Raw genomic sequence first — 43753 nt, forward strand, 5'->3', positions numbered from 1 at the left:
CGGCTTGGAAGACCGCACTTTGGCTTCCAAACGCGGCCACCACGTTCCAGCCGATTCTGGCCCAACCAGAGTGGCAAGTTACGCGCAATGGCCGTGAAGCTGTCAGCTGTTTAACTGAAACTCTGGTTGTTTCAAAGCCAGTTCTGTGCTAATCTAACAATAGTTATATATCATTAAAAACAATAACAGCGGATAACGCCACATCGAAAACACCGTTTTAGCGAACTAAGGATAGTGCAAGCTTAGTCGAGTGACCGATGCTGGATAACCCCGTTGCTGTTGCGGGCTGAAAGATAGCGAGTAAGCCTAGCCGTGTCCACCACGTTATCAAGTGGGAGCGTATGTTAGTACGTGAGTTAAAGTTGATTTTTAATTTAAAAATAATTTGGGTGGTACCGCGGAAAGACCTTTCGTCCCTTGTGATAGGGATGATGGGTCTTTTTTGTACCACACGAAAGGGGTATATTATGCAGGAAGTGTTAGTTAAAGATTTATTCGCTGGCGAACAAATCGCCGAAGACGTGACTGTTGCCTTGACCGGTTGGGTTAAGACTGTGCGGGGATCTAAGCGTGTTGGGTTCATTGAATTAAGTGATGGGACAACCATCAAGAATGCCCAAATCGTCATGCAAAGTGATTTGGATAACTATGACGACTTGAAGAAGTTGCCATTAAGTTCCACGATCCGGGTTGAAGGTACGGTCGTTTATACGCCCGATGCCAAACAACCTTTTGAAATTCATGCCGAAAAAATTACTTTAGAAGGGGCTTCTGATAACGACTATCCGTTACAAAAAAAGAAGCATTCGTATGAATATTTGCGGACGATGGCACATTTACGTCCTCGGACCAACACGTTTTATGCGGTGTTCCGGATTCGCTCATTAGCTGCTTTTGCCATTCACCAGTATTTGCAAGAACATGGTTTCACCTACGTTAACACTCCAATTATCACCAGCAGTGATAGTGAAGGTGCCGGTGAAATGTTCCGGGTCACGACTTTGGACATGAACAACTTACCAAAGACGGACGACGGTAAAGTGGATGACAGCAAAGATTTCTTCAAGAAAGAAACCAACTTAACGGTTAGTGGTCAATTGCCAGTTGAATCGTTTGCCTTAGCTTTACGGAACGTTTATACCTTTGGCCCAACTTTCCGGGCTGAAAACTCACATACGTCTCGGCACGCTAGTGAATTCTGGATGATCGAACCTGAAATGGCCTTTGCTGATTTGGATGACACGATTGCCGTCTCCGAAGAATTACTGAAGTATGTGGTTAGTTACTTATTAGACCATGCCAAAGACGAACTCGATTTCTTGAATGGTGCTGTTGATGAACACTTACTCGATCGGTTACACAACACGATTGATGAAAAGTTCGCGCGGATTACGTATACGCAGGCGATTGAAGAATTGAAGAAAGCCCCAGTTAAGTTCGATGTGCCCGTCTCATGGGGCTTGGACTTACAAGCTGAACATGAACGTTATTTGTGTGAACAAGTTTATAAACGGCCAACGTTCTTAACCGATTACCCACGCGAAATCAAAGCATTCTACATGCGTGATAACGATGACGGTAAGACGGTTGCGGCCGCGGACTTGTTAGTGCCACAAATCGGTGAATTAATTGGTGGGAGCCAACGTGAAGAACGGCAGGCCCAATTAGCTGAAAAGATTAAAGAATACAACTTGCCACCCGAAGAATACGCTTGGTATTTGGAACTTCGGAAGTACGGTGAAACTGTACATTCTGGTTTCGGGATTGGCTTTGAACGTCTCTTGATGTATGTCACTGGGATGGAAAACATTCGCGATGTGATCCCTTACCCACGGACACCAGGGAACGCTGAATTTTAATCAGGTAATAATGATTCCTCGCAATTATTGCGGGGAATTTTTTTGTCATAATCCTTTGAAAAGGATAGGGTTCGGATTAATTTGCCGCTCCGGGTGGCCGGGATTGACGCTGGAACGTGGTGGCCACGTTTGCAAGCCACAGGGCGGTCTTGCAAGCCGGGCTTTGACTAATCCGAGAAACCCACTCGGCTAAGTCAAATTTCACCACTGAGCGTCATCCAGTCCGCCCTGCGCTAGTTGAGTGCCAGCTAATGAATTAGTATTATTGACTAAATAGGTTGATTTTGCGTTGTAGATCTGGTCGTCATGGTTATGTTGATTACTGGTAAGTTAGTGATTAGTCTCAATTCGGATAGTGTTTAAATTGAAATTCACGGAATACTTGGTGTTAGTTAGGCTAAGGGTTACTTTCCAACGATACGGTTGACTATTTTAGACATTAACCTCTAATTATACTGGTAGCTTCATAGCATCGACTTAATTAACGTCGGGCGGTCCAGAATTGGCTCAGTGGTGTCGTTTGACTTAGCCGGTGACTTTCCGGGTTAGTCAAAGCCCGGCTTATGAGACCGCACTGTGGCTCATAAACGCGGCCACCACATTCCAGCCGATTCTGGGCCAACCAGAGTGGCAAAAAAACGCTAACTTAGAATTGGTTATTGAAGTTGATATTGCAAGCGGACTAAATCTGAAGCACCCTTACTAGTGAATTGTTCGTCCAGGTTCATTTGCCAGAGTTGGTCGCTAATTTTGAGCTGCTTTTTCTGGATGTATTCGGCTAAAATCTGTAAGGAAACACAGATATTTTTCATATCGTTAGTCGTGTCGATGGCCACATATTGACCGGCCGGCTTTTGCAATAATGGCAGGTCTCCCGTATCGGTACGGGCATCAATGGCTTTTAAGATACAAAAGGATGCGGTGGGATAACCGTTGGCGTCACTCTGAGGTAATTGCGTCAAAAAGCCAGAATCCTGCTGGTTGACTAGCTTGAGCTTACCTAATTGGGCATAAAAGTCCGTGTAGATTTCGGCGACTTCAGCTTCGGTACAGGCGACTGATTGGCGTGAGCGACAGAACTGGGTGGCTGGAGCGGTGGTGATGAATGGCTGATTCCGGGCCACGGATTCAGTTGGTGTCACTTGATCAAAGCGCGTCTGTAAGGTTGTCTTAAGGATGCTTAAATGGTCAATCTGTTCATCAATCTTGGCTAAGATAGCTTTTAAGTCCGTGTCTAGTGAGTTGGTCCGCCGGTCATTGTTTAGTTGTTGAATGGCAGCAATCGACAGCCCTAAGTGCCGTAATTCTAAAATAAAAGTCAATTCGTAAAGTTGGTCGTAGGCATAATACCGGTAGCCATTTTCAGCGACCCGTTTGGGCTTAAACAAGCCCTTTTCATCATAAAAAATTAGTGTCCGCCGGGTCGTCCCCGCTAACTGGGCAAATTTCTGAATAGTTAACATCAAAGCACCTCAAATTAAAACTTGACTGTAACGTTACGTTACACTCTATACTTAGTTTATTGAAAAAGCAAAATAATTGGAGGATGATTTTATGCGTGCAGTAGTTATTGATAAGCCTGGAGATCCTGATGTGATGCACTTAGTTAACCGGCCCATTCCAGTGGCAACTGACCATCAGTCCGTGATGCGGATTCATGCGTTTGGCGTCCATCGCTATGAAGCTTTGACCCGAGCAGGCGGGTCGCCTTCAGTTAAGTTTCCCCGGGTAATTGGGGTCGAAGCTGTTGGTGAGATCGATCAAGTTTCAGCCAATAGTTCCTTAAAAGTTGGTCAAAAAGTCGTGACGATGATGGGCGGCTTTGGTCGAGAAGTCGATGGCAGTTATCAAGATTATGCGTTGGTCGATGATGTGAATCTATATCCGGTTGATTTCGATGGTGATTGGGTGACCTTAGCGCAATACCCAGAAAACTTTTACACGGCAATGGGGGCCATTGACTCACTAAAGTTAAAAGCAGGTCAAACGTTATTAGTTCGTGGTGGGACAAGTGCAGTTGGGCTAGCGGCAATCAAGTTAGCCAAAGTCATGGGCTTAACGGTTACAGCCACAACGCGCCGGCAACCGCAATTAGCCGCACTGATCGATAATGGCGCGGATCAAGCGGTGTTAGATGTTGGTAATCAATTGGATACGGATGCACAGTTCGATGGGATCATTGATCTAGTCGGGACGGTCACGTTAACAAATTCGATTGCCCATCTGAATCCTGGTGGCGGGGTTTCTTTAGTTGGCTTGTTAGCGGGCGAATGGGTTGTTAAGAACTTCAATCCTTTCACGTTGGCCGGCAAGACGTTAACCGTCTTTGATTCCACGGACGTTCAGCAATCGCTGATTGATGAAATGTTCAAATTGATCAATCAGTATCATCTTTCAATCCCAATTGCACGGGTCTTTAAACTTGAAGATATCGTGGCAGCGCATGAATATGTGATGGCGAGCCGTGAATTGGGTCAAGTCATTGTGGATAATGACTGAAAATGACCTGATTAAGCTGGTGCTTGCCCAGACGGATGGGTATCTGGATTTTCCATTTAATCGGCCTGGTCAAAAGGCAACGGTTATTTTCTCAGTCATTAAGCACCATCGTAATGGTAAAATCATCGCGATGGTCTATACCCAGGATGGGCAAGTGTTGATTGATGTTAAATTAACGCCGGCTCAAAATGAAGCATTGCGCTTATCAGCGGGCGTCGAACCGGGGCGTCATCTGAATAACCGATATTGGACGACGATTAAGGTTAACGTGACGGTAGTTTCAACTGTCGAATTGAAAAATATTATTAGGGAAAGCGCGCGGTTGACGCGTTAAGAATTAAATTTAAGGTAGCTAAAACTTGTAGCATAGTGCGTTTTAGCTACTTTTTGTGTGCTTAAATTGTTTTTATTCACAAAAGGAATTGTCGCTGTTAAAAAAGTATGTTATTTTGTTGTTAACCAATAAACAAATAAAGGTTAACAACTTAGGAGTGAGTTAAATGGACAAATCAACGGTACCGCTGACATCACGCACGATTACCCAAATGGGTTTATTCTTAGCACTAATTATTGTTTCAGGCATGTTTGCATTACCCATCCCCGGATTGGGGGTGCCGGTCGTGCTACAAAATATGGTCATTATGCTAGCCGGGAGCCTACTGGGAAAGAAGGTAGGTCTGTTGACGAATGGCCTCTTTTTATTATTGGCTTTCGCTGGGCTACCTTTATTAGCTGGTGGTCGTGGGGGTGCGGCGGTTTTCTTAAGTCCCAGTAGTGGCTTTTTGTTAGGTTATCTAGTTTGTGTGCCAGTCATTAGCAGTTTATCAGGCTGGCTTGGAACTCAGCACTTCTGGCAGTTGTTTATTGTCTATGTCATCGGTGGCGCCCTGTGTATTAACTTTTTTGGCAGTTTTTCGTTAGCTTACTATAGTCATTTAAGCTGGGTAAACGGCTTGAAGATGGCGGCAGCTTTTGTGCCCTTGGATATGGTCAAAGCCGCTTTGGCAGCATGGTTACAATTACGGTTGCAAGGCATCTTACATTTTGAAACTAAATGATGGGCTATGTTTTTTAGCACTCAAAAAAGCTACTCATGACAAGCAATCCGCTTATCATGAGTAGCTTTAGTTAACCTATCAGCTTAAGCTGGGGTGACAATATATTTAGCATAGCGTTGGGCATCAACAGCGTTCAGTTCCACGGTGAGTTGCGTCCCGTCAGCCAAGTAATCAGTCTTTAAAATATTGGCATGGTCGTTCAAGTAAGCCACCACATCACCATCATTGAATGGAATCAAGAGGGTCGTCGTGATGTAATCCTTGAAGACTTTCGCTTTGATCATCTTGGTCAACACTTGAATGGATTTTCCATCCTTAGCCGCGTAAATCAATTGGTCATCGGTTTGGTTCGGATAATTAGCTTCAGTCAGATCGGCTTTGTTGTAGGCATACAACATTGGCACATCGTGGACGCCGATTGCTTTTAAGGTTTCTTCCGTCGTCGCCATCATTTCCTTGTAATGTGGGTCGGCATAGTCGATGACTTGGATCAATAAGTCAGCGTTAGCGGCCTCAGATAAGGTCGAACGGAAAGCATTGATCAAGTTATGCGGCAAGTTGCTGACAAACCCAACGGTATCACTCAATAACAATTGTTTGTTATCAGGAAAAGTCAATTGGCGAATGCTGGTATCCAAGGTGGCGAACAGCATGTTCTTTTCAAAGACTTGCTTATCTTCACCCTTACCAAAGAGCTTGACTAAGCCGTTCATCGTTGTTGACTTCCCAGCGTTGGTATAGCCGACTAATGCGACGTTTGGTAGCCCGGCCTTATCACGTTGTGCCCGGCGAACTTCTTCATCTTTGTTCAATTCCTTTAGTTCATGCTTGGCGTGGCTAATCCGATCTTGAATCGTCCGACGATTTAATTCAAGTTGGGTTTCACCAGAACCACGGTTGGTAAAGCCCCCGCCACCACCAGCAGCGGCCCCGGCTTGTTGGTCCAGCCGGTTAGAAATGCTAGTCCGTAAACGTGGTAATTGATATTGTAATTGGGCAATCTTAACTTGTAACTTGGCTTCTTTACTACGAGCGCGGTTACCGAAAATTTCCAAAATCAATCCTGTGCGGTCGATGATTTGTAATCCAGTCTCGGTCTCTAAGTTCCGAATCTGACTAGGGGTCAAATCAGCGTTGACAATCATGATGTTCAGTTCCTTGGCTTCCGCCATTTCTTTAATTTCGACAACTTTCCCTTTACCGAAGAAAGTCGCAGGATTGGGTTTTTCTAAGTTTTGATCGATGCGTAAAGCCGCTTCCATGTGGTTCGCTTCGACTAACGCTTCTAGCTCTGACATCGCGTAGTCATAGTTGGCGACGGTTTTGTTCATGCCGGCGATAATGACTGGTTGGATAAATGTTTCGGACATTCAATCACGCTCCTCATGTTATAGTAGTTTAAGTATAACATGGCGCATCGAAATATTAATGATGTGAGTATTATGGGAGTGATAAGATTGGGATATGTCTTAGACTTACGGCAAAAAGTAGGGCATCAACCACTCGTGGTGATCGGCGCTGCGGTGATAGCGACTAATCCGGCTGGGCAATTATTGTTAGTTAAGCGGACTGACAATAACCAGTGGGGGTTGCCTGCTGGTTCCACGGAACCGGGTGAAACCACCGTCCAAACGGCCCAACGTGAATTACGTGAGGAAACTGGTTTAACGGTGGCCGACCTGCGATTAGTCAACGTGTACAGTGGGCCGAAGATGCATTATGTCTATCCGAATGGGGATGTAATCGACAGCGTGACGATCTTGTATCGCGGGCAGGTTGCTGGGGGGCAATTGGTAACTGCCACTGATGAAACATCGCAGGCCAAGTACTTTGACCCAGCCAAACTGCCGTCAGCGTTGACCCCTTTAACGGCTTACATGCTGTCAAGTCTGTGAACTTGACGGGTAATTTTAAATTTGCTAGAGTAAGGGTATTAATTAAATAATAACTGTCGCCGGACAGCGTGCGTCAACTTCCATAGGTCATTGCGGAAGTTGGCAATCGTTGGCCGGCTTTTTATTTAGGAGGAAATGAGCATGACATGGATTTATTTAGTAGTTGCCGGGTTGTTTGAAGTGGCTTGGGCAACGATGATGAAGTTGAGTAATGGATTTAGTCACTTAGGTTATGCGGTTGCCACGGTGATCGGGATGATTTTAAGCTTCGGTTTTTTAGCGTTAGCAACGAAACACTTGCCGTTAAGTATCGCTTATCCCATCTGGACTGGAATTGGCGCAGTCGGGGCGATTCTTGTGGGGCTGGTATTCTTTAAGGAGCCCATTGCGCCGATGACGTGGGTCTTTATTGCGATGCTGATTATTGGGATTATCGGCATTAAAGTGACGAGCTAGCGACGGGTAAAAACGCTCCGGTTGGGCTGGATTGACGCTGGAACGTGGTGGCCACGTTTGCGAGCCAAAGTGCGGTCTCGCAAGCCGGGCTTTTACTAGGTCGGAAAGCCCATCCAACCAAGTGAAATTTCACCACTGAGCATCATCCAGCCCAACCTGCGCTAAATAGTAGTCAACGAGTATGCTGTTTAATGGTAGTAGATAGAATTTAGTCATTAAAAGTGTATATGATGAACGATGTCTAAAAAAACGCGCTACCAATTATCGGTAACGCGATTACTAAATCTAAATTAAATCCTGGGCATAACTAACAACTTTAATATCATCACCATCGACATCTAAGCGGGTGAGACTGCCGTTTTTCGGCCCGGTGGTAATGTCGATATCGGGGCCAAAGTGGGAGACAATACTTCGAATTGTTGTCCCATGTGAGACGACGAGTACTTTTTCACCATGGTCATGATGGGCTTTTAAGTAATCGAAGCCGCCGTTGAGCCGTTGCCAATAAGTGGCGTTATCTTCAGCTTCGTGCATCGGATCAATGGCTTTCATCATGTCACGAGTCTGTTCGATCTTGATGTGGGCGAGCAGTTCGTGCAAGCTGGTCACATTGTATTGCTTACCGACCAGTGACCAGACGCGACTGCAATCGTCACCTTCATAGTAGCCGTAGAAGACTTCCCGAAAGTTGGCGAGCGACGTTAACGGTTCATCAGCGTGATTGGCGGCCGCTTTGATTAGGGTAGCGGTGTCCATTGCACGCTTGGAATCACTAGAATAGTAATGGCTAAAGTTGACATCGGCTAGTGCTTGACCAACTTTGGTGGCGATAGCTTTGCCGTTATCAGTTAGCGGTGAATCAGACCAGCCTTGCATCCGATTGTAGAGGTTAAAATAAGTCTGGCCGTGCCGGACGAGATAAATTGAAAATTTTGACATGATTACTCCTATTATTCGATGTGATCTTTTTTACCGAGATAGTCCAAAGTGATGGTGTCGTCGGTAATCGTGAACTTCGTGACGCTCCCATTTTGGGGCCGAGCTGGCGATGTTAAGTTAGCAACTTCAGCGGCGATACTGTAGATCGTATTGCCATGACTGACGAGTAAGACTTTATCACCATCATGGGCCTGTTGCCGTAATTCAGCTAAGCCACCGTTAACCCGTTTCCAGAATTCAGCGTTGTTTTCCGCTTGGTGGAACGGATCAGCTTCTTTAGCGAAATCCTTAGCTTTGTGAATGCCATATTTTTCAATGATATCAGAAAGGCTTGGGGCTTGATGGGGGGCGCCGATTTCGAACCAAGTCTGCGACGTATCATCGCCTTCAAAGTAGCCATAGAAGGCTTCCCGAAATGCGGGCATTGGCGTGACCGTTAAGTCGGCGTTACCACTATTCGGCAAGATCAACTTGGCGGTGTTCATGGCCCGTGGCATATCGCTAGCATAAGCGGCGTCAAAAGTGACGTCCTGCAACATCTTACCGGCGTTGATGGCATCTTGTTCACCGACAGTAGTCAGCGGTGAATCACACCAGCCTTGCATTCGGCGGTATTTATTAAAATAAGTTTGACCATGACGAATCATGTAAACTGAAAAAGTGGACATTTTGGGACTCCTTATTTGAATACTGTAATAGTCAATTCCAACTCTACTATTCTATCATACGCTGGTAAAAGTTTCCGCTTACCAGATGCCTTACGAAATGCTGGAACGCGGTGGGTCATTTGGAAGCCTTAAAAGGCGGTCTTCCAAGATGACCTTGGTCTAAGCCTGAGAAAAGCACTCAGACTAAGACCAACGACACGGCTGAGCATTTTGTGAGGCCTCCTCTCGGCTAAGATAATTGTTACTGATTAATTTATACTAAAACAAACGGTGTCGCTAACCGAATGATTGGGCTAGTGACACCGTTTGTTAATTCATATTGGATAGTCAGCAAACAACTCATCGTTAATATTGCCGACCATTGATAAATAGTTCAATTTAGTTAACGCCGGGCGGGCCAGAATTGGCTCAGTGGTGTCGTTTATCTTAGTCGGTGATTTTCCGACTTAGATAAAGCCCGGCTTGCGAGACCGAACTTTGGCTCGCAAACGCGGCCACCACGTTCCAGCCGATTCTGGGCCAACCAGAGTGGCAACCAAGTTTAATTAGCCGTTGCCAAAGCTTGGCGAATCCGTGGTGCATCCTGCTTGCTTCCCGTGAAGATTAATCGGTCGCCATACTGAATGGTCGTACTCCCATTAGGCACGATAATCCGGCGATTGCGGATAACCTGACTGATTGTAATGTCCTTAGCAAACTGCAAGTTCTTGATCTGTACGTTGGTGTATAAGTGGTTGACTACGCGGACTTCGTAGATACTGTTTTCGGTATGCTGCAACATGAGTAAGGTCGATGGGGACTCGATCAATGAGCGCAGTAACGTGATGTTAGCTTCTGGCGTGTTGTAAACTTCGATACCGAGTTCACGTAGTTCATCTTCGTGTTCATTCAAGACATTGCGGTCTTCAAAGCGCACGATGATTCGGCGAACCCCATAATTATGGGCGGCTTTGGCCAACTCGTAATTACGTTCGGCATCGATATGACCCAGGACTAAGATGTCGGTATCAAAGACCCCGTGATCTTCCAAGTCTTGGGCGGTAAAGTTTTCCATCAATTCCACCGGCGCTTGAGCGTGGTATGTCTTGTAGTTTTGCGGATGGTTCGTATACATATGCACGTCGTACCAGCCTTTTCGCAGCTGCTGGGCGACGGGGACGGTACTGAGGTTGGCGCCGATAAAGTGCACCGCTGTCTTGACTAAGTCTTCTTTTTCCGCTGAATAGAATTTGTTAAAAATTAACGGTGAGGCGATACATGTCAAGAGGGCTGCCAGTAAAAACGCGCCGGATTGATCAGCGGTAATCGTCTTCATCGACTTGGCCACGCGTAAGACGGCTAAGACCATCGTCATTGTCGTCGCAGTTAAGGCGGTTCCGGCAATTGCATTGGCTTGTTTGAAGCGTAACTTCAAGACCCAGAGACCGCCAATCTTAGCAATCATATAAGCTAAGAAGAACAGTGGAATTAAAAGCAACGTTTTGCCACTGGTTAATAAGGTCCGTAGATTCAAATCAACCCCAGTCGAGATGAAGAAGATTGGAATAAAGAAGCCGTAGCCGATCGAATCCAAACGTTCGCGCGTGCTTTCGCTAGGTTGGAGGAGCTTCAAGACAATCCCAGCCACGAAAGCGCCTAGAATATTTTCCGCCCCAACGGATTCGGCGACGGTGACCATGGTAACGATTAAGAAGAATGCTAAGCGAATATCTAATTGGGTTGTTGATTTATTGATATTTTGGTAGAAACGGAAGAACGGTTTGAACCGCAATAATAAGACCGCGGCGACTGCCAAGATTAAGAGGAGTAACCACAAACTTTGCGAATCGCTCCCATAGACCGAGGCGTAGAGCGTCAAGCCCATCATCGGAATCAATTCCCCGAAAACTGAGATTAGGAGCACCGTTTGCCCAAAGGCTTTACTTAAGAGTTCTTTTTCTTTTAACGCAGCAATCACAATGCCGAGTGAAATCGTGCCAAATAAAATCGTCGCTAACCAGAAATCACTGAAGAGGCCGGCGACTTTGAAGGCGGCAGCCAATAGTAATGATAACCCGACAATCGTCGTGTATGCATAGACTGACAAACGGACCGGTGAGTATTTCGGTAAGTTACCGGCTTGCTTTGCTTCCAACGGGGTCAAAGCAGTCCGCCGTTTTTTGAACAAACTAAAGTCGATTTCAAGTCCGCTTAAGAACAGTAAGACAATGACGCCAATCGTTGATAATTGGGAGATGGAACTGGTCATTGAGACGATGTTGAGTAGACTTGGGCCGAGGATAATACCAATGATGATCTCCATCACGGCAGTCGGCAAGCTGTTGATCTTGAATTTTGCCATCACTAGTGGGACTAGCAAAGCGGCAAATAAAATAATGACTAATGATACTTGATCCATAATTGTTCCCTCAATTCGTTAAGACAAGTTTAACTGCGTATCGTTGGCGCCCCAAAAAGCTTCGTTGATATCTGGGTTGGTAAAGACTTGTAACAATTCCGCCACGCTCGGGGCTAGCTTATCAGGCGTTAGACTTGCGAGTGGCTGCCAGCTAATGGCGCCTTCATAGGAGCCGGCTAACAAGTCGCCGCTAAAGTCGGTCGTGGTATAGAGCGTGCCCAGCGAGACATCACCGGCCTCGTTTTCGACCCAAGTGACCGTGCCTACTAGTTTTAAATGATTGACGGTCAGGCCGGTTTCTTCGTAGACTTCGCGGCGCATAGCATGGACTTGCGATTCGCCGGGGTCAACGTGACCGCCAGGAAAAGTCAAACCAGTCCATTGGGCATCGATTTTATTCTCAACAACGACTTCTTGAGTAGCCGGATTGAGAATCAGGCACATGTTGACCAATTCAGCGCGGACAGTGCGGTCGTGGTGTTCATGTTGGCCCTTCGTCTGTAACCAGTCGGCAGCTTTGTCGTTAATTCCGGCGACAAAGTCAGCTTTAGCGGCGTAATAGTGGGCGTCAGCGGATAAGCCTTGGCGAACCGCGGTGTATTTGCGACTGTCGGTCCGATGCGCATTCAAATAATCGCGAAAGTTAATCAAGGTTTGGTAGCCGCCGTCATCCAGACATAAGTGCAAGTGAAACGGTTGTCCCGCCACGGTTAGCTGGATGGTCTGAGCTTGTCCCGGTACTGGTTGACCGTGAATCGCGTCAGTCGCGGCGGTTAGGTCGGTGACTAATAGCGCGATATCGATAATCGGTCGGGCTAAAACTTTCGGCATGGCGGTACTGCCGATATGACTGCTGGCTTTAAGCCAGGCTTGATCGTGAAATTGATGTTGCAACTGGTCAGCTTGGTGGCGCCAGTTGGGATTATATGAGACTAACTGCATTGATCATGACACCTCCGAATAGTGGTAATCCTAAGAAAGGATACACTTCTTAGCCGAATTTTGAAAGAAAATGCATGAGTTTCAGGAAAAATCAGGATTGTTTTTAGTTATGAGGATTGTTCATAGGGTGTCTCACTAGTGATGTTACGCTTAAAAGTAACAAAAGAGACTCGATATAATAAAAAAACGCCAGCAATCAAACTCACTAACGTTCCCAAATTAAATTCAATTGTTAAACGACGGAATGGCGTCGTCGTAGTGTTTTAAATAACGTGATCAACGTGGCTGGAATAAGCGCGCAGGCCAGAATGCCTAAGAAGAATAACGACAGGTGGTCCTGAACGAAATCAATCGAGCCAAAGAAATAGCCCAATGAGCTACCAACCGTGACCCAAATCCCAACGCCGAGTAGATTCCAAAGCGCAAAGGATTTTTGTGGCATCTTAGCGGCCCCCGCTGATAATGGCACAAATGTCCGAATTAATGGGACGAAACGGCCAAACATGACGGCTTTTGAGCCATATTTACTGAAGAAATGTTGGGCTTTAAGTTGCTTGTCATGTGGCAGATGGCGTTGCAGCCATGGTAGCCGAATCAAGTGACGCCCAATTTCAAAGTTGACAGTATCACCAATCACAGCGGCGATGAAGAAGACCGGCACCAGTACTTGAATATCTAAGCTAGTATGGGTCGCGGCCATCGTACTGGCTAAGAAAATCAGTGATTCACCAGGTAAAAACGGGAAAATCACCATGCCAGTCTCTAAGAAAATTACGGCGAATAACATGATATAACTCCAGTTACCGAGCGTAGTTAATAGGGGTACGATAAATTGTTCTAAATGGGTTAAAATTTCGAGTACATTGGCCAACGGAAGCACCTCCACCTTGTTAACTTTATTTTAGGCGTCTGCCGGTCAGAATACTAGATGTAAGCGGTAACTTTTTGGGCGACTTAATGAAAGCACAAGTATCGTTAATAAAAGTTTAGGAGTTGAGGGGTTAGCGTTGGGAGCCACTCTGGTTGGACCAGAATCGGCCGGAACATGGTGGACGTGTTTTGAAGCTCAGGGCGGTCTTCTACAAGCCAGGGGTTATCTAAGTTGGAAAATCACCAACTAAGATAAACGACACTACTGAGCCAATTCTGGTCCGCCCGTCGTTAATGAACGGGTCTTTATAACTGAACGATTATGTTTCACCAGTTGTTTTAGTTGTGTCGTTGATCTTGGTGTTCCAACGCGTTAGAAGTTAACCGGTAGGCATTGTCACAAGTCCCAGGCATCATAGCTGATTTTAAGATAGGTTAAACCTTCCTGATCAAAGTAATCAGCTACATATAATAAGTTGGCAGGCATCTTGATTTATTTTTAAACATAATCTTCAATGAACGTAGTCGTAAGCGCAGGGCGGGCTGGATGACGCTCAGTGGTGTCGTTTGACTTGCTGAAACGTGTTCGGCCCAACTGCTCCCTGTGCTTGCTACGCCATGTCAACTACTCGGAAGTGCGCCGAGTATTCGACATAGCTAGGCAATGCTCAGGAGCAACCCGTTGGACCTCACACTCTTGGCTCGCAAACGTGGCCACCACGATCCAGCGTCAATCCAGCCCAACCGCAGCGGCAATTAAAACCAATTCCGGCTATCCACCTTACAAAAGCACATGAACATGGCTTATTGATTGAGTCTACGCGCTGAAAGGGCTATAATTATTGTTCGATATTTATGAATGGAGGACGCTAATGACTAAGTCGATTAAAGCTGCTGAACAAGCGCACCTGGATGATGTGGTAGCGAAGATTCGTGTGGAAGAGGGCAAGCAAAGCCAAACCATCGAACGTTCGGAACACGATCAAGCCGATATTAAACAGAATTTTTATAATGATGTCAATATCAAGACCGACAGTTATGAAGGGATGATGGAAACCGGGCTGTCCGTCCGGCAACAACAACAAATGCTGGATGAACGTCAAAATAGTTGGCAACATGCCACCAAGCAACTGTCCACGTTGAAGAAGCTGGAAAAGAATGCTTACTTTGCCCGACTGGACTTTCATGAACACGGTGAACCTGCCACCGAAACCATTTACATTGGGCTTAGTTCATTTTCAGATAGTCCCGACCATTTCTTGATCTATGACTGGCGGGCGCCAATTTCGAGTATCTACTATGATGGTGGTCTGGGAAATGTGACTTATCAGACGCCGGATGGGCAACAAGCTGTTAACGTGAAGTTAAAGCGGCAATTGATGATTGAAGATGGTCAGATCGTGACTGTCTACGATACCGATGAAGCGGTTGGCGATTCAATGTTGCTCGAAGTCCTTGATGAAAAGTCAGATACGAAGATGAAGAGTATCGTGACGACGATTCAAAAGGAACAAAACACGATTATCCGCGATACTAGTTCGGACCTGCTGTTTGTGCAAGGGGCCGCTGGGTCTGGGAAGACATCCTCAGTCCTACAACGAGTCGCCTATCTGCTATATCGTTATCGTGGCAATTTGACAGCTGGTCAAGTGATCCTATTCTCACCAAACCAATTATTTAATGATTATATTAACCAAGTGTTGCCCGAATTGGGTGAACAAAATATGGTCCAAATGACGTATTACCAATATGCGTCCTACCGGTTACCGCATATGCAAGTTGAAACCTTACAACAACGATTTGAGACTGAAAATACCCCAGCGATGGCGAAGATTACGAAGCTGGAAGGTAGCTTAGCGTTCTTTAAAGCGGTCACGGCGTACGGGTCCCATTTGGAACAAGCTGACATGCGTTTCCGTAACATTACGTTGAACGGTGAAGTTCTGATTCCACGGGATAAGATCAAAGAAATCTATTATTCGTTTAATGAAAACTATCATTTAGGAAACCGATTGTCAGCGACTAAGGAATCCTTGATCAAAATCTTAAATCGTAAAGTGGCCGCTGAGATGCGTTCAAAGTGGGTCGAAGATGCCGTGCAAGACTTATCACGCGAAGAACTCAATGATTTTTATGGCAATCAACCACGGGAATTCAAGAACGGTGATGAAGAGTTCAAGTTCTTGGCTCGCAAGATTGTGATGAAACGCTTAGGCGCAGCGCGGACGCAGATTGTGCGGAACCGGTTCTTGAGCATTAACATGCAATATGCGCATTTCTTACGGCATGTGCCTGACTTAGTTCATTTAGAGAAGTATGGTATCAGTCGTGACGATTGGGATGCCGCGGTCGAAGCCAAGTTAGCGGCGATTAAAGACCGCCACATTTCATTAACAACCGTGTCGGCCTATATGTACTTGCATGACTTGATGACCGGACGCAAAGGCCAACGTGAGATTCGCTTTGTCTTCTTAGATGAAATTCAAGATTACAATGCCTTTCAACTGGCCTTCTTGAAGTTCAGCTTTCCACAAGCGCGCTTCACGATGTTAGGGGACTTGAACCAAGCGATCTTCACGAAAGAAAATAGCCATACCTTGATTGGCGAACTCGAAACGTTATTTGATCCTGAAAAGACGCGGGTTGTCCAATTAACGAAGTCGTATCGTTCGACACAACAGATTACCGACTTTACGAAGGAAATCTTAGTTAATGGTGAAGCTGTCACAGCATTTGATCGCCAGGGCGACTTACCGAACTTAGCGGTGACCGCAGACTTTGAAAGTGCGGTCGATCAAGTCGTTGATCAATTAGCGATGAACGATTCTGACCGTGATACGACGGCAATTATCGGAAAGACGTTAGCGGAATGTGACCGGTTGACCCAGGCGTTGAAGGCGCGGGGCGAACACGTTACCTTGATTCGGACTGAAAATCAACGGTTAGCGCCGGGTGTGATTGTGGTGCCATCCTTCTTAGCGAAAGGCTTGGAGTTTGATGCGGTCATCGTCTGGAACGCTAACGCGGCTAATTACCAGCGCGAAGATGAACGACAACTGTTATACACGATTTGCTCACGAGCGATGCACGAATTGACCATCGTGGCGGTTGGCGAGCTGTCACCGTTATTAACGCGGGTAGATCAAAGCTTATATACCGTTAATGAAGCGGCGGTTTAATGGATTTAGTCGGAGCATATTTTGCGCCGACTTTTTTAGAATTAGGTGTATATGAAAATTAGTACTAAGAAATTTCAAAAAAATGCATAACTAATCATCAGCGTGATAACTGTCTTCGGATAGTTGTTGTGCTGATTTTTTTCTGAACGGCTTTTATGTTTTGTCCCGGATAAATTTTGGTTAGACGCTTGCAGGGTTGCGGATCTTACCCAGTTCAGCGTCAATCTGAGCCAAGACGGATTCTTGATTTTTAAGATTTTTTTACGTTTGAAAAGGATTGGATGGTAATCATAATGTGACCAATCAATCCTAGTGGTAGATAGCGCTATCATTGAAATAAATTAATTTGTTTTAGGTAGCGTTGCTTAATCGGGATGGTCATTTGAAATAAAGTTGAACTTTGAAATCTGATGAAACTGATAAAAGTTTAATTTCAAATCGCAATAATTGATACTACATAGGCGACAAACGATGATAATGCCAATCTTGAATAAGGTAAAACTATTGGGATTAATTCGAATTTTATAATAGTCATGATGGTGTAAACACCGTTTAATTAATGCTGATAATATTAATTTGAAGACGATTTAATGTTTTATTTTTAGCAAAATTTGTAAGACGTTTTGTCACGCTAACCGACTTAAAATAATGTAACATAATCGATGTGGAAATTTTATACACAAATATATTGAAAGGAGTGATGCGTATGTCGTGTCGGCAATTATGGTACCGGAGTGGTCTAAGTTTAGCGTTGACAATTGGCGTGGTCAGTTACCTGGAACCACAAGCGACTATTTTTGCGATACCCCAATCGCAAGCGAGCGTTAATCAATCGATGTCGTCGATTGGAAGTGTGTTTTCAGATGGAAAATCAGAATTATCGAGTGCATCTAGTCGTCAGGCCACCCAATCCTTATCTGAATCACAGGTGGAGAAGCAACCGGTAGATCAGCGCGATTCGGAATTAAGTCGTCGTGAAAGTACAACGCAGGAAAGCGTTAATAAAGTTCAACAATCAGAAACAGCCATTACGCGGGCGACGGGGATGGTTAACGGCACTGTTAAACTGACATTAGATGCAGACGGAACGTTACATTTAAGCGGTGGTTCGTTCGGCAGCTCGGTTGGAAATAATACAACTGAGGGCTGGATTGCCCAAGCGTTGACGGCTAATGACAAGAGTCCGGCTCAGGTTTTAAAAGTCGTGATTGATGGGCGAATTACGACCAGCAGCATTAATAGTTACGATTATTTGTTTGCAGGGTTAGTTAACTTAACCAATATTGATGGTTTAGCCAATTTAGACCTCTCGAATGTGACTAGCTTAAAGTATCTGTTCAAAGAAGATCAACACTTGCAGCAAGTTGATTTCGGTCAGCAAAATTTTTCAAAAGTTCAGAGTTTTGAAGGCATGTTCTATGACTGCTTGGCGTTGACCAATATTGCTAATATCGGTCAGTGGCAAATGACGAGTGCCACGAATCTCGCTTACATGTTTTACAAAGCAAGTTCATTAACGACACTTGCCATTGATAAATGGAATACAAGTCGCGTGACAAATTTGCAATATACCTTTGGCTACTGCTCGGCATTAACGATGTTGGATGTTGCTGATTGGGACACGCGGAATGTCACGATAATGAGCAAGACTTTTAGGGGATTGACCAATATAAAGTCATTGCCAATCGACAAGTGGCAAACTGGACGTGTCTATGACATGCAACTCATTTTTGCTAATGACACGAGTTTGGAAACCGTAAATGTTGGTAACTGGGATACGAGTCAGGTGGAGTCACTAGATAACGCCTTTGCCAGAATGACGAGTCTAACGACATTGCCAATTGAGAACTGGAACACAAGTAATTTAACGCGTATGCAAGGAACGTTTTCCAATTTAACCAATTTAACAACGCTACCAATTGGTAAGTGGGATGTCAGTCACGTGACTACGTTGGATGCGACCTTCCTAAATTGTGCCAAATTAACGACGTTACCGGTCGCTAATTGGAATACGCAAAGCAATGAAAGACTGGGTTCTACTTTTGCAGGAATGAGTCGTCTAACGACGTTGCCAGTCGATAATTGGAATACGCAGAATGTTCAGGATATGAGTGCGACTTTTTCAGGGGTCAGCAGCCTAACGACGTTGCCAGTCGCGAATTGGAATACGCAGAATGTTAAAAACATGAATGCTACTTTTGCAGAAATGCAGCAGGTTGCGGCGTTACCAATTGATAATTGGCATACGGGAAGAGTCACAACAATGGCGGGGACTTTTCAACATGTCACCAAAGTGGGAAAGCTGCCGATTGATAAGTGGGATACGAGTCAAGTGACTAACATGACGCAACTATTTTTGGGTGACGCTCAGTTAACAAGTTTGCCAATCGCTAATTGGAATACTAGTTCGGCGACTGATTTCTCGCAGATGTTTGCGGCGTGTTCGGGACTACGGACGCTAAATCTTGGTAACTGGAACACGGCTAACGTGACCAATTATGAATCCACATTTGCAAATACTAATCTGGAAAAACTTGATTTGCAGAGTTGGAATACAACTAATGCCCAAAGTTATACCAACGCTTTTAGTGGAAAGCTGCCACCTAAACGACTTTTGTTGGGTAAAAGCTTTAAATTCCATAATAGTACTGACTGGAAATTACCGGACCCTAGTCATGAAGCACCCTACGTCGGCAGATGGCATAGTCTGAATGACAACAAAGTGTATACGTCGACTGATTTGATGACTAAGTACGATGGTACCAATATTGTTGGTGAATTCGAATGGGCGACTGGGCAAACCATTACGGTGAAATACGTGGGCGCCGATGGTAAGTCCTTGGCGCCGGATACTAAGATCTCGGGTATAACCGGTGAAGACTACCATGTTAAGCCAATTGAGATTGAAGGTTATCAGCCTGATCAACCTGATGGGGTTCGGGGGGCCTTTAAAGACAAAGATGAAACCATTACATTAACGTACAGCTCTGGTAATCTCATGTTTGTTTCGGCCCCTAAAACAATCGATTTTGGCAACAATCCAATTACTGGTCAATCAGAAGATTATGGTGCCACGTATGACACCGGATTGGTGATTCAGGATAACCGGTCGCTGGGTTCGACTTGGTCATTAACTGCAACCCTTGCGGCTAACGGCTTTAAGGGAGAAACGTCCGCACGGTCATTAGCAGCGGTGCTTAGTTATAAAGATCAACAGACGGGCAATGAGGTGCCATTGATTCCAGGTGTTTCCAATTTAGTTGTTAATGATCATCACACCGTTTCAAATCAGGGTGTTAACGTACTTGGGTCAACGACGCCGCTTGGTACGTTGTATTTAAAGGTCCCCACTGATCGCGTTTTAACGGATACGTACCAGACGACGGTAACTTGGACGCTCAATCAAGCCGTACCTAATCGGTGATAAACGTTCGGTCAGTAGACTATCAATCAGCTTGGGCAGGTGAGTCAAAATTAGAAATGAGGTTTCGGCAAGATAACAGCGAGACGGAAAAGGGGTGGTGTTGGTGAAGTATTGGCGAGTCATCATAATTGGCATCAGTACGCTACTTTTGTGGGCGTGGGTGTCACCACCAATTGTTAGTATGGCCAGTACGGCCGATAGCCCGGCGACGATTCGGTTTGCTGGGCAATCTGAGTCATCAACTCAAAGTGCTAGCGATGATCAATTACACGTGACTGAAACATCAAAATCCAGTCATTCAGAACCGAAGAATAATCAGTCTAGCCCCCATCAGACGCACGGCTGGTTACCACAAACAAATGAACAGTGGTGGTTGAGTGCCTTCATAGGGGGCATTGGGTTACTGGTGATTTTAATTAGTTGGCAATTAATTACTTACTTAAAAAAGAGGAGTTCATTATTATGAAAAAAACACTATTAGGACTTTTATTTTCAGCAGCATTGATCGCAACATCTGGTTTAGCAGCAAATGCTGCGGATACGCCACAAACGCCGCAAACGCCACAAACGTCACAAGGAACGGTTGGTTTTAAAGGCGGCTCGCTCACCATTGATAATGGGGCTACGGACTTGAAAGGTGCCAGCTTGGATTTTGGGACGAATGATATTAAAGCTGCCGCTGAGGATGATAAATATGAGAATACGAACAAATCGGCTGCGGTCTCCGTAGTGGATTTACGGGGGACAGCCGAGGGTTGGAGTCTACAGGTTAAGCAAAATGAAGCCTTTCAAAATAAAGCTGCTGTGACTAATAAAGTGTTAACCGGGGCAATTCTGACGTTGAATGGGGTCTTAGATGCAAGTGCCTCAACAACTGGTGCGGATGCAACCGTTAATAACGGTGTTTCCTTAGAGGCGCTCAATAGCGATAAAACGCTGATGGCTGCGCCGACGGGAAAGGGTAATGGTAAAAACGTGGCTGACATTAAAGCCTCAACCTTAATGGTACCACGCACAACGGCACGCTCTCAAGGGAGTTACATCACGACTTTAACTTGGAGTCTTAACGCCGCACCGGTAAATGAATAGAAAATACTGCTCTTAAAGGGGAAGGACTAGTTAATGTCACCTTCCAAATCATGATTAGGGGGAAAATGATGTTAATGAAAAGATGGTGGCAGTGGGGAATCGGATTGTTGGTCGGGTTAGCCATGCTTAGTTGGGGACAGTCTGGTTCGGCCAATTCGGTTGGTTTTGAAGTCGCACCGGTGGCGTCAAAGTATCAGGTAGACAAAGCCGTTTCATATTATGATTTGAAATTGAAGCCTGATCAGACGACCACGCTTGCGGTTAGAATCACTAATACGAGCACGCAAGAAGTCACGGTCCATACTGGTGTGGCGACGGCGACCACTAATCCTAATGGCGTCGTTGAATATCAGGCAGCGTCTACGGGTAAGAACATTGATTTACCGGTCAATGTGAGTCAGCTTATTACGACGACGGACGATAAGCTGACTTTGGCTAAAGGAACGAGTAAGCTTGTGACGTTCAAAGTGAAAATGCCGGCTCATAAGTATGACGGGGTCGTGGTCGGTGGGTTGAGTTTCTTAAAAAAGGCAGCGGGACAACAGCGTAAAAGCGCGATGGCAATCAAGAATCAATACGCGTATTCGGTTGCGGTCGTGTTGCATGGTGATCAGCCACTTGCTAAGAATCGGTTGACTTTGGGTAAGATCGATGCGACACAAAATAATGGTTATAACCAAATTAGTCTAGCCTTGCAAAATCGAACGGCGGCTTTTTTAAACCAGGTTAAAACTGATGTCAAGATTTATAGTCGTGGCGGTCATCAGGTACGTTATAAGCAAGTCAACCAACACGGACAGATTGCGCCTAACTCAGTTTATGAGTTACCATTGCGCGTTGGACGGAATGCGCTAAAGCCGGGAGCGTATACGGCTAAGGTGGCTGTAACGTCGAAAAAGCAGCACTGGACGTTTACGAAAGACTTTGAAATAACGAGTGCTCGTGCTAAGCAGCTCAATAAAACGGCGGTAATTGAACACCATGTCAATTGGTGGTTGTGGATCAGTCTAGGGTTGTTGACACTGATTTTATTGTGGGTGGCTTGGTATATTCACCGTAAGCAACAAAAAATCAAACGCTTAGAAGCACAACTTAAGGCTAAGAAATAATGGGCATTTGTGAAGAAAAAATCTAGTTGATTTAAGCACAGCAAAAAAAGATTGCCAAGTCATCTTGATTGGGCAATCTTTTTTTATACGGCAAATTAGTCATTGTCGAATAGCGTGAGGTCGACGAAAAATGGGTACTTCCAAGAAAATGGTGTGCTTGTTAACAATGTTTGACGCTTGGTGCTAGTTGAAATTGCCGCCTGCCGGTTGGTTCCTAAAACGCTGGAACGCCATGGGCCATTTTGAAGCCAAAGGGCGGTCTTCAAAACTGACCTTGGCCTAATCCCGAGCAGCCCACTCGCATTAAGGCCAACGACACGGCTGAGCATTTTAGAAACCAACCTTTCGGCTAAATAGCTGACTAAAATGAACAACCGTAAGTTATCAGATCTGATAACTTAACGTCGGGCGGTCCAGAATTGGCTCAGTGGTGTCGTTTGACTTAGTCGAGTGATTTTCTCAAGTGAGTCAAAGCTCGGCTTATGAGCCCGTTTTGTGGCTCATAAACGTGGCCACCACGTTCCAGCCGATTCTGGACCAACCAGAGTGACAATTTAAACCAACTAGCACCAAGCGTAATGTTTGTTGTTAATGCATCGGCCGTACTTTTTTAGAATCTGTGCGGGGGATTACAGGAGATGCAGGCGTAAAAGCTAGTTAGATTCAAGATAATTTGCAGTGACTTTTTCCGAAGTTACCCTAGAGAACCGGCTAATCTATGCTATAATCAAGCCATTAATTTAGTAATGGTGGCAGACAGACTATGGAAGAGCAACTCAACTACTATCGCTTCTCACGGGAACAGTGGAAGCAGTTTTACCGTAACGGGCATGTGCCGTTGACGGCAGAAAATTTACATGAAATTAAAGCGTTTAATGACCGCATCAGTATCGAAGATGTGCGTGAAATCTATTTACCAGTCGCCCATTTATTGCAGGCGAAGTTCGAACATTACTTGTCCTGGCGCGAGACGGAATCGTCATTTCTACGCCGACAAAATAAACAATCCCCATTTATCATTGGGGTCTCTGGCAGTGTCGCGGTGGGGAAGACGACGACGGCCCGATTGCTGGAATTGTTATTTAAATACTTATATCCGGATCGGCGCACGCAGTTGATTACGACTGATGGCTTCTTATACTCCAATGCCGAATTAAAAAAGATGCAGCTGATGGAACGTAAGGGCTTTCCTGAAAGCTATAACATGCCGCGCTTGATTCAATTCTTAAATGACATCAAAAGTGGTAAGCCACTCGCAAAGTCGCCGGTGTATTCGCACCAGACATACGATATCGTGCCGAATCGCTTTAATGTGATTACTCATCCGGACATTTTAATTGTCGAAGGGATTAACGTCTTACAATTGCCGACGAATCAACATATTTATATCAGTGATTTCACGGACTTTTCCGTGTATGTCGATGCGGACCCAGACTTGATTGAAACTTGGTACTTAGATCGGTTTGAAGCCTTGATGACGACTGCCTTTCAAGATCCGAAGAACTATTTCTACCCATGGGCGATTGGCGACCACGGTGAAGCGATTGAAATGGCGAAACGGGTCTGGGAAGATGTGGATTTGAAAAACTTGAATGATTATATCTTGCCGACCCGGAATCGTGCGGATTTGATTTTGCACAAAGTCGCGCACCATTTAATTGATGCGGTCTACTTCCGCAAGTATTAGGTCGCTAAGAATTTTCTCATAACCATTGACCGAACGTTCAGAAATCAGTATTATAGAGCTATTGAGCAACAAATAATCCAAAGGAGTGAACAACTTGGCAAAAACGGACACCGCGTCATTCGACTCGATTCTCGTGTTGGATTTTGGGAGTCAATATAACCAATTGATTACCCGGCGCATTCGTGATTTCGGTGTTTATTCGGAATTATTACCGAATACGATTACCGCTGAAGAAATCAAAGCCCGCCACCCGAAAGGTATTGTCTTTTCCGGTGGTCCCAATAGTGTTTACGATGATGGCGCCTTTCGGGTTGATCCGGCAATCTTTAAGTTAGGAATTCCAATCTTGGGGATTTGTTACGGGATGCAACTGATGACTTACTCGCTTGACGGTGGGAAAGTCGAATCCGCGGATAACCGCGAATACGGAAAAGCCAACATCCAGGTCACTAGTGACCAAGCGGACTTGTTTAAGGATACGCCTAAGGAACAATCAGTTTGGATGAGTCATGGTGACTTGGTAACGCAAGCACCCGATGGCTTTGAAGTGGTTGCCACAAGTAAGAACTGCCCGATTGCGGCGATTCAAGATGTTGATCGGAAGCTGTATGGGATTCAGTTCCATGCCGAAGTCCGCAACACCGATTATGGTAACGACATCTTGCGGCACTTTGCCTTTGATGTTTGCCAAGCAGAAGCTAACTGGTCAATGGATGATTTCATTGACATGCAGATTGAAAAGATCCGCGCTGAAGTTGGCGACAAAAAAGTCTTACTCGGCCTATCTGGCGGGGTTGACTCAAGCGTGGTCGGCGTCTTATTGCATAAGGCGATTGGCACGCAATTAACCAGTATTTTCGTCGACCATGGTCTGTTACGTAAAGGCGAAGCTGATCAAGTTATGGCGAGCTTGGAAGGTAAATTTGGCTTGAACATCATCAAAGTTGATGTCAAAGAACGCTTCATGAGTAAGCTAGCTGGGGTCAGTGATCCAGAACGGAAACGGAAGATCATTGGTAACGAATTTATCCAAGTCTTCGATGAAGAAGCCACTAAGTTGCACGGTATGGAGTTCCTTGCGCAAGGGACGTTGTATACCGACGTCATCGAAAGTGGGACCTCAACCGCGCAAACCATCAAGTCGCATCATAACGTTGGTGGGTTGCCAGAAGACATGCAATTTAAGCTGATTGAACCTTTACGAACCTTGTTCAAGGATGAAGCCCGTGAATTAGGTGAAAAGCTGGGTATGCCTTCAGCCTTAGTCTGGCGCCAACCATTCCCAGGTCCCGGTCTTGGGATTCGGGTGATTGGTGAAATCACCGAAGATAAATTGGCCATTGTTCGTGATAGTGACTTCATCTTACGGGATGAAATCAAAAAAGCCGGCTTAGACCGCGATATCTGGCAATACTTTACCGTCTTACCAGGTTTCAAGAGTGTCGGTGTCATGGGTGATGGTCGGACTTACGACTACACCGTTGGGATTCGCGCGGTAACTTCAATTGACGGGATGACCGCCGACTTTGCCCGCATTCCTTGGGACGTCTTACAGAAGATTTCGGTGCGGATCGTCAATGAAGTCGATCACGTTAATCGGATCGTGTATGACGTGACGAGTAAGCCACCTTCGACCATTGAGTGGGAATAGGATTTTATTTAAATCAGGTCCCATTCAATCCGTGTCAATCTTACAAACGTATTCTAAAAGGCTGTAAGTTTAACGCTTAAAACGGATAAAAACGATGAATTCATGTGAGAGCATGGTACCGAATCTGGTGCTGTGCTCTTTTTTGAACATCATATTTAAGCTTTGTTGTGTAAGCGACCACTGATTTGGTGGGAATATTTGAAATTAATAACTAATCATTATTGGGGGATTGAAATGAAAAAATATGGGGAATTGACAAATTATATTTCGATCCTTGAAACTGATGATCTGGGGCGTTGGGTGCCGGTTCAAGGCAAAGGTACCATGACAGAGTCGACGCAGTTACCATTTGTGACTTATTCGGAGGCAGTTCATCAATTTATTAAAGATTTTTACCTTTTTGAAGAAGCCAAGGCGTTCTACCTTCATCAATATAATCAGTTACTAGATAGTCAGGGGATTAAGGTGAATTCAGAATTTTTGACCGCCGAGCGGATTGAAACTTTCGACGATGAAACGGTGATGGCTGTAATTATGGGGATTATTCGCAATGATCGTTTTGCGGAAGGCATGTTGCGTCATTTTCTTAAAAATGGTGTGATTGGGTTGTTGTTGAAACGGTTGGCCGCTTTGGATGAAGAATGAGGTGCATTTGTTGGTTGTTATCGCTTAGAAATTGTTTTTATACACCGCTAATCGTCCGAAAAATAAGATGATATTTATATTAATAATAACAAAAAATGATAAAGTAATCCTAACATTCGATATAATGCCTATAAAAACTAATGCCAGTTTTTGGAAATTTTTGGATTGATTTTTTATGTATGATGTTTGCTAATGGGTATACTTGAGAAAGGCATTAGTTAGAATGTTTTTTGGAGGAAATATTGATAATGTGCAAGAAAACTTATTTTCAGTTAAATGAACCAGTCATGGTAGCTACAGTGTTTCAAGAAGATGATAAAGATTTATTTCAAATTGATAAGGGCGCATTGGGAGAAATTATCGAACGACGAAATAAAGCATCATTTTTGCAAGGGTGGGTAAGAATTGCTATTGGTCCAAACGATGAATTTTTTGTAGATCTTAGCAGATTAGAACAAGCTGCGCAGTGGATGACGAAGGAAGACTATCATTTGGCTGTGGCTGCAAAGCAAATCTTTCAAACGACATGGCTGGACGATAAAAATCAACAATTTGAATTGATTAAGTTGTTGGAAGCCCATCAATGGGTATCCCAAGGTAGAAAATTAGCATCAAATCCAGTTTTCTTACCAATTGGCACTATTGGAAAAGTTTATGAACTCTCTTGGGATTTTGAAGGAACGGCTGACAAGCAATATTGGATGATGGGTATTCGGACGACTGACGGTCGACGTTATGATGTGATGTATCCGGATTTACTTGAAGCTTCAAAGCCGTATGTGGATTTATCTGAATGATAATAACATTATTACGCTTAGTGCTAGTTGATTCTGTTTACAGCATCTAATTATGTACTAATAAGCATTGTATTATTCGAGCTTTAAATCTGTTTACCGAGTGTCCATGGTTCTTTTCTGGGTTAAAAAGACAATCTCAACGTGAAAATACATTCGCTATTTGATGTCGATTCTGCTTTAATAGACGGTCATCGGTTCACGTGAGTTGTATATTACGTCGTTTAGGAGTTCAAAGGTTGATGCCAATTTCAGTTAACAGATTTTAACTTTTGACTCAAATATCCGGTATCCGCTAGTATTTGATGACATGGATATTGTCTATCAACGTGGTCGTTACCATGTTTATACCATGAATTGAGGTCTTCGTAATTGTATAATCTACATCTTGATTTGCCACTTCAAAACTTCCTTTGAGCATGTAATGCCACTGCTTTTGGGGTGAATTAGAGTCAATATTTGCGATTGAATGTAATCACTTGGCACAGTGATTACGGATTGGATGACACAAGGGCATCGGAAGACTATCGATAATGGCATATGTAGGCTTGGATACAACTGTTTGAATCAAGTCAAAGTGAATCTACTGAAGAATTTTCAAGGCATCAACAGTAATCCGATTGAATTGAGAGCTTTCCGGCAGACCCTTAAATCCTAAGTTTAGAAAAACCGGTAAAAGTGGCGTTGGTCGGTCATGCTTAACTCTACCTGTCAACAGCGTAATAGCGTCTAGTTTTGAATTCATTCTAAATTGAATTGTTACTGTTACAAAATATTGATACAACGGTGATAACAGATTAATCCATTTAAGCTAGTGGTGTTTGAACTTTAACGACTGATTTGCTTACATTGTAAATATTCTAATCAACTAGTACCAAGTTGTAGTAAATTAGAATTTTATACTATGAATAATAGTTAGCAGGATAGAAGCTTTGTTAAAAAGAATGTCTTGGATCAGGACGCTTCATTCCCCCTCTAAAATCATGATATGGAGAAGTTGTCTCCTTATTTGAGCATAAATAATTCCTGTCAAATAGGCTTTTAATAATGCTATAATGTACCTAATATTTTGAATTTAATATTTAAGATACGCTAACTTTGATACCCTAAGTGTGAGAAACCATTGATGGAGGTTTTTTCATTGGAAAGAGAAAGTAATGAAAGTAGCATGGACATGTTAGATTTTGCATGTAAAATTAGCATGTTGGAGAAAGAGACGCCTAAAGCAGATGAATACGCTGATAAGTGGGGACAGAGAAATAAGTATAAGAGAACATTTTACAGTATGGTGCTTGTTTAAATTAAAAAAGGATACATCAGAACCTGGGTACAGTTCCAATACCTCTGTCCGTACGATGTATGGGCAAATCAAGAATCCAGAAATGTTACTATGGCTTGCCGAAGTTGTTGGTGTTGACGAAGAGTTAATTGATCAAGTAGTAAAGAAAATAAGTAATAATGTTTCACCTACAATGCGGTGTGGTTTACTAAGACAAGAGATTCCATTTGAAGTGATAATAAAAAAATTAAATAAGTAATTGCTTTTGACATTAGCCAGATGGAAATATACCCAACTGAATTGGAGTTAATGTTGTGTACCTCGATAACACTATCGGGTTAGATAGAGCTTTGCCGATTAGTTAATCTATTTGATTTTGAATCTTATCTTTGAGTGATGAAATATTGATTTGATAGTAAATGTTACAATGTTTCCCACCTCAAATATTCCTCATTGACACAATCATCAAAGACGCGTATCTTGATACCCAAGGAATAAAAGTCATTGTGACTTTTATTTTTTAACTAAATAAAAGTAAACATTACTTTTATTATACTTTGGGGGAATTAGATGCAATTATTGAAGGAATACCGGCTGTTAGCCATTATTGGTACGGCCTGGTTGTTTGATGCAATGGATGTCGCAATGTTGTCTTTTATCATGCCGTTGATCAAAACGGAATGGCAACTGGCACCGGCGCAATTGGGGTTAGTTGGGGCCACAACGTCGTTAGGGATGGTCGTGGGGGCGTTGATTTGTGGGGCGTTAGCGGATCGAATTGGTCGAAAACACGTGTTGATTTTGACCTTAGCCATCTTTTCAATTGGCAATCTGTTATTAACGCTGACGCCGAATATTATGGCGTTTATCGCCGTGCGCTTTTTAACGGGGATTGGGCTTGGTGGCGAATTACCGGTCGCGGCGACGTTAGTGGCGGATAGTTATCAAGGCACACAACGCTCGAAGATGTTAGTGCTAGCGGATAGCTTTTGGGCGATTGGCTGGATTGTGGCCTCCTTATTAGCCTTTTGGGTGATGCCACTGATTGGTTGGCGGCTAACGGTATTAATTACCGCCTGCACGATTTTATACACGCTATTATTACGGCGGCACTTACCAGAAACACCGATCGAACCACAAACGCGGCCATCGTATAAAGTTTTATGGCGGACACCAGTTTTTCGTCGGAAGACGCTATTATTGGGGTTACTCTGGTTCATCGTCATGTTGACGTATTACGGGATGTTCCTATGGCTACCGAGTATCTTGGTCATGCGGGGCTTTTCGATTGTTCACAGCTTTAGCTATACGTTATTGATGAGCTTGGCACAGTTACCAGGTTATTACTTAGCCGCCTTCTTAATGGGGAAAATCAGTCGGAAGTCTGTTTTGACGATTTATTTAAGTGGCACGATTGTGAGTGCGTTAGCTTTTAGCTTGGCCGGGAGTAATTTTTCAGTCTTGCTGAGTGGGGCGTGGTTATCCTTCTTTGACCTTGGTGCCTGGGGAACTTTAATTGCGTTAACGCCTAGTCAATTTCCGCAAGCCATCCGGGGAACCGGGATGGGTGCTGCCCAGTCGATTGGCCGCATTGGCGCGATGATTGGGCCATACGTAGTTGGCTTGCTCTTACAAATTAAGATGCCATTGCCTGGCATTTTCGGCATCTTCGTCGTCTTACTATTATTGGGGATTGCCATCTTAACTTGGGGCGTTCACGATGTCGATGCACAGCAGAAAGAGGGCGTCACTAGTGATCTTAAGTCCTAGGCAGCTTCAACCAGCCATCGCTAGCTTCTTAGCTGAAGACCTTGGCCGCGGTGATATCAGTACACTAACGTTACCGAATCAGTTGGCAACGGGCGAAATCATTGCGAAACAAGCGGGTATCCTGGCGGGACAAGTGATTCCGTCAGTCGTGGCGCAAATATTAAGTGAACATGGTCACTATGAAGCAGTCCTCGCTGATGGCACCTGGGTAACACCGGGGATGGTAGTCGGTCGCATGACTGCCCCCATCGTAGAACTGTTAGCCGGTGAACGGGTGATGCTTAATCTGATGCAACGGATGAGTGGCATTGCCACGGCCACCGATGCGGCTATTAAGGAATTAGCTGACCCAAAGATTGCCATTTTAGATACCCGGAAAACATTACCCGGGTTACGGCAATTTGATAAAGCCGCGGTGGTGATTGGTGGCGGTCAAAATCATCGTTTCGGTCTCGACGATGCCGTGATGATTAAAGATAATCATTGGGCGTTGATCGATGATTTACCGACCACGGTCCAAGCATTGCGACGACAGATTGGGCCAACGAAGATTATTGAAGTCGAAGTTGAAACGCGTACTCAATTACAAGCGGCAGTTGCGAGTCAGGTGGAGATGATTATGATTGACAATCAGTCACCAGCAACGGTTAAAGCGTGGCGGCAATTGATCCCCGCGCTGATTAAGGTGGAAGTTTCAGGCGGCATTACGCCAACCACTTTGGTACAGTATGCGGGGACTGGTGTTGATTATATTTCGTTAGGGTATCTAACGCATAGTGTCACAGCGTTGGATTTATCTCTGGAGATTGGAACTGACAAGTAAGCCATATTAGTAGCAATAGAATAAAAATTAGCCCATTACCTTAGACCCGTTTAAAACGGTCAGGTAATGGGCTAATTTTTTTGGTTGAAACTACTTTTCGTCTAAATCTAATAAGTTATCTTTAGGATCATGGTGCAAGATAGTGGCACTGCCTAAGTCACGGAGTTCTCGCCACCAGCTTTCTTGTTGTGGTGAGAATGACAATTCGTTGATGTTACGAATATAATTGACGGCACTAGCAGCGTGTGCGGCCAGGTCGTTAACGTCAGTACCAGCTTCGAGTCGTTGATACGCTTTTAGCAACGGTTTTTGTAACCGTATATCGTCAGTTGAGTTGTACAGTTGCTTGATCAAGGTCTTTACTTGGGTGTTGCGGGTGTTCGTTTCAGTCATATTAAATGCCCCCTTTAATAATGATGGCCGAGCTGCGTGATCACAACCAGCTTGACCAATGACCGTAATTTCAGTGTAGCACTAGTCAGAATAGCTATCAAAGTGAACGGAGAATTACGGTTGTTGATAGAGGGCGGCTGCACGCTTGAGTAGACTGGCACGCCAGTTAAACACGGTGCGGCGACTGACGCCGTGGGTATGCATAATGTCCGCCACCGATTGTTCTTCTAAAAAGAATTCGGTCAGATAGATCCGTTCACCCGGTTTACATTGATCCAGCAAGGCGGTTAATAAGTCGGTCAGTAACCATTCGCGCTCCTTAACGGCCATTGGTATGACACTCATGTCAGCCGCGGCATCTAATGGGACTTGATGCTGGGCTCTCAGTGTCTGTTTCCTTAAATAATCAACCGTACGCCATTTAATGCGGCGAAAAGCGAACTTTCGGAAATCGTCGAGGTTATCCGGCAAGTCCGGTTCAAAGTTCTGGTAGGCCGATAGCCAAGTTAAGTGGGCCGTGGTGACGCAATCTTCAAAGTGAGGATGACCACGGGTGACATTGGCGGTTTTTAAAGCACCGTATAGGAGCCGTTGGTGTTCTGGCTGGGCTAAGAGGTCAAAAGCTGCTTGGTTCTCAAATCGATCAGTTCGCATGAAGTTAGTCCTTTATCGGTTAGTTTTACCTTGGCCAAGGTTAGGTTCAGTATAAGTGGTGGGGGCGTTAATGATGATTGGTAAAAAGACACTTATTGTGTAAAAAACGAACTAAATCTACACGTATTGTGTAATTGTTATGAATCCAGAACTTTAGAGTTGCTATTCAGTAGCGATTAAGGCAGTCTATAAAATAAACATACGTTCTAACGTCGATCAGTCCGTCAGTACTGGCTTAATTGCCATCATCAAAGGGAGTTTCAAGCATGGAGATAAAGTATCGCCATCGCGTTCATCGCGATAAACAGTATTGGCCAGGTGCCATTGACTGTTATGATCTGACGGATTTAGAAGGGTTATTGGTTCGGGGGGAACGAATCGATGGCGTGCAAGTGGACTATTTAAAGACATTCTTCGTACTTGACACACGGCATCTAGTTGGCGCCACGAATGCGATTATCTTGGATAGTGAACGTGGTATCGTTAGTACAAAGCAGACGGTGGCCCAATTAATGCGCACAGTACGGCAGAGTTTACGGGTTGGTGCCCAACAACGGTTGCGTGATTTAGCTACGATTGAAGCGTTATCCAGGCACAAGTTACCAATCATTTGTCGTGATATGCAGTTTTTACCGGTCACATTTCGTAATTTACCGGGGCATCATTGGTTTGGTGGTCATCAGTTTCTGCATGCAGACGCTGAGGGGACTGGGACAGTGGTTCAGTTGTGGAATGGGGTTCGGTTAGAGGTGCCAATTACCAAGCGGGCTTTTATGAAGCAAGTTGAGCGAGTTCAACTATTACAACTGTTGCTGGCGGAAGATGACGTCTACTATGAGCGGTATTCATATGGTGGCCAAGTTGGCGGCAAGCGATTGGCTGATGAATTGGAATATGCTGGGTATCGAAATTTTAGTCAGCGCTTGAATCAGGAGCAGTATGGTTTACCTGTGGATGATGCTGATTTGGAAAGTTGGCTGCTGGGATATTTTGGTGGGCGGTATCGTAGTGACTCAAGATTGAGTGGATAAGGATGAATCTATAACAGCATTTAGTTTCAACAGGTATCTTTCTGCTGAAACTAAATGCTGTTTTTTAATACGTTATAATTGTCAATATTATAGCCTAATAAATACAGATGCATTTTATAAATGAGTAAGTTACAATTTAAAATGAAGTTACTTTGATGAAGTATGGTTAAGTTGAGGTATACGAAAAGGATGGGCTAAATGAAGGCAGATAATATAAAATTATTCGATTTCTTATCACAAGATAGAGTTATTTTTGATATTCCAGTTTTTCAACGTAACTATGAATGGCATGAACAACAGTGTCAGCAATTGTTTGATGATTTACGACAGCTAGTTGACCATGGTGGCGAACATTTTTTAGGAACATTTGTATATGTGCGTGAATCCGCAGATGGTTTAGGCGCTCTGGAAAGGATTATTGATGGTCAGCAGCGTTTGACTTCATGTATGCTGTTGTTGAAAGCCATGGTTGATGCTGATGCGATTCAAAGTAAAGAAATTATGTCCCGTTATTTAACAAATGAGTTTTGGGATAAAAATCAAAATATAAAACTTAAGCCAGTTGAACGAGATCGGCCAGCGTTTCGAGCAGTGATGAATGGTACAATCGCTGAATATAATGGTGCTTCGAAAGTTATCGAGAATTACGAGTTCTTTAAAAGGTGTATTTTAAAGAGTCAGTGCTCAGTAACGGAATTGTTCACGGCGATGCGCAAGATGAACATCGTTTATATTGAACTCGATGATAGTATTAAGGGAGAAAATCCACAAGTGATTTTCGAAAGCTTGAATTCAACCGGAGTTTCTTTATCACCAACAGATTTAGTGCGGAATTTTTTATTAATGCGGTTAGATGAAAAATCTCAGGAAACTTTGTACCGCGAATATTGGTTAAAAATAGAAGGCTTATTTAGTAATAACATTTTTACAGAGTTTTTACGGCATTATTTAATCTGCAAAATGCATACATTAGTTAACCAGAATGCGGTCTATGATACATACAAACACTATTATGCCGATAATGAATTTACAACTAAGGATGCTTTAAAAGAATTATATCAATATGCGAGTTATTACCACGTCCTGTTGACGGAGACTGCAACATCATCACAATTTAATCATATATTAGCTCATATAAATATTATGGATAAAAAGGTAATTTACCCATACTTGATGAAACTGTTAAACATGCAAAGCAATGACATGTTAACTTGGAATGAAGTTATCGAAATCATGAAGGTTTGGGAGAGTTATCTGTTTAGGAGAATTGTTTGCGGCGTAGCTTCCAATGGACTTAATCGAGTTGTTATTTCGTTGTTAAAACATAAATCAACAGAGTCAGAAATTGACTTTGTGGTGGATCGCCTATTGACTACGAATTTTCCAACGGACGCACAGGTGCGAGAAGATTTATTGACGTTAGATATTTATGGCAAACGCCGAGATATTTCAAAGTTGGCACTGGAGTTATTGGAAGAACATCATAGTAAGGAAACGGTTAGTTTTGATGATGCACAAGTGGAACATATAATGCCGCAAAGTTTAACTAATGATTGGAAGATTGAAGTAAATAATGCCGAAGCAGTTAATCAACAATATGGTGGAACTTTAGGCAATTTGACGTTAACTAAATATAATCAAGAAATGAGTAATAAACTGTTTAAGCAAAAGGTTACATACTATTCGAAATCAAATATTAGCTTGACTAGAGATATTGCTGAAAGCTTTGATCAGTGGGGGCAAGCTGACATTATTGCTCGTACAAAAACGCTGGGTAATGAATTAATTGGTATTCTTGCAAGACCACAAAATGTAGTTACCAAGGCAACATTTAAAGGTGAACATCCAATTGATGAGAATGTTGATGTTACTGGGACTAAACCGACTCGTTTAACAATTGATTCAAAGGATTATTCAGTTGAGTCATGGCGTGAATTGTTATGGATGTTTTTGGACTATGCTTGGAGTTATGATAGTGCTTCATTCTTGAAACTAAATCAAGTACAGTCACTAGGTCGGCTTTTTGATAATAAGACTAGAGAATTACGGTCACCTGTGCTACTACAAAATGGTGTCAAGGTGGAAAGTAATTTTAGCGCCAATTCGATCCTAGCAATTGTGGCCAAGATTTCAGAACTTTATGGTATTACAGAATTTGTTTCGTATACAATCAGATAACAGTGTCATGGTAATGACAAAAATCTATTAGTGGTGATCAGGTGTTAGCCTATTTGCTATTAATAGATTTTTATTTTGATTAAAAGCAATCAGCTTAAAGTAAGACTGGCTATAAATTTAACGTGCGCGGCATCGGTAAATAGGATAATCTAGAGTAGTACATAGAATGGGGTTATGTTAATCAAGCAATAAAAGGAGATCTGAGTTGTATGTATCATAAGAAGGGCGAGCTACATTTTGAAAACGAGTTTGTTGAAACACTAACGAAGAATGGATGGACTCATAATAAAGTTTTGGATAATGCAACGCCAATACAGTTACAAAATCATTTTCGAGATATCCTTAATCTGAATAATCGTGATGTCTTGGATGGTGTTTTAATTACAGATACTGAAATGGCGGAGATTATGCGTAAGATTGGTGGTAAAACACCAACAGAAGCTAATGAGTTTTTAACGGGGGGCTATGAATCAACAATTACATTGACTCGAGAAAATCCGGAATTAGGAACGGCTGATTTAAAGGTATTCTGGCGTGATGCTATTGCTGGCGGTCTGATGCACTATGAAGTTATTCGTCAGGCCATTCGACCGGGTAATGAGAATGATGTTAGCAGTCCCAATCGACGGTTTGATGTGACGCTATTATTTAATGGATTACCTCTGATACAAGTTGAGGAAAAGCGGGTAGATGTTAACATTAAAGAGGCTGCCAACCAGGTGGTGAAGTATAAGGCTGAACACAAGTATGATGGGCTATATGCCATGGTACAGATTTTTGTCACCCTTAAAGAGGATGCTGTTCGGTACTTTGCTAATGAGAAAAGTGCTGAGTTGTTCAATAATAAATTCTTTTTTGAGTGGTTGGATAAAAGTAATAAGCCGGTTCGTAATTGGAAGCAGTTTACCGAAGATTTTTTAAAAATTCCAATGGCACATAACTTAATCAGCAATTATACTGTGGCAGATGGACAGGTCTTAAAGGTACTAAGACCTTATCAGATTCATGCTGTTAATGCTGTACGTCATGCTTTTGCCAAACACCAAGATGGTTATGTATGGCATGCGACTGGCTCAGGAAAGACATTGACTGCGTACAAAATTGCAACATTGTTACAACGTGATCCTCATAATCAAGTGATCTTTTTATCTGATCGTAAAGAACTCGATAATCAATCAGGAAAAAATTTTGTGAAATTCTCATCGAATAGTGATGATACGATTTTTGAAACCAATAATACTGAACAACTGATTCGGCAATTACGTGGGTCAAAGACTGGTGTTATTACGACAACTATCAATAAGATGAAGATTGCGATTGAGCGTAATAAGGATAAAATTGATGCTGGTAAGCGTGAGCCGTTAGCTAACCTGATGAAAAAGCGTGTTGTGTTTGTGGTTGACGAAGCTCACAGATCGCAATTCGGCGAGATGCAACGGATTATTCGGCAGGCAATTCCAAAGCAAAATTGGTACGGCTTTACGGGAACGCCGATTTTTGAATTTAATAAAACACCCCAAGATCAAACTACGGAAAGTCAGTTTGGTCCTGAGTTACATCGGTATAATATTGGAAATGCCTTAAACGATGCGGCCATCTTACCTTTTAACTCGGAATATGTCAGTCTGATACAAGCAACTGATGAAAAGTCTGATACAGCCATTGAAGAAGATAAAATTCCTGATGAGGCTTATGTTGGTGAGACGCCAACTGCAGTTAATTATCGCTTAAAAGTCGCAGAATGGATTATCAAGAAGTGGCAGCGTAAGTCGGAAAAGAATCGGTTTAATGCGTTATTAGCTGTTAACGATATTCCCCAGGCTTTAGCTTATTACCACCTGTTTAAGAAACTAAAGGTAGAAGGAAAGCATCAGCTCAAAATTGCAATGACTTATTCACTGAATGAGAACGGTGATGCCAATCAATTACAGCGAGATGGTTTAGCTGAAGCGATGCAAGATTACTCACTGCAATATGCAGATAGTAAAACAGCTTTCTCATTAGATAATAGTCAAGTCTATATTGATGATGTTGCTAAGCGAACTGCTCGAACAGAAGCTGCTTATAAGAATCTGCCACCGGAAGCATGTATTGATTTAACAATTGTTGTTGCCCGGCTGTTGACTGGATTTGATGCACCAAGGTTGAATACACTTTATCTAGACAAGTTACTTCAATATCAAGGATTAATTCAAGCCTTTGCACGAACTAACCGAGTTTATGATAAATATAAAACGCAGGGTAATATCGTCATGTTTCGACGGCCAAAGTTGATGCGGGAGCGGACTCAAGATGCTTTTGAAAAGTATGCTGGGGAAGGCTCATTTAAGAAAGTCTTCAGACCAGAGTTCAAGCAGATGCAAGCTGAATTTACAGATGTCGTTAAAAATCTACGCCATTATGTGCCAACTGCTGAGGCTGCTAATGGGGTACAAGATGCAGATCAGAGTGATAAGATAGAATTCTTAACTCGTTTTAGGGATCTAGCAAAAAAATTACAATATATTGAGTCATATGCAGATTTTGATTGGGATACACAAGCTGATCAGTATGGGATTACGCATGAGGAATATGATTATTATCAAGGCGCATTTCAAAATGTGAAAAATAGTGTTATTAATGATGTACCAAATGATGGCGAAGATGATGATTCGGCTTTGAAATTTGATTTTGACGATGTGGTAACTTCTGAATTGATGATTGATCGTGAATATGTATTAGGCTTAGCGACAAAATTTTTATTGAATACAGACAATCTGTTTGCTGAACAAGAATTTAATGCAGCGGCCGATAAGTTAGCGAAGTCCGGTGATAGTCGTGAAGTGGAGAATATTCGACAATTTGTGTCCGAAGAACGAAAAAATGGTGATGTTCCAGCCGATTATGATGCATCGGCTAGATATGCATTACGGCAAAGACGCAGGAAGCAACATGCCATGTTAAACTTTGTAGATGAATATGGACTTGATCCAAACCTATTTGAACGGTTGGTGACGTCTTATGAAGCTACCGGTGAATTTAGTCATGAACAAGATTTAAAAAAGACGGCTGATATTGAGGTTGCGGCAGAAAATGGGCATAAATATCGTAATATGTTAGATTTTAAAGGGTCGATTCAACGTCATTGGCGGAAATTCATTGCAGAGGACTTGGCACAATATAATATTGGGAGAAATTAAATGAGTAAAGAAATATCAAAAAATTTAGAGACGGCTTTATGGAGTTCCGCAAATGTTTTACGTGGGATGATGGATGCCAGTGAATATAAGAACTATTTATTAGGTTTGATTTTTTATCGTTTCTTGAGTGATACAACTTTAAAAACAGTTATGAGTGCTACCGGTGAAGATGGAGATCCGATTACTGTTTATGAGAAGTATTGGGAAAACCAACAAGATGATATTAAAGCGGAGTTGTATGAAGCTAACGGCTATATTATTGAACCGAATGATTTGTTTGATTCAATGGTTAAACGAATTCAGAATCATCAATTTCAAGTTTCGGATCTAAAGCAGGCTTTGTTTAATGTGGAACAGTCTGTTAAAGGCCAACGCTCAGAAGATGATTTTGAAGGCTTATTTTCTGATATTGATTTGGATTCTAATCGGCTGGGTAAAAATCCTAGTCAAGTTATGAATGATGTCATTACAGCTTTAAAGGATATTGACTTTGATGAAGGACGAGATGTTCTGGGTGATGCTTACGAATACTTAATTAGTGAATTTGCCATGAGTGCTGGGAAAAAGGCAGGCGAATTTTATACTCCTAGAACAGTTAGTGAAATTATCGCCAAAATTGTCACATTAGATCATAAAAATGGTGATAATCAGATTCGTAGTGTCTATGATGCTGCAATGGGGTCAGGTTCACTCCTATTAACAATTGCTGGTGAAGTTGATGGTGATTATCCGATTAGTTACCATGGTCAAGAACTTAATACGACGACGTTTAACTTAGCACGAATGAATTTGATGTTACACGGCGTGAGTTATGAAGATATTTATGCGCGAAATGGGGATACTTTGGACGCTGATTGGCCAACAGATGAACCCTATCAATTTGATGCAGTGGCGATGAATCCGCCATATTCTGCTCATTGGGATAATAATGATAGTCGCTTAAGTGATCCTCGTTTTCGGGACTATGGAAAGTTGGCGCCAAAGACTAAAGCAGATTATGCGTTCTTGTTGCACGGTCTATATCATTTAAAGCCAACCGGGACGATGGGCATTGTTTTACCACATGGGGTTTTATTCCGAGGAGCTGCTGAAGGCAAGATTCGCGAAGAGTTGATTAATAAGAATCAAATTGATGCGATTATTGGATTACCAGCCAATATTTTCTATTCAACATCGATTCCAACTTTGATCATGATCTTGAAGAAAAATAAAACTACTGATGATATTATGTTTATCGATGCTAGCAATGAGTTCACCAAAGAAAAAAATCAAAATGTCTTAACTGAAGCTAATATTAATAAGATTGTTGAAACGTATGTTAAACGTGAAAATGTAGATAAGTACGCTCATGTAGCTAGTTTAAAGGAAATTAAAGAAAACGAGTATAATTTAAACATTCCACGTTATGTTGATACTTTCGAAGAAGAACCGCCTGTTGATGTTGATAAATTAGTTGCTGATATGACAGCTACAGATGATAAAATCATTAAATTACAAACCGAGTTATCTGGGATGATGGACGATTTAGTGGCTAATGACCCTGTCGCTCAACAGCAGCTTACGGCAATTAAGAGGATTCTGAAATGAAAAAGGATAATTTAGTGCCTAAAATTCGGTTTAAGGGCTTTTCGGACCCTTGGGAGCAGCGTAAGCTTGGTGATATTACTGAACGTATTACTAGGAAAAACACGAAGTTACAATCGACTCTTCCTTTAACAATTTCTGCACAATATGGATTAGTAGACCAAAAAACTTTTTTTGATAAACAAATTGCTAGCAGAGATGTAAGTGGGTACTACCTAATTAGGTTTGGTGAGTTTGCGTACAATAAAAGCTATTCAAACGGCTATCCTGTAGGAACAATTAAACGATTAGATAAATATACTAAAGGTGTGTTATCAACACTTTATATTTTATTTAAACCTATTCATGTCGATTCCCAATTTTTAGTTTCTTATTTTGAAGGAACTAAATGGTATCCGGAGGTCATGAAGCAAGCTACTGAAGGTGCCCGTAATCATGGATTATTAAATATATCGACAAAAGATTTTTTTAATATGAAATTATTCGTTCCAAATAGTAATGAACAGCTTAAAATCGGATTGTTTCTTCAAAACTTAAACAACCTTATCGCTGCCAATGAGGATAAGTTGAAACAACTTAAAGAGCTTAAGAAATTAATGATGCAAAAGATTTTTTCTCAAGAATGGAGATTTGAGGGATTTACTGACCCTTGGGAGCAGCGTAAGTTGGAAAGTCTGGCAGAAATAGTAAGAGGATCATCTCCGAGACCTATAAAGTCAAGTCGTTGGTTTCAACAAGACTCCCAGGTAGGATGGCTACGTATTGCGGATGTAACTGAGCAGCATGGTCGGATTCATAAATTAAATCAGCATTTATCAGAAGATGGACAAAAGAAGACAAGAGTATTAAATTCAAAACATCTATTGCTTAGTATAGCAGCAACAGTTGGTAGTCCAGTAATTAATTATGTATCCACTGGTGTTCACGATGGATTTTTAATTTTTTTAACGCCTAAATTTGAATTGGAATTTATGTTCCAATGGTTAACTGAAATGAAAAACAGTTGGAAAAAATACGGCCAGCCAGGAAGCCAAGTAAATTTAAATTCAGAAATCGTTAGGAATAAGTTAATTTTAATTCCTAATAACAAGGAACAAAAAGAAATTGGATACATGTTGCTAAAGACTGATCAGCTTATCGCTGCCAATGAAGAAAAGCTAACACAATTGAAAACAATGAAAAAATTTTTGATGCAAAATATGTTTGCTTAGATGGTCCATTTTTAATTGGAATTTATTTGCCAAACGCTGTCGATAAGCGATAGTATTGAAATATTTATAAGTGTTAATTGTCGCTAATTGAATAATTATTCATGTATAAATGAGTTAACAGCCGAAACTAGTTGTTAACTCATTTTTGGGAGGATGATTATGGTTCAGAATATTAAATTTCATCAATATTTTTTTCAATGGATGCAATTATATAAGATGGATGCGGTGAGACCGGTGACTTATCGTAAATACGAAATGTCTCATCGTCAGTTAGTTATGTTAGCGCCTAGTTTGATGATGGAGGACTTATCAAGATTGTCGTATCAACAGCTATTAAATGACTATGCAAGTACACATGAACGACAAACCACAATGGACTTTCATCGTCATTTAAAAGGTTCATTGATTGATGCTTTAGAAGAAGGGTTTATTGATCGTGATCCGACTCGAAAAGCGATTATCAAGGGGATTAAGCATCGTCAGCATAAGACTAAGTATTTACATCAATATGAGTTACAAGGCCTGTTAAATGAGCTTGATTTAAATGATGAGGTTAGTTGGGATTACTTTATTTTGTTAATAGCCAAGACTGGAATACGGTTTGCAGAAGCATTGGGGGTAACACCAGAAGACTTTGATTTTGCACATCAAACATTAACGATTAGTAAAACTTGGGATTATAAATCATCCAAGAGTGGTTTTGCTCCAACTAAAAATCGCTCTTCGGTTAGGAAGGTTCCCCTAGATTGGCAAACAGTTATACAGTTTTCTCAATTGGCAAAGAAGTTACCGGATGATCAGCCGATTTTTGTTCATTCAAAAGTATACAATGATACCGTTAATCATTATTTAGAGCGGTTGTGTAAGCGAGCCTCAATTCCAGTCATTTCTATTCATGGACTACGGCATACGCATGCTTCACTATTATTATATGCTGGAGTGAGTATTGCATCTGTAGCCAGAAGATTAGGACATTCTAATATGACGACTACACAGCAGACTTATTTGCACATTATTCAAGAATTAGAAAATCAGGATAATGATAAAGTGATGAAGCATCTAGCGAGTCTAATATGAATAATTAGTTTTAAGCGAATAGAGGTAGGATAAATCGTTCTTGAATTTTAAGGACGATTTTTTGCTTACACTCATTGGCAGCGATAAGGTTGGAAATCAAGCTATTTGTATTACCGATTAATTTCTGTTCTTCTTCGATTAATGGCACAACAAAGTTAGTATTTGAAACTATATTCCAATCAGAACGCGGCATCTTAGTTCCTGAAGTTAAATTTGCAACAGACCGGTACTGAGATGTCTGAATTAACGTATAGATAAAGTTTGGATTAATTTGTTGTCGAGCTTTTAACACCCAGAAGTCACCAATAGCAATACCTGTAAAATTGGGAAATAACCAGTTATTTAGATATGGTCGCAATTTACCATATAAAATGTCAGCAGGATAAAAACAGATCCCTTTTCTCGAATCATATTTCAGCGGTATATCAGTATTTAATTTTCCCTTACCAGAAACTATATCTTCATATTCAATTCTCGGAAGATTTGAAGATGAATTAGCTTCATTTCTACGAACAACCAGCTCAGAAAACTTACGCTGCTCCCAAGTTTTCTTGTAAAATATGACCTGTTATCAAGTATCCTTAAGTATAAAATTAGGATTTACTTGGGAGCAGCGTAAGTTGGAAAAGTTATTTACAGAGCGCAAAGAACGTTCTGCAAACGGTGAGTTACTTTCAGTTACAATCAGTTCTGGAATTGTTAGGTTTGATTCTCTCGAAAGAAAAAATAATTCTAGTGTAAATAAAAGTAACTATAAAATTGTTAGAAAAAATGATATAGCCTACAATTCGATGAGAATGTGGCAAGGTGCTAGTGGAGTTTCGGATTATGATGGTATCGTCAGTCCAGCTTATACTGTTATAGTACCGAACAAAAATATAATTTCCCACTTTTTCGGTTATCAATTCAAGCAAAAAAAGATGTTACAAGTGTTTCAGAAAAACTCACAAGGACTAACTTCTGATACTTGGAATTTAAAGTTTTCCGCACTTAAAAATATAAGAGTTAAGATTCCAGAGAAAAGTGAACAAACTAGTATTGCGGATCACTTAAAATTGTTAGACAACCTTATCGCTGCCAATGAGTGTGCCCGTCCGCCACCTGATTGTATTTTGATCTTAATGTAATAGGCTATTTTGATAAAAATGTGATTGCCTTAATTACTTATTACGAATGATCACATGCGTAAATAACGCTTAATTTTAATCGATTTAGGAGGAAAGTATTCCGTGTTAGATCGCTTTTATTCAAAAGTTTAGTCAATTGAATGTTTTAATCAAATTTAGAATGAGAACTAGCATATTTATGTATCTCAATTATAAAGAGAATTTATTTCCTCAATTGTCAAATCAAGTGCAACACTAAGAATCTATTCTTAGAAGTGGTCTAGTTGCTAAGCTAGTTCAGGCATT

The 43753-nt window shown here is 42.4% G+C and carries 34 protein-coding genes and 1 pseudogene; 25 read left to right on the top strand and 10 right to left on the bottom strand.

Annotation, left to right across the window (positions count from 1 at the left end):
• Nucleotides 1–467: 467 nt before the first annotated feature.
• Entirely contained in the window at nucleotides 468–1859 is a 1392-nt protein-coding gene (gene asnS / locus FFM77_RS12200; protein ID WP_137636045.1) for an asparagine--tRNA ligase, read from the top strand.
• Nucleotides 1860–2515: 656 nt separating this feature from the next.
• On the opposite strand, the gene FFM77_RS12205 is transcribed toward asnS, so the two are convergent.
• The gene (locus tag FFM77_RS12205; RefSeq protein ID WP_137636046.1) at nucleotides 2516–3322 is read right to left on the bottom strand and encodes a MerR family transcriptional regulator; all 807 of its coding nucleotides are present in this window, start codon (nucleotides 3320–3322) and stop codon (nucleotides 2516–2518) included.
• A gap of 91 nt (nucleotides 3323–3413) precedes the next feature.
• Between FFM77_RS12205 and FFM77_RS12210 the strand changes: the two genes are divergently transcribed.
• The 3 genes from FFM77_RS12210 (at nucleotide 3414) to FFM77_RS12220 (ending at nucleotide 5416) form a co-directional block, all read left to right on the top strand.
• Nucleotides 3414–4358 carry a zinc-binding dehydrogenase gene (locus FFM77_RS12210; protein WP_137636047.1) on the top strand — a complete coding sequence of 315 codons (945 nt, stop codon included), beginning with the start codon at nucleotides 3414–3416 and terminating at the stop codon, nucleotides 4356–4358.
• Complete coding sequence (locus FFM77_RS12215; RefSeq protein WP_223876841.1) at nucleotides 4351–4692, top strand: MmcQ/YjbR family DNA-binding protein; 342 nt, start codon at nucleotides 4351–4353, stop codon at nucleotides 4690–4692. Before FFM77_RS12210 ends, FFM77_RS12215 begins: the two co-directional genes overlap by 8 nt.
• Before the next feature lie 166 nt (nucleotides 4693–4858).
• Nucleotides 4859–5416 carry a biotin transporter BioY gene (locus FFM77_RS12220; RefSeq protein WP_137636048.1) on the top strand — a complete coding sequence of 186 codons (558 nt, stop codon included), beginning with the start codon at nucleotides 4859–4861 and terminating at the stop codon, nucleotides 5414–5416.
• An 83-nt stretch (nucleotides 5417–5499) separates the two neighbouring features.
• Here FFM77_RS12220 and hflX read toward each other — a convergent pair whose 3' ends face one another.
• Nucleotides 5500–6786 carry a GTPase HflX gene (gene hflX, locus FFM77_RS12225; RefSeq protein WP_137636049.1) on the bottom strand — a complete coding sequence of 429 codons (1287 nt, stop codon included), beginning with the start codon at nucleotides 6784–6786 and terminating at the stop codon, nucleotides 5500–5502.
• An 87-nt stretch (nucleotides 6787–6873) separates the two neighbouring features.
• Between hflX and FFM77_RS12230 the strand changes: the two genes are divergently transcribed.
• On the top strand, nucleotides 6874–7311 hold the full coding sequence (locus tag FFM77_RS12230; protein ID WP_137636078.1) for an NUDIX hydrolase: 438 nt from the start codon (nucleotides 6874–6876) through the stop codon (nucleotides 7309–7311).
• A gap of 141 nt (nucleotides 7312–7452) precedes the next feature.
• Complete coding sequence (locus FFM77_RS12235; RefSeq protein ID WP_137636050.1) at nucleotides 7453–7767, top strand: DMT family transporter; 315 nt, start codon at nucleotides 7453–7455, stop codon at nucleotides 7765–7767.
• Between the two features lie 285 nt (nucleotides 7768–8052).
• Here the strand turns inward: FFM77_RS12235 and FFM77_RS12240 are convergent, their stop codons facing one another.
• The 5 genes from FFM77_RS12240 to FFM77_RS12260 form a co-directional block, all read right to left on the bottom strand.
• On the bottom strand, nucleotides 8053–8706 hold the full coding sequence (locus FFM77_RS12240; RefSeq protein WP_137636051.1) for a histidine phosphatase family protein: 654 nt from the start codon (nucleotides 8704–8706) through the stop codon (nucleotides 8053–8055).
• An 11-nt stretch (nucleotides 8707–8717) separates the two neighbouring features.
• Complete coding sequence (locus tag FFM77_RS12245) at nucleotides 8718–9374, bottom strand: histidine phosphatase family protein (RefSeq protein WP_137636052.1); 657 nt, start codon at nucleotides 9372–9374, stop codon at nucleotides 8718–8720.
• A 541-nt stretch (nucleotides 9375–9915) separates the two neighbouring features.
• Entirely contained in the window at nucleotides 9916–11772 is a 1857-nt protein-coding gene (locus FFM77_RS12250) for a cation:proton antiporter family protein (RefSeq protein ID WP_137636053.1), read from the bottom strand.
• Nucleotides 11773–11790: 18 nt separating this feature from the next.
• Nucleotides 11791–12714, bottom strand: coding sequence for a GrpB family protein (locus tag FFM77_RS12255; protein ID WP_137636054.1), 924 nt, complete (start codon nucleotides 12712–12714; stop codon nucleotides 11791–11793).
• 232 nt (nucleotides 12715–12946) lie between these two features.
• Nucleotides 12947–13585 (bottom strand): DedA family protein, encoded by a 639-nt coding sequence (locus FFM77_RS12260; protein WP_137636055.1) that lies wholly within the window; start codon nucleotides 13583–13585, stop codon nucleotides 12947–12949.
• 871 nt (nucleotides 13586–14456) lie between these two features.
• On the opposite strand from FFM77_RS12260, the gene helD reads away from it, so the two are divergent.
• From helD to FFM77_RS12310, 9 genes are all read left to right on the top strand, one after another.
• Entirely contained in the window at nucleotides 14457–16763 is a 2307-nt protein-coding gene (helD, locus tag FFM77_RS12265) for an RNA polymerase recycling motor HelD (protein WP_137636056.1), read from the top strand.
• A gap of 706 nt (nucleotides 16764–17469) precedes the next feature.
• A complete protein-coding gene (locus tag FFM77_RS12275) occupies nucleotides 17470–20187 on the top strand; it encodes a BspA family leucine-rich repeat surface protein (RefSeq protein ID WP_137636057.1) in 2718 nt (905 codons plus the stop codon).
• A 103-nt stretch (nucleotides 20188–20290) separates the two neighbouring features.
• Nucleotides 20291–20653, top strand: a complete 363-nt coding sequence (locus tag FFM77_RS12280) for an EF2685/EF0750 family sortase-dependent surface protein (RefSeq protein ID WP_223876839.1) — start codon at nucleotides 20291–20293, stop codon at nucleotides 20651–20653.
• Nucleotides 20650–21276 (top strand): WxL domain-containing protein, encoded by a 627-nt coding sequence (locus FFM77_RS12285; protein WP_137636059.1) that lies wholly within the window; start codon nucleotides 20650–20652, stop codon nucleotides 21274–21276. The genes FFM77_RS12280 and FFM77_RS12285 overlap by 4 nt, the downstream gene beginning before the upstream one ends.
• Nucleotides 21277–21341: 65 nt before the next feature.
• The gene (locus FFM77_RS12290) at nucleotides 21342–22385 is read left to right on the top strand and encodes a WxLIP family cell surface protein (RefSeq protein WP_137636060.1); all 1044 of its coding nucleotides are present in this window, start codon (nucleotides 21342–21344) and stop codon (nucleotides 22383–22385) included.
• Nucleotides 22386–23148: 763 nt separating this feature from the next.
• Complete coding sequence (gene coaA, locus FFM77_RS12295; protein ID WP_137636061.1) at nucleotides 23149–24072, top strand: type I pantothenate kinase; 924 nt, start codon at nucleotides 23149–23151, stop codon at nucleotides 24070–24072.
• 94 nt (nucleotides 24073–24166) lie between these two features.
• Nucleotides 24167–25723 carry a glutamine-hydrolyzing GMP synthase gene (gene guaA, locus FFM77_RS12300; protein WP_137636062.1) on the top strand — a complete coding sequence of 519 codons (1557 nt, stop codon included), beginning with the start codon at nucleotides 24167–24169 and terminating at the stop codon, nucleotides 25721–25723.
• Nucleotides 25724–25957: 234 nt separating this feature from the next.
• Nucleotides 25958–26368, top strand: coding sequence for a DUF6508 domain-containing protein (locus FFM77_RS12305; RefSeq protein WP_137636063.1), 411 nt, complete (start codon nucleotides 25958–25960; stop codon nucleotides 26366–26368).
• Nucleotides 26369–26616: 248 nt separating this feature from the next.
• On the top strand, nucleotides 26617–27165 hold the full coding sequence (locus tag FFM77_RS12310) for a hypothetical protein (RefSeq protein ID WP_137636064.1): 549 nt from the start codon (nucleotides 26617–26619) through the stop codon (nucleotides 27163–27165).
• A gap of 46 nt (nucleotides 27166–27211) precedes the next feature.
• Here the strand turns inward: FFM77_RS12310 and FFM77_RS14330 are convergent.
• A pseudogene (locus tag FFM77_RS14330) lies at nucleotides 27212–28019 on the bottom strand (IS982 family transposase).
• A 327-nt stretch (nucleotides 28020–28346) separates the two neighbouring features.
• Here FFM77_RS14330 and FFM77_RS12315 point away from each other — a divergent pair.
• The 3 genes from FFM77_RS12315 (at nucleotide 28347) to nadC (ending at nucleotide 31034) form a co-directional block, all read left to right on the top strand.
• A complete protein-coding gene (locus FFM77_RS12315; protein ID WP_137636065.1) occupies nucleotides 28347–28700 on the top strand; it encodes a hypothetical protein in 354 nt (117 codons plus the stop codon).
• 311 nt (nucleotides 28701–29011) lie between these two features.
• Nucleotides 29012–30211: an MFS transporter gene (locus FFM77_RS12320; protein WP_137636066.1), complete on the top strand. Its 1200-nt coding sequence runs from the start codon at nucleotides 29012–29014 to the stop codon at nucleotides 30209–30211.
• Nucleotides 30195–31034: a carboxylating nicotinate-nucleotide diphosphorylase gene (nadC, locus tag FFM77_RS12325; protein ID WP_223876840.1), complete on the top strand. Its 840-nt coding sequence runs from the start codon at nucleotides 30195–30197 to the stop codon at nucleotides 31032–31034. Before FFM77_RS12320 ends, nadC begins: the two co-directional genes overlap by 17 nt.
• Nucleotides 31035–31124: 90 nt before the next feature.
• Here the strand turns inward: nadC and FFM77_RS12330 are convergent, their stop codons facing one another.
• Both FFM77_RS12330 and FFM77_RS12335 read right to left on the bottom strand, forming a co-directional pair.
• Nucleotides 31125–31427 (bottom strand): hypothetical protein, encoded by a 303-nt coding sequence (locus FFM77_RS12330; protein WP_137636068.1) that lies wholly within the window; start codon nucleotides 31425–31427, stop codon nucleotides 31125–31127.
• A gap of 114 nt (nucleotides 31428–31541) precedes the next feature.
• Complete coding sequence (locus FFM77_RS12335; RefSeq protein ID WP_137636069.1) at nucleotides 31542–32081, bottom strand: sigma-70 RNA polymerase sigma factor region 4 domain-containing protein; 540 nt, start codon at nucleotides 32079–32081, stop codon at nucleotides 31542–31544.
• A gap of 266 nt (nucleotides 32082–32347) precedes the next feature.
• On the opposite strand from FFM77_RS12335, the gene FFM77_RS12340 reads away from it, so the two are divergent.
• The 7 genes from FFM77_RS12340 (at nucleotide 32348) to FFM77_RS12375 (ending at nucleotide 43468) form a co-directional block, all read left to right on the top strand.
• The gene (locus FFM77_RS12340) at nucleotides 32348–33112 is read left to right on the top strand and encodes a competence protein ComK (RefSeq protein ID WP_137636070.1); all 765 of its coding nucleotides are present in this window, start codon (nucleotides 32348–32350) and stop codon (nucleotides 33110–33112) included.
• A gap of 198 nt (nucleotides 33113–33310) precedes the next feature.
• The gene (locus tag FFM77_RS12345; protein WP_137636071.1) at nucleotides 33311–35290 is read left to right on the top strand and encodes a DUF262 domain-containing protein; all 1980 of its coding nucleotides are present in this window, start codon (nucleotides 33311–33313) and stop codon (nucleotides 35288–35290) included.
• A gap of 209 nt (nucleotides 35291–35499) precedes the next feature.
• The gene (locus FFM77_RS12350) at nucleotides 35500–38469 is read left to right on the top strand and encodes a type I restriction endonuclease subunit R (RefSeq protein WP_137636072.1); all 2970 of its coding nucleotides are present in this window, start codon (nucleotides 35500–35502) and stop codon (nucleotides 38467–38469) included.
• A complete protein-coding gene (locus tag FFM77_RS12355; protein WP_137636073.1) occupies nucleotides 38470–40056 on the top strand; it encodes a type I restriction-modification system subunit M in 1587 nt (528 codons plus the stop codon).
• Entirely contained in the window at nucleotides 40053–41264 is a 1212-nt protein-coding gene (locus FFM77_RS12360) for a restriction endonuclease subunit S (protein WP_137636074.1), read from the top strand. The genes FFM77_RS12355 and FFM77_RS12360 overlap by 4 nt, the downstream gene beginning before the upstream one ends.
• A 159-nt stretch (nucleotides 41265–41423) precedes the next feature.
• Complete coding sequence (locus FFM77_RS12365) at nucleotides 41424–42341, top strand: site-specific integrase (RefSeq protein ID WP_137636075.1); 918 nt, start codon at nucleotides 41424–41426, stop codon at nucleotides 42339–42341.
• A 560-nt stretch (nucleotides 42342–42901) separates the two neighbouring features.
• Nucleotides 42902–43468 carry a restriction endonuclease subunit S gene (locus FFM77_RS12375; protein WP_137636076.1) on the top strand — a complete coding sequence of 189 codons (567 nt, stop codon included), beginning with the start codon at nucleotides 42902–42904 and terminating at the stop codon, nucleotides 43466–43468.
• Nucleotides 43469–43753: the final 285 nt, after the last annotated feature.

The organism is Lactiplantibacillus songbeiensis, assembly GCF_005405125.1.
GTDB classification, from domain to species: Bacteria; Bacillota; Bacilli; order Lactobacillales; family Lactobacillaceae; genus Lactiplantibacillus; species Lactiplantibacillus songbeiensis.

Excerpts from the sequence above, each read along its gene's own strand:
- asnS (WP_137636045.1), top strand. The coding sequence starts at position 468 with ATGCAGGAAGTGTTAGTTAAAGATTTATTCGCTGGCGAACAAATCGCC.
- FFM77_RS12205 (WP_137636046.1), bottom strand. The coding sequence starts at position 3,322 with ATGTTAACTATTCAGAAATTTGCCCAGTTAGCGGGGACGACCCGGCGG.
- FFM77_RS12210 (WP_137636047.1), top strand. The coding sequence starts at position 3,414 with ATGCGTGCAGTAGTTATTGATAAGCCTGGAGATCCTGATGTGATGCAC.
- FFM77_RS12215 (WP_223876841.1), top strand. The coding sequence starts at position 4,351 with ATGACTGAAAATGACCTGATTAAGCTGGTGCTTGCCCAGACGGATGGG.
- FFM77_RS12220 (WP_137636048.1), top strand. The coding sequence starts at position 4,859 with ATGGACAAATCAACGGTACCGCTGACATCACGCACGATTACCCAAATG.
- hflX (WP_137636049.1), bottom strand. The coding sequence starts at position 6,786 with ATGTCCGAAACATTTATCCAACCAGTCATTATCGCCGGCATGAACAAA.
- FFM77_RS12235 (WP_137636050.1), top strand. The coding sequence starts at position 7,453 with ATGACATGGATTTATTTAGTAGTTGCCGGGTTGTTTGAAGTGGCTTGG.
- FFM77_RS12240 (WP_137636051.1), bottom strand. The coding sequence starts at position 8,706 with ATGTCAAAATTTTCAATTTATCTCGTCCGGCACGGCCAGACTTATTTT.
- FFM77_RS12245 (WP_137636052.1), bottom strand. The coding sequence starts at position 9,374 with ATGTCCACTTTTTCAGTTTACATGATTCGTCATGGTCAAACTTATTTT.
- FFM77_RS12250 (WP_137636053.1), bottom strand. The coding sequence starts at position 11,772 with ATGGATCAAGTATCATTAGTCATTATTTTATTTGCCGCTTTGCTAGTC.
- FFM77_RS12255 (WP_137636054.1), bottom strand. The coding sequence starts at position 12,714 with ATGCAGTTAGTCTCATATAATCCCAACTGGCGCCACCAAGCTGACCAG.
- helD (WP_137636056.1), top strand. The coding sequence starts at position 14,457 with ATGACTAAGTCGATTAAAGCTGCTGAACAAGCGCACCTGGATGATGTG.
- FFM77_RS12275 (WP_137636057.1), top strand. The coding sequence starts at position 17,470 with ATGTCGTGTCGGCAATTATGGTACCGGAGTGGTCTAAGTTTAGCGTTG.
- FFM77_RS12285 (WP_137636059.1), top strand. The coding sequence starts at position 20,650 with ATGAAAAAAACACTATTAGGACTTTTATTTTCAGCAGCATTGATCGCA.
- FFM77_RS12290 (WP_137636060.1), top strand. The coding sequence starts at position 21,342 with ATGATGTTAATGAAAAGATGGTGGCAGTGGGGAATCGGATTGTTGGTC.
- coaA (WP_137636061.1), top strand. The coding sequence starts at position 23,149 with ATGGAAGAGCAACTCAACTACTATCGCTTCTCACGGGAACAGTGGAAG.
- FFM77_RS12305 (WP_137636063.1), top strand. The coding sequence starts at position 25,958 with ATGAAAAAATATGGGGAATTGACAAATTATATTTCGATCCTTGAAACT.
- FFM77_RS12310 (WP_137636064.1), top strand. The coding sequence starts at position 26,617 with ATGTGCAAGAAAACTTATTTTCAGTTAAATGAACCAGTCATGGTAGCT.
- FFM77_RS12320 (WP_137636066.1), top strand. The coding sequence starts at position 29,012 with ATGCAATTATTGAAGGAATACCGGCTGTTAGCCATTATTGGTACGGCC.
- FFM77_RS12330 (WP_137636068.1), bottom strand. The coding sequence starts at position 31,427 with ATGACTGAAACGAACACCCGCAACACCCAAGTAAAGACCTTGATCAAG.
- FFM77_RS12335 (WP_137636069.1), bottom strand. The coding sequence starts at position 32,081 with ATGCGAACTGATCGATTTGAGAACCAAGCAGCTTTTGACCTCTTAGCC.
- FFM77_RS12340 (WP_137636070.1), top strand. The coding sequence starts at position 32,348 with ATGGAGATAAAGTATCGCCATCGCGTTCATCGCGATAAACAGTATTGG.
- FFM77_RS12345 (WP_137636071.1), top strand. The coding sequence starts at position 33,311 with ATGAAGGCAGATAATATAAAATTATTCGATTTCTTATCACAAGATAGA.
- FFM77_RS12350 (WP_137636072.1), top strand. The coding sequence starts at position 35,500 with ATGTATCATAAGAAGGGCGAGCTACATTTTGAAAACGAGTTTGTTGAA.
- FFM77_RS12355 (WP_137636073.1), top strand. The coding sequence starts at position 38,470 with ATGAGTAAAGAAATATCAAAAAATTTAGAGACGGCTTTATGGAGTTCC.
- FFM77_RS12360 (WP_137636074.1), top strand. The coding sequence starts at position 40,053 with ATGAAAAAGGATAATTTAGTGCCTAAAATTCGGTTTAAGGGCTTTTCG.
- FFM77_RS12365 (WP_137636075.1), top strand. The coding sequence starts at position 41,424 with ATGGTTCAGAATATTAAATTTCATCAATATTTTTTTCAATGGATGCAA.
- FFM77_RS12375 (WP_137636076.1), top strand. The coding sequence starts at position 42,902 with ATGACCTGTTATCAAGTATCCTTAAGTATAAAATTAGGATTTACTTGG.